This is a genomic window from Actinomadura sp. 6N118, from assembly GCF_044326415.1.
In the GTDB taxonomy this organism is placed as follows: Bacteria; Actinomycetota; Actinomycetes; order Streptosporangiales; family Streptosporangiaceae; genus Spirillospora.
Window position 1 is genome coordinate 1 of sequence record NZ_JBIRAZ010000005.1, and the last position, 57,671, is coordinate 57,671.

The 57,671-nt window shown below is 67.0% G+C and carries 49 protein-coding genes and 5 pseudogenes (1 of these 54 running past the window's edge); 32 read left to right on the forward strand and 22 right to left on the reverse strand.

The genetic code is table 11. The annotated features are described in order from the left end of the window. Positions 1–677: 677 nt before the first annotated feature. Positions 678–842 carry a helix-turn-helix domain-containing protein gene (locus ACH34W_RS13560; protein ID WP_395961195.1) on the reverse strand — a complete coding sequence of 55 codons (165 nt, stop codon included), beginning with the start codon at positions 840–842 and terminating at the stop codon, positions 678–680. 586 nt (positions 843–1,428) lie between these two features. Between ACH34W_RS13560 and ACH34W_RS13565 the strand changes: the two genes are divergently transcribed. The 5 genes and pseudogenes from ACH34W_RS13565 to ACH34W_RS13585 all read left to right on the forward strand — a co-directional run bounded on the left by ACH34W_RS13565 (position 1,429) and on the right by ACH34W_RS13585 (position 5,294). Beyond that, positions 1,429–1,704: a hypothetical protein gene (locus ACH34W_RS13565; RefSeq protein WP_395961196.1), complete on the forward strand. Its 276-nt coding sequence runs from the start codon at positions 1,429–1,431 to the stop codon at positions 1,702–1,704. 160 nt (positions 1,705–1,864) lie between these two features. Next, positions 1,865–2,251: pseudogene (locus ACH34W_RS13570) on the forward strand (tyrosine-type recombinase/integrase); the annotation flags it as partial. 702 nt (positions 2,252–2,953) lie between these two features. Continuing rightward, a pseudogene (locus ACH34W_RS13575) lies at positions 2,954–3,974 on the forward strand (IS110 family transposase). Positions 3,975–4,150: 176 nt separating this feature from the next. Beyond that, a pseudogene (locus tag ACH34W_RS13580) lies at positions 4,151–4,769 on the forward strand (IS5 family transposase); the annotation flags it as partial. A gap of 45 nt (positions 4,770–4,814) precedes the next feature. Further along, on the forward strand, positions 4,815–5,294 hold the full coding sequence (locus ACH34W_RS13585; protein WP_395961197.1) for an ArdC-like ssDNA-binding domain-containing protein: 480 nt from the start codon (positions 4,815–4,817) through the stop codon (positions 5,292–5,294). Between the two features lie 173 nt (positions 5,295–5,467). On the opposite strand, the gene ACH34W_RS13590 is transcribed toward ACH34W_RS13585, so the two are convergent. From ACH34W_RS13590 to ACH34W_RS13605, 4 genes are all read right to left on the reverse strand, one after another. Further along, positions 5,468–6,229, reverse strand: coding sequence for a class I SAM-dependent methyltransferase (locus ACH34W_RS13590; protein ID WP_395961198.1), 762 nt, complete (start codon positions 6,227–6,229; stop codon positions 5,468–5,470). A gap of 699 nt (positions 6,230–6,928) precedes the next feature. Beyond that, entirely contained in the window at positions 6,929–7,108 is a 180-nt protein-coding gene (locus tag ACH34W_RS13595; protein WP_395961199.1) for a hypothetical protein, read from the reverse strand. A gap of 302 nt (positions 7,109–7,410) precedes the next feature. After that, on the reverse strand, positions 7,411–7,719 hold the full coding sequence (locus tag ACH34W_RS13600) for an ArsR/SmtB family transcription factor (RefSeq protein ID WP_395961200.1): 309 nt from the start codon (positions 7,717–7,719) through the stop codon (positions 7,411–7,413). A 93-nt stretch (positions 7,720–7,812) separates the two neighbouring features. Next, positions 7,813–8,115: a hypothetical protein gene (locus ACH34W_RS13605; protein ID WP_395961201.1), complete on the reverse strand. Its 303-nt coding sequence runs from the start codon at positions 8,113–8,115 to the stop codon at positions 7,813–7,815. 314 nt (positions 8,116–8,429) lie between these two features. Here ACH34W_RS13605 and ACH34W_RS13610 point away from each other — a divergent pair, with 314 nt between their 5' ends. The 5 genes and pseudogenes from ACH34W_RS13610 (at position 8,430) to ACH34W_RS13630 (ending at position 11,702) form a co-directional block, all read left to right on the forward strand. Next, on the forward strand, positions 8,430–8,894 hold the full coding sequence (locus ACH34W_RS13610; protein ID WP_395961202.1) for a Fur family transcriptional regulator: 465 nt from the start codon (positions 8,430–8,432) through the stop codon (positions 8,892–8,894). 267 nt (positions 8,895–9,161) lie between these two features. After that, positions 9,162–9,662 (forward strand): annotated as a pseudogene (locus ACH34W_RS13615) (CobW family GTP-binding protein); the annotation flags it as partial. A 67-nt stretch (positions 9,663–9,729) separates the two neighbouring features. Continuing rightward, complete coding sequence (locus tag ACH34W_RS13620) at positions 9,730–10,209, forward strand: CobW family GTP-binding protein (protein WP_395961203.1); 480 nt, start codon at positions 9,730–9,732, stop codon at positions 10,207–10,209. After that, positions 10,206–11,237 carry a WD40 repeat domain-containing protein gene (locus ACH34W_RS13625; RefSeq protein WP_395961716.1) on the forward strand — a complete coding sequence of 344 codons (1,032 nt, stop codon included), beginning with the start codon at positions 10,206–10,208 and terminating at the stop codon, positions 11,235–11,237. Before ACH34W_RS13620 ends, ACH34W_RS13625 begins: the two co-directional genes overlap by 4 nt. 60 nt (positions 11,238–11,297) lie before the next feature. Then, positions 11,298–11,702, forward strand: a complete 405-nt coding sequence (locus tag ACH34W_RS13630) for a hypothetical protein (protein ID WP_395961204.1) — start codon at positions 11,298–11,300, stop codon at positions 11,700–11,702. A gap of 33 nt (positions 11,703–11,735) precedes the next feature. Here the strand turns inward: ACH34W_RS13630 and ACH34W_RS13635 are convergent, their stop codons facing one another. From ACH34W_RS13635 to ACH34W_RS13660, 6 genes are read right to left on the reverse strand one after another with little or no spacing between them, the layout of a single operon-like run. Beyond that, positions 11,736–11,981: a metal ABC transporter permease gene (locus ACH34W_RS13635; protein ID WP_395961205.1), complete on the reverse strand. Its 246-nt coding sequence runs from the start codon at positions 11,979–11,981 to the stop codon at positions 11,736–11,738. A 17-nt stretch (positions 11,982–11,998) separates the two neighbouring features. Continuing rightward, positions 11,999–12,484 carry a metal ABC transporter permease gene (locus ACH34W_RS13640; protein WP_395961206.1) on the reverse strand — a complete coding sequence of 162 codons (486 nt, stop codon included), beginning with the start codon at positions 12,482–12,484 and terminating at the stop codon, positions 11,999–12,001. Then, on the reverse strand, positions 12,481–13,284 hold the full coding sequence (locus tag ACH34W_RS13645) for an anchored repeat-type ABC transporter ATP-binding subunit (RefSeq protein ID WP_395961207.1): 804 nt from the start codon (positions 13,282–13,284) through the stop codon (positions 12,481–12,483). The genes ACH34W_RS13640 and ACH34W_RS13645 overlap by 4 nt, the downstream gene beginning before the upstream one ends. Next, on the reverse strand, positions 13,285–14,220 hold the full coding sequence (locus ACH34W_RS13650; RefSeq protein ID WP_395961208.1) for a TIGR03773 family transporter-associated surface protein: 936 nt from the start codon (positions 14,218–14,220) through the stop codon (positions 13,285–13,287). Next, complete coding sequence (locus ACH34W_RS13655; RefSeq protein ID WP_395961209.1) at positions 14,220–15,797, reverse strand: anchored repeat ABC transporter, substrate-binding protein; 1,578 nt, start codon at positions 15,795–15,797, stop codon at positions 14,220–14,222. Before ACH34W_RS13655 ends, ACH34W_RS13650 begins: the two co-directional genes overlap by 1 nt. 34 nt (positions 15,798–15,831) lie before the next feature. Next, entirely contained in the window at positions 15,832–17,769 is a 1,938-nt protein-coding gene (locus tag ACH34W_RS13660) for a TIGR03773 family transporter-associated surface protein (RefSeq protein WP_395961210.1), read from the reverse strand. A 226-nt stretch (positions 17,770–17,995) separates the two neighbouring features. Here ACH34W_RS13660 and ACH34W_RS13665 point away from each other — a divergent pair, with 226 nt between their 5' ends. Beyond that, positions 17,996–18,643: a choice-of-anchor M domain-containing protein gene (locus ACH34W_RS13665; RefSeq protein WP_395961211.1), complete on the forward strand. Its 648-nt coding sequence runs from the start codon at positions 17,996–17,998 to the stop codon at positions 18,641–18,643. 44 nt (positions 18,644–18,687) lie between these two features. Next, on the forward strand, positions 18,688–19,326 hold the full coding sequence (locus tag ACH34W_RS13670; protein WP_395961212.1) for a choice-of-anchor M domain-containing protein: 639 nt from the start codon (positions 18,688–18,690) through the stop codon (positions 19,324–19,326). A gap of 312 nt (positions 19,327–19,638) precedes the next feature. Here ACH34W_RS13670 and ACH34W_RS13675 read toward each other — a convergent pair whose 3' ends face one another. Next, positions 19,639–20,088 carry a pyridoxal-phosphate dependent enzyme gene (locus tag ACH34W_RS13675; protein ID WP_395961213.1) on the reverse strand — a complete coding sequence of 150 codons (450 nt, stop codon included), beginning with the start codon at positions 20,086–20,088 and terminating at the stop codon, positions 19,639–19,641. Positions 20,089–20,892: 804 nt separating this feature from the next. Between ACH34W_RS13675 and ACH34W_RS13680 the strand changes: the two genes are divergently transcribed. Beyond that, positions 20,893–21,222, forward strand: a complete 330-nt coding sequence (locus ACH34W_RS13680) for a hypothetical protein (RefSeq protein ID WP_395961214.1) — start codon at positions 20,893–20,895, stop codon at positions 21,220–21,222. Positions 21,223–21,400: 178 nt separating this feature from the next. Here the strand turns inward: ACH34W_RS13680 and ACH34W_RS13685 are convergent, their stop codons facing one another. Next, positions 21,401–22,759 carry a GH1 family beta-glucosidase gene (locus ACH34W_RS13685; protein ID WP_395961215.1) on the reverse strand — a complete coding sequence of 453 codons (1,359 nt, stop codon included), beginning with the start codon at positions 22,757–22,759 and terminating at the stop codon, positions 21,401–21,403. A gap of 1,176 nt (positions 22,760–23,935) precedes the next feature. Here ACH34W_RS13685 and ACH34W_RS13690 point away from each other — a divergent pair. The 3 genes from ACH34W_RS13690 to ACH34W_RS13700 all read left to right on the forward strand — a co-directional run bounded on the left by ACH34W_RS13690 (position 23,936) and on the right by ACH34W_RS13700 (position 27,934). After that, positions 23,936–26,287, forward strand: a complete 2,352-nt coding sequence (locus ACH34W_RS13690; RefSeq protein ID WP_395961216.1) for a glycoside hydrolase family 3 N-terminal domain-containing protein — start codon at positions 23,936–23,938, stop codon at positions 26,285–26,287. A 32-nt stretch (positions 26,288–26,319) separates the two neighbouring features. Further along, positions 26,320–26,457, forward strand: a complete 138-nt coding sequence (locus ACH34W_RS13695) for a hypothetical protein (protein WP_395961217.1) — start codon at positions 26,320–26,322, stop codon at positions 26,455–26,457. Positions 26,458–26,929: 472 nt separating this feature from the next. After that, the gene (locus ACH34W_RS13700) at positions 26,930–27,934 is read left to right on the forward strand and encodes an endo-1,4-beta-xylanase (RefSeq protein ID WP_395961218.1); all 1,005 of its coding nucleotides are present in this window, start codon (positions 26,930–26,932) and stop codon (positions 27,932–27,934) included. A 171-nt stretch (positions 27,935–28,105) separates the two neighbouring features. Here the strand turns inward: ACH34W_RS13700 and ACH34W_RS13705 are convergent, their stop codons facing one another. After that, positions 28,106–28,738, reverse strand: a complete 633-nt coding sequence (locus ACH34W_RS13705) for a TetR/AcrR family transcriptional regulator (protein ID WP_395961219.1) — start codon at positions 28,736–28,738, stop codon at positions 28,106–28,108. A gap of 509 nt (positions 28,739–29,247) precedes the next feature. Here ACH34W_RS13705 and ACH34W_RS13710 point away from each other — a divergent pair. Genes ACH34W_RS13710 through ACH34W_RS13720 form a run of 3 tightly spaced genes read left to right on the forward strand, consistent with a single transcriptional unit; the run spans position 29,248 to position 32,402 of the window. Next, positions 29,248–30,588, forward strand: a complete 1,341-nt coding sequence (locus tag ACH34W_RS13710) for an ABC transporter substrate-binding protein (RefSeq protein ID WP_395961220.1) — start codon at positions 29,248–29,250, stop codon at positions 30,586–30,588. A 7-nt stretch (positions 30,589–30,595) separates the two neighbouring features. Next, positions 30,596–31,519, forward strand: a complete 924-nt coding sequence (locus tag ACH34W_RS13715; RefSeq protein ID WP_395961221.1) for a carbohydrate ABC transporter permease — start codon at positions 30,596–30,598, stop codon at positions 31,517–31,519. A gap of 10 nt (positions 31,520–31,529) precedes the next feature. Continuing rightward, positions 31,530–32,402, forward strand: coding sequence for a carbohydrate ABC transporter permease (locus tag ACH34W_RS13720; protein WP_395961222.1), 873 nt, complete (start codon positions 31,530–31,532; stop codon positions 32,400–32,402). A gap of 129 nt (positions 32,403–32,531) precedes the next feature. On the opposite strand, the gene ACH34W_RS13725 is transcribed toward ACH34W_RS13720, so the two are convergent. From ACH34W_RS13725 to ACH34W_RS13740, 4 genes are all read right to left on the reverse strand, one after another. Next, on the reverse strand, positions 32,532–34,484 hold the full coding sequence (locus tag ACH34W_RS13725) for a nitrate- and nitrite sensing domain-containing protein (RefSeq protein ID WP_395961223.1): 1,953 nt from the start codon (positions 34,482–34,484) through the stop codon (positions 32,532–32,534). Positions 34,485–34,568: 84 nt separating this feature from the next. Next, positions 34,569–34,970 carry a nuclear transport factor 2 family protein gene (locus ACH34W_RS13730; RefSeq protein WP_395961224.1) on the reverse strand — a complete coding sequence of 134 codons (402 nt, stop codon included), beginning with the start codon at positions 34,968–34,970 and terminating at the stop codon, positions 34,569–34,571. A 50-nt stretch (positions 34,971–35,020) separates the two neighbouring features. Next, positions 35,021–35,782, reverse strand: a complete 762-nt coding sequence (locus tag ACH34W_RS13735) for an SDR family NAD(P)-dependent oxidoreductase (RefSeq protein ID WP_395961225.1) — start codon at positions 35,780–35,782, stop codon at positions 35,021–35,023. A 37-nt stretch (positions 35,783–35,819) separates the two neighbouring features. Continuing rightward, complete coding sequence (locus ACH34W_RS13740) at positions 35,820–36,350, reverse strand: nuclear transport factor 2 family protein (RefSeq protein WP_395961226.1); 531 nt, start codon at positions 36,348–36,350, stop codon at positions 35,820–35,822. A gap of 665 nt (positions 36,351–37,015) precedes the next feature. On the opposite strand from ACH34W_RS13740, the gene ACH34W_RS13745 reads away from it, so the two are divergent. The 13 genes from ACH34W_RS13745 (at position 37,016) to ACH34W_RS13805 (ending at position 53,104) form a co-directional block, all read left to right on the forward strand. Further along, complete coding sequence (locus ACH34W_RS13745) at positions 37,016–38,227, forward strand: hypothetical protein (RefSeq protein WP_395961227.1); 1,212 nt, start codon at positions 37,016–37,018, stop codon at positions 38,225–38,227. An 89-nt stretch (positions 38,228–38,316) separates the two neighbouring features. Further along, positions 38,317–39,063 (forward strand): SDR family NAD(P)-dependent oxidoreductase, encoded by a 747-nt coding sequence (locus ACH34W_RS13750; RefSeq protein ID WP_395961228.1) that lies wholly within the window; start codon positions 38,317–38,319, stop codon positions 39,061–39,063. 2 nt (positions 39,064–39,065) lie between these two features. After that, positions 39,066–40,319 carry a sulfotransferase family protein gene (locus ACH34W_RS13755; protein ID WP_395961229.1) on the forward strand — a complete coding sequence of 418 codons (1,254 nt, stop codon included), beginning with the start codon at positions 39,066–39,068 and terminating at the stop codon, positions 40,317–40,319. 3 nt (positions 40,320–40,322) lie between these two features. Continuing rightward, positions 40,323–40,514, forward strand: coding sequence for a hypothetical protein (locus tag ACH34W_RS13760; RefSeq protein WP_395961230.1), 192 nt, complete (start codon positions 40,323–40,325; stop codon positions 40,512–40,514). Beyond that, positions 40,454–41,413: a sulfate adenylyltransferase subunit CysD gene (cysD, locus tag ACH34W_RS13765; protein WP_395961231.1), complete on the forward strand. Its 960-nt coding sequence runs from the start codon at positions 40,454–40,456 to the stop codon at positions 41,411–41,413. The genes ACH34W_RS13760 and cysD overlap by 61 nt, the downstream gene beginning before the upstream one ends. After that, positions 41,413–43,317, forward strand: coding sequence for a sulfate adenylyltransferase subunit CysN (gene cysN, locus ACH34W_RS13770; protein ID WP_395961232.1), 1,905 nt, complete (start codon positions 41,413–41,415; stop codon positions 43,315–43,317). Before cysD ends, cysN begins: the two co-directional genes overlap by 1 nt. A 116-nt stretch (positions 43,318–43,433) precedes the next feature. Continuing rightward, positions 43,434–44,519, forward strand: coding sequence for an alcohol dehydrogenase catalytic domain-containing protein (locus ACH34W_RS13775; RefSeq protein WP_395961233.1), 1,086 nt, complete (start codon positions 43,434–43,436; stop codon positions 44,517–44,519). Between the two features lie 150 nt (positions 44,520–44,669). Then, positions 44,670–46,160 (forward strand): FAD-dependent oxidoreductase, encoded by a 1,491-nt coding sequence (locus tag ACH34W_RS13780; protein WP_395961234.1) that lies wholly within the window; start codon positions 44,670–44,672, stop codon positions 46,158–46,160. 79 nt (positions 46,161–46,239) lie between these two features. Next, the gene (locus tag ACH34W_RS13785) at positions 46,240–47,103 is read left to right on the forward strand and encodes an alpha/beta fold hydrolase (RefSeq protein ID WP_395961235.1); all 864 of its coding nucleotides are present in this window, start codon (positions 46,240–46,242) and stop codon (positions 47,101–47,103) included. A 10-nt stretch (positions 47,104–47,113) separates the two neighbouring features. Continuing rightward, positions 47,114–48,298, forward strand: coding sequence for an acyl-CoA dehydrogenase family protein (locus ACH34W_RS13790; protein WP_395961236.1), 1,185 nt, complete (start codon positions 47,114–47,116; stop codon positions 48,296–48,298). 25 nt (positions 48,299–48,323) lie between these two features. Continuing rightward, positions 48,324–49,238: a VOC family protein gene (locus ACH34W_RS13795; RefSeq protein ID WP_395961237.1), complete on the forward strand. Its 915-nt coding sequence runs from the start codon at positions 48,324–48,326 to the stop codon at positions 49,236–49,238. 10 nt (positions 49,239–49,248) lie between these two features. Then, positions 49,249–50,040 (forward strand): 2-keto-4-pentenoate hydratase, encoded by a 792-nt coding sequence (locus ACH34W_RS13800; RefSeq protein WP_395961238.1) that lies wholly within the window; start codon positions 49,249–49,251, stop codon positions 50,038–50,040. Positions 50,041–50,149: 109 nt separating this feature from the next. Then, entirely contained in the window at positions 50,150–53,104 is a 2,955-nt protein-coding gene (locus tag ACH34W_RS13805) for a glycoside hydrolase family 2 TIM barrel-domain containing protein (RefSeq protein ID WP_395961239.1), read from the forward strand. A 616-nt stretch (positions 53,105–53,720) separates the two neighbouring features. On the opposite strand, the gene ACH34W_RS13810 is transcribed toward ACH34W_RS13805, so the two are convergent. From ACH34W_RS13810 to ACH34W_RS13825, 4 genes and pseudogenes are all read right to left on the reverse strand, one after another. After that, positions 53,721–55,292 (reverse strand): FAD-dependent oxidoreductase, encoded by a 1,572-nt coding sequence (locus tag ACH34W_RS13810; RefSeq protein ID WP_395961240.1) that lies wholly within the window; start codon positions 55,290–55,292, stop codon positions 53,721–53,723. Positions 55,293–55,351: 59 nt separating this feature from the next. Beyond that, positions 55,352–56,503 (reverse strand): acetyl-CoA C-acetyltransferase, encoded by a 1,152-nt coding sequence (locus ACH34W_RS13815; protein ID WP_395961241.1) that lies wholly within the window; start codon positions 56,501–56,503, stop codon positions 55,352–55,354. Positions 56,504–56,518: 15 nt separating this feature from the next. Then, positions 56,519–57,297, reverse strand: a pseudogene (locus ACH34W_RS13820) (SDR family oxidoreductase). Then, positions 57,294–57,671, reverse strand: partial view of an acyl-CoA dehydrogenase family protein gene (locus ACH34W_RS13825; protein ID WP_395961242.1) — the final stretch only. Its footprint extends 804 nt past the window's final position; the window shows 378 of its 1,182 coding nt (coding positions 805–1,182); its start codon lies off the right edge, out of view — the gene reads right to left on this strand; its stop codon occupies positions 57,294–57,296. Before ACH34W_RS13825 ends, ACH34W_RS13820 begins: the two are co-directional and overlap by 4 nt.

Here is a 57,671-nt window from a genome sequence, read left to right on the forward strand (position 1 = left end):
CCCTGGGAACGGCCCTCCACCACCACAGCAGTGATCACCAAACGCCTCATCGACATCGCCAGAGACTGACGGCCCGCTCATTCCGATGTCTTGAGACACCCCATTCCTATGTCCTGAGCGAACACACCGCCGTCCCGACACAGAAGTAGCAGGTCACAGGCCGGTTCTCCATGACGGAGCACCGGCCTTTTGATCGCCCGTTAGCCGTTCGTTAGTGAACCAGACCGTCCACCACAACCTTTAGACGGTTCACACAGCATCAGACGGACGCCCAAACGACACCACGGACCCCCGGGGTGTTCACTTCAAGAGCAGGCTCGACTCATTCATGGAGTAGCCCCTCGAGCCGCGACAACCTCCAGATGCCGCCCCGCAGCTCCACCGCGGCCTGCCTTCCAAACTGGCTACGCGGGTTCGATTCCCGTCGCCCGCTCCAGAGTTTCCCCAGGTCAGACCCGTGATTGCCACCGGATGGATCAAGGTCGTAGATCATCCGGCACTCATTTGGCACCGGATTTCGGCCTGGATACGCCGTCAGAATTGGACACTGCGCCGCACGGCCCGTCAGGCGTCGGCATCCGCTATCGGCGGCGTGGGCAAGGCCAGCGTTGGTCAGGTTCACCACCGGTGGCTCGTGCCAGCACCAGGCATCAGCACGAAGATCCTCTCGGGGACGATCAGTTTCGCGTGATCGGTGACTCCACGCCGAGCAGGCTGAGGAGCTCCGCGGTGGGGACTCGGTAGGTGTCGCCGACCTTGATGATGCGGCACGGGAACTCGCCGCGCTTAGCCAGCTCGTAGGCCTTCGTGCGGCCGAGTCCAAGAGCACGTGCGGCAGTCATGAGATCCAAGACCGCTGGCGGCGAGGATAGGTCCGCGAGCAACAGCGGCTCACCGCTACCGCGGAACCGAGATCCACTCGCCATGTTCCAGTTCCCTCCAGCAATGAGCACAGCCACTTGGGCACGGTGCTCGTGTCGAGTCGGATGTCCATCTACGCCGATATGCCTCACAGCGACCCAACACACCACTGAAGGCCCGAAGTGTGACTCTCCGACTCGCTGATCCCGTTAGCCGCAGTCTTGCTGATAGCCAACAGCGTTGAGGAGTGTCCGAGTTGTGGGCTGGGTGTGAGGTGCCTCTTGCTTCATCAGGGTCATGCAGTTGATTGATGCAGAGGCCGCATTGTCTCAGCGCAGGACGAGGAACTTGGCCGAGGTCGGGCTCTCCTCCCTTGGACGTCGTTTCCGATGTGTTCGGGGTGCTGACCCGTGAGCCGGGGCCGCTCAAGTTGTCTGGCGAGGGTCTGGATCTGCCGGCGGCGCGCCTGCGCCTGGATGAGGTGCAGGCGTGGCTGGCGAGTTCAGCGGTGCCGTGCGATGCGCCGTGGCGAGCGTTGATTGGGCAGGTGCGGTCGCAGGATCCGGCATGGCTGGTGGGCGCGGCCGGGTCGCGCTGCCGCGGCTCCGGCAGATCGCCGACCGGCTGGTGGACGGCTGCGCGGCGGACAGGGCCGAACTGGAGGCGGCTGTGTTGTCGGGGTTTGTTACGGCGCCGCGCCACCTGTATGTGGAGCGGCCGCAGCCTGCACTGGAGCGACTCGACCTGGACACCGGTGCGCTCACCGTCGGCCTCCAGCTCATCACCCGCGGGCAGTGGACGCCGCTGCTGTCGGCCCCCAAGACCGAGGCTGGCCCCCGTTAGATCACCCTCGCCCCCGCGACCACCGCCGCCCTCAGGGCTCACCGCCGCCGCCAACAGGCCGAACGGCAGGACCTAGAGCACCTGGCCGGACCGGGCGCCTGGGCGACCACGGATTGGTCTTCACCAAACCCAACGGTGAACCGCTGCACACCAGTCGGTCTCCGAACACTTCAAAGACCTCACAGACCGGGCCAGCCTCCCCCCGATCCGACTCCACGACCTACGCCACGGCGCCGCCACCGTCATGCTCGCCGCCAGCATCGACATCAAGATCGTCCAGGAGATCCTCGTGCACTCCGACCGGGCCATCACCTCCGACAACCTGCACCAGCATCCTCCCGGAGCTGCGGCCGAAGCCATCACAGCGGCCGCCGACGTCATCAACCAGCGCCGCCGAACACCAACAGGGACAGACCAGACACAAGGATGCTCAGGCACACCTCGAGCACACGCATCCCGCAAAACAGCGCGGGCACCCTGTCTGAAGGGAAGAACGCCCAGGCCACAGCTTGATCGTTGGAGTCGGCGAGGGGACTTGAACCCCTAACCTTCTGTTTACAAGCCGCGACAAACCCGTGCCAGCAGGTCACCTGCTCTCCCACTTCCTCCCGGTTCGTACCGGTATCGGTGAGCTGGCGTCCCGGCTCGTCCCGCCTGCTCCCTCGGGGTACCGGGACGCTCGGGCACACCTCGGGCACACGCGCGACTGACCATCTGACGGGTGGACGCTTCACTTGCCTGCGTTCCTCCTCGCGCTGCCGGTCGGCGGCGAGTATGTCGGCTCCGGTTTCGGAACATCATGGCCAAACGGGGGCACCAGGCTTGGGTGAGGTTCTGGGTTTCAAGATGGTGGTGGATCAAGCTTCTGAACTCGGCTGCGAAGCAACTGGCTAGCCGTGAACGGGCTCCGTCTTCGACGGTGCTCGTGTAGCTCGATGGCCGTTCAAGATCGGTTACAGTGCGTAGTGTTGACCTCATAGCTCATTTGCGCCAGCGCCCGGACATGGCTCCCCTCTAATCGCTCTTGCCGGGTCGTTCGTGATCCAGACTCGGTGCTTGGTGGCCGCCGGCGGGTGAGCACTGCTCCTCTCCGAACCGTGAGTTCTGGACACAGACCGTGCCCTCGCCGGTTGGCCGGGAGAAGTGATCGCTGCTGGGATGTCGTGCCCGCCGACAGAAGCGTGAGCACTGCTCGATTAGGTCGCTGATGGTTCTCCCGCAGGCTGCTGATGGTTGGCGTGTTTCGAGAATGGGAGAGGCGTTGCGGTTGTTCGTTGGCGATGATTGGGCCGAGGCGCATCACGACGTCGAGGTGATGGACGAGACTGGCCGGGTGCTGGCCAAGGCGCGGCTGCCCGAGGGACTGGCCGGGATGACACGGCTGCACGCGTTGATCGCGATGCAGGTCGGCGACGGCGACGGCGTCGATGACGGCGTCGATGACGTCGAGGTGCTGGTCGGGATCGAGACTGACCGTGGCCCGTGGGTGCGGGCGCTGGTCGCGGCGGGATACACCGTGTTCGGGGTGAATCCGCTGCAGGCCGCCGCCTACCGCAACCGGCATGGCGTGTCGGGGGCAAAGAGCGATCCGGCGGACGCGCATGTGCTGGCCGATATGGTCCGTACCGATTCCCATCAGCTGCGGCCGAGCGCCGCTGACAGCGCTCAGGGCGAGGCGGTTAAGATCGTCACCCGAATGCACAAGACGTTGATCTGGGAGCGCACTCGTCAGGTGCAGCGACTGCGGCACGTGCTGCGCGAGTACTTCCCCCGTGCCCTGGTCGCAATCCTTACCACGCTTAACGAGCAGGTTAGGGCCCTTCAGGGGCGGGTGGAGGCCTATTTTGCGACCCACCCAGCCGTTGAGCTCGTCCTGTCCCAGCCCGGCCTCGGGACGGTCATCGGCGCCCGGGTGCTCGCCGAGTTCGGTGACGCCGACGGCCGCTATGCCAGTGCCAAGGCCAGGAAGAACTATGCCGGGACCAGCCCGATCACCCGGGCCTCCGCAGAAGAAGGTCGCCCTCGCGCGGTTCGTGCATAACGACAGGCTCCTGGACGCGCTCATGGCTCAGGCGTTCGCCGCGCTGCGAGCCTCGCCCGGCGCCCGCGCCTACTACGACAAGCAGCGTGACCGCGGTGCCGAGCACAACGCCGCGCTGCGCCAGCTCGCCAACCGCCTGGTCGGCATCCTGCACGGCTGCCTCAAGACCGGCGCTCTCTATGACAAGGCGACCGCGTGGTCTCACCACGCCGAGCAGGTCGCAACTTGACGCGAAACGTCCTGGGATGTCTGTGTCAAGAAGCCGTATTGAGCCGCGGTCGTAGGCTGGGTGATGGCGGGTCCGGGAAGTGACTTGTCCGAAGTGCCGACATGGGGATGTGAGTCGGCCGCGCTGGAGTCGGTAGCCGCTCCCCGGTGTCCTCCCGGGCCCGTCGTCGAATGTGTGGCCCGTCGGGCCCGACCGCGCACCGGCGTTTCACCGAGTGGAGCGCGCCCGGGTGTGGGCCAAGCTGCACCGGCTGGTCCTGGACGAGCTGGGAGCGCGTGGTGAGCTGGACTGGTCGCGGTGCGCGATCGACTCGGTTAGCGTCCGGGCCAGTAAAGGGGGGAGCTGACAGGCCCGAATCCTGTCGATCGCGGCAAGAAGGGGTCGAAAATCCATCTGCTGGTCGACCGTGCCGGACTGCCATTGTCTGTCGGAATCTCGGCAGCCAACACCCACGACAAGCTCGGCCTGCAACCGCTGGTACAAGGCATCCCGCCAATCCGCTCACGGCGCGGCCCACGCCGGCGCCGCCTGGGCAAGCTGCACGGCGACAAGGGCTATGACTTCGCCGATGTGCGGCAGTGGCTGCGGAGGCGTGGCATCACGCCACGCATGGCCCGCCGCGGCATCGAGTCCTCGGCCCGGCTGGGCCGGCACCGGTGGGTGGTGGAACGTACGGTCTCCTGGCTGAACGGCTGCCGCCGCCTACATCGCCGCTACGAACGCAAACCCGAACACTTCCTGGCCTTCGTCGGCATCGCCGCCGTCCTCATCTGCCACCGCCAACTCACCAAATGAGATGTCTTCTTAATCATCGACTCCTAACAGGACCGCCTCATTGCCGTGCTTCACGCAATCGCCGAACGCGAGATCATCTTGCTACATGACGGAGCCCAGCCATGGTCACACTGGCTGACCACGGCGGCACGCCATGGCCGGTTCCGTTTCACGAACACCATGCTCATCGGGGCACAGCACCCGGACGCCACCGACGTGCAGTCGTACCAGCAGTGGCAAGAACACAGCCGTCAGGTGTCCCGCGGCAAGAGCGGCATCAGGATCCTCTCCCGTCGCGGCCTTCCGCGCACGGTCTTCGACATAGCTCAGACCGAAGGCCTGACGCCCGGTGCCCCCTGCAGCCACGCCCGCGCATGTGTGGGAACGGCTCCGCAACCTTGCCGCCTCGCTCACCACCAGGGATGCCTGGTCTCCCGGGCGCCCCAGATCTGTTCGGCGGCTTGTTGGCGGCCAGTTCTGATTCTGATTCCCCGCTCGCAGCCAGTTGGTGGGGAGATATCTGGCTGCCATTGTCACAGAGGGTGATCTGCATGGTCAGGCCAGGCGTTCACGACCGCTGCCCGGTCGTCGTCATCGCCGACGAGAGCGGCCTGGTCACTCTGCGGGCCGGTGGCGGTTCAGGCCAGCCGGAGCAGGTTCAGCCGGTAATCCTCGACCTGCGGCAGCTGCAGCTGCTCCATGGTCGCGATCATCTCGCGCTATTCGGCTGGGAGCCTGTCGTGCACCTGGGTGGGCAGGGTGGTGAAGGTGTGCGAGGCGAGCAGGCGGCTGCCCGGCCGCCAGTCTTCGAGCAGCCGCGGGTCCGGGCAGTTCCATCGGAGCCGCGCCTGGACCTTGCTGAGGGCGTCGTGGCTGTCTTGGGTCTCGACCATGCCCGGCCCCGTGGTGTCCAGGGCGAGCAAGGCCTCGGGGAAGCGCTCGGCGAGCAGGTCGATGGCGTGGCGCACGTCTTTTTCGGGCAGGTAGGCCAGCACCGCCTCGGCGGCCAGGAAGTACGGGCCGCCCGTGGCCAGCGGCGCGGCGGTCCAGCCGCCGTCCAGCACCGAGGCGGCGAGCATGCGCCGACGCGAGGTGTCGGCGAAGAAGGTGCGCCGCAGCTCGATGACGTCGGGCAGATCAAGCTCGAACCAGTGGGCGCGGCCGTTGTCGACGCGCTCGTAGCGGGTGTTGAGCCCGGTACCGATCTCCACCACCGTGCCGTCCGGGTGTTCGGTCAGGAAGGCACGCACCCAGTGGTCGAACAGGTGGGTGCGCAGCACCGTGCCGATCAGACTCGGTCCGCCGTCGAAGCGGGCGAAGTCGTAGTCAATCGCGGCCACCATCTGCTCGGCGGCTTGATCGCGCAGCATCGCCTCAGGCTTGCGGCTCTCCACGGCGCGGCCGTAGAGCGGGATCAGCAGCGTCTCCTGGATGGCGCCCAGGCGTACAGAGCGCGCTGGCTTCCGCTGCGGTGCGGCCATGGGTTCCTCCTTGGAGGGAGCGGGCCCGGTGAGGGAACCGACACGGTAGCATAATGGTTATCGTTTTCATACACCGCTGCGCGGATGGTCGCTAAGGGTCACCTACGAACTGGCCGTTCTGGAATTCCCAGTGGCCCCTGTCAGCGGCTTTCTGCTGCTCGTCGGGCACGCGCCCCTTGGCAGTGCGGACCTTCATCCAGAAGGGGCAGCGTCGCCATTGGGCTCACGCTGGGTGGGGTCATCAGCGAGACGCTGGTGTGGCGGTGGATCTTTGCGATCACCCTGCCTGTCGTCGCGTCCGTTCTCATGGTGGCGCCACATGTGCTGATACGCACGCCGCACGGCGCCGATCGAGATGGCTTCGACCTGGCCGGGGCGTTGGCTCGTGCGACGGCTCCCGCACTCCTGATCTATGGCTTGGCGCGGACCACCGACTGTTGGGCATCGGGGCGGACCCTCGGCTTCCTTGGCCCTGAGATTGTGGTGCTAGTAGGCCTAGTGCTGACCGAAGGGCGGAGCAGGAATCCGCTGATCCGGCTGGGTGTCTTCCGGATTCGGTCGGTCGCGGCGGACAATGCGGCTTTCTTCTTGGCCTCGTCGGCCCTGTTCGAGGGCCGCCTTTCTCACCGCCGCCGTCCTGCTCCTTGCTGCCGTCGTGGCTATCGTCGCCATATCCGGATGATGGACGGTTCGCCAGGGCTATACCGGAAGGGAGGGCGCGCCAGCCCAGGAAGGCGAGAAGCGCATGAGCGGCGAGGCTCCAGCAATCAGGAACAGTCCGCTCATGACGCCGAGCACCAGATGAATGATCAAGACGACGACAATCAGAGGTTGCAGGGCGACCCGGATGAACCCCACTGCCCTGCGCAAGGCGATCACGACGGTCACCTTCCTCAAGGACGCTCCGGCGGCGGGCGCCTCCGGGAGCCGACGGTTAGGTCCGAGCTTGGCAAGTCGACCACCCCCTGCGGCTTCCAGACCGGGATACCGGTGGCGAACCTGGAGCAGACAACGAACCGCTGGCCTAGGCACTCCGAGCTTTGTCATGAACGAGCTGGAGGCTTCTTCATCGTGGACCCGACGAGCCGGGTAACGCGGCGACGACCACACGAGTGAACGCGGCGCGGTGTCGATTCCACGGACACCACGGACACCGGCGGGCTGCCGGGCCGAGGGCCCGATCAGGATTCGTCGGCGTGCCGGATCGCGTCCAGGACGATGTGGGCGACATGGTCGTCGACGAGGGAGTACTCGATCTCGCGGGCCATCCGGCGGGCGATGACGATCCGTGAGGCACGCAGCACCCGCAGGTGCTGGGAGACCAGCGGCTGGCTCACCCCCAGGGCAGCCACAAGCTCATGGACGCGCCTGCCGCCCCCGGCCAATTCCCGCACGATTCCCAGCCGCACCGGCGAGGCCAACGCCCTCAGTAGCTCACTGGCAGGATGCAGATCCTGCAAGGGCTCCTCGGAAGTGGAAACTCTATTCACATGCATATATTAGCATGTGAATAGAGTTTCCACTCTTTGCGAGGGTGGTGGCGGGCTTTTCGACTGGCGATGCCCCGCCATTGGCGCGAAAGGTCAGTGGTCGTCCCAGTGCCCGTCGTGCGCCGCGTGGCGGTGCCCGTCGTGCAGGTAGTCGACATGGTCGCCGTGCGGGATGGCGACATGGCCGCAGCCGTGCCCGTGCTGGTGCTCATGTTCCTGGTGCGTCACGTGGCCGGTCAGGTCGCATTCGTCGACGCGGTCGTCGTGAACGCGGTGGATGTGGCCGTCGTGCAGGTAGTCGAGGTGATCGTTGTGCGGGAACGCCACATGGCCGCACCCCTCGCCATGGACGTGCTGGTGATCACTGTGCGTGCGGTGCTCGGTCTCGGTGCTCACTGCCGGACTCCTTGTTACGTAAGGGGTTCTGCGCTTGTCACGGGCGTCACCACAGGCCTCCACCTACCAGAAGGAGCTGCGGAACGCTCCCACCCCAAACACATTAACACATGGCTATCTATGCATGAATTGGCCGATCGATGTCGATTCCGCGAGGCGCATGTGCGAGGAGTGATCCCCGGCGGACACCCCGTCGGGGGCGCCAGCGGACACTCCTTGCAACCTCCAGCTCTCCACTGCAGCTTTGGAAATGGTAATCGTTTTCGCCTATGGTGTGATCTGGCCGAGTGCCGATGTCCAGTTGGGGGTGTGCCGTGAGCTGTGGGAGGGCTGAGGAACTGGTGCGTGCCTTGCCGGACCGGTGGAGGACGCGGCAGCGGATCGCGGTCCTTCACGTCCTGGCGGAGTGTCAGGACTTCGTCTCGGCTCAGCAGTTGCACGCTCTGATGGGCGCCGATGGGATTCGCGTGGGGCTGACGACCGTTTACCGCGTACTGCGGGAGCTGGAGGCGTACGGCCAAGCCGACGTCGTCCGTGATGGCACCGGCGAGCGCCTGTACCGGCCGCGCCCTGCCGACGGGCACCGCCACTATCTGATCTGCCGATCGTGCAGCCGCAGCCGGCCGGTGGATTCCGAGGCGGTGGAGGCGTGGGCCGGCCAAGTGGCCGAGGCCACCGGATTCGCCGCGGTCGAGCACACCGTCGAACTCACCGGGATCTGTGCCGGCTGCCGGCCCGCCACGCCCGGCGGCCACGAGGAAGGATCGTCATGCCGCTAGGAGCCCGTCCACCACGGCAACGGCCGCAGACGCTCGCGCTGAAGCAGACCGTGCGCCGTCTGCTCGGGCTGGACGACGACACCGCGGTGATGATTCAGCAACTGACCTGCACCGAGCCCGGCTGCCCGCCGCTGGAGACGGTCGTCGCCGTGCTGCCGAGCGACGGACCGGCACACCGCTGGACGCTGCACCGCTCCCCCGACCAGATCACCGAGGACGACCTGCGCACCCTGCTCGCCTCCGCCCCCCCAAGGAGACTGACCCGCCATGGACGACATCGCTTCCGCTCCGCCAGCCGCGGGGACCGCCGACGACGACGCGGACGGCCGCGTCCCGGTCACCGTGTTGACCGGCTTCCTGGGGTCGGGCAAGACCACCCTGCTCAACCGCATCCTCACCGAACAGCACGGCCTGCGGATCGCCGTCATCGAGAACGAGTTCGGCGAGGTCGGCATCGACGACGCCCTCGTGCTGGACGCCGAAGAAGAGATCTTCGAGATGAACAACGGATGCATCTGCTGCACCGTGCGCGGCGACCTCATCCGCATCCTCGGCGCGCTCATGCGCAGGCGCGAGCGCTTCGACCACATCCTGATCGAGACCACCGGCCTGGCCGACCCCGCCCCCGTCGCCCAGACCTTCTTCATGGACGACGAGATCGCCTCCCAGCTGCGCCTGGACGCCATCGTCACACTCGTCGACGCCGCCCACGCTCTGCGGCACCTTGACGAGCGCAAGCCCGAAGGCGTGGAGAACGAGGCCGTCGAGCAGATCGCCTTCGCCGACCGCATCGTGCTCAACAAGACCGACCTGGCCGACGAGACGACCATCGCCGATGGTCGTCTCCCGCATCCGCGCGATCAACACCGCCGTGGAGATCATCCCCGCCCAGCACGCCAAGATCGACCTACGCGAGATCATGGACGTCGGCGCGTTCGACCTCGACCGGGTACTGGCGGAGGACCCCGCGTTCCTCACCGACACCGAACACCAGCACGACACCACCGTCACCTCGGTCGGCATCGACCTGCCCGGCGAACTCGACGAGGACCGGCTCAACCAGCGGCTGGGAGACCTGCTCCGGACCAAGGGCGCCGACATCTTCCGTTCCAAGGGCATCCTCGCCATCGCCGGCGCGCCCCAGCGGTACGTCTTCCAGGGCGTGCACATGCTGCTGGATGGCGAGTTCGGCCGCGAGTGGGCAGAAGGCGAGGCCCGCACCAACCGGCTGGTGTTCATCGGCCGCAATCTCGACCGCAACGCCCTGGAGCGCGGTTTCGCCGACTGCCTGACCGGCGCCGGAGCCACCGCATGAGCACCACCACATCCGACACCGGCCTCAGCACCGCCTGGGACGTCACCGTCGACGACGCCCCCGTCGCCCTCAGCGCACAAGGCGACCTGGTCGCGGTCGCCGGAGCCGCCGACACGGCATGGGTCCTGGACGCCGCCACCGGCACCGGCGCCGAGGTTCTCCACCTTCCCGGCGGACTCCTGCGCGTGGCCCTGGCCCCCGGCGCCCAGCACCTGGCGGCCACCGGCCCGACCGGCCACGGCCTATGGCGGCGCGACGACGGACGGGCCATCACCATCGAAACCGGCGCCTGGTCATCGACCGCGGCCTGGGCCGGCGACGAACGGGTCGCAGTCGCCTCCGGCAGACGCACCCTCGTCCTGGACGCCGACGGCAACCAACTGTGGGCAACCGAGCCCGCCGCCAGCACCGTGACCGACGTGGCCTGGATGCGCAACGGGCGTCGACTGGCCGTCGCCGCTTACGGCGCCGTGCGCTGCCATGAACGCCACACCCGGAAGGCGGTGGCCACCTATCCCTATATCGGCTCACACTTGGCGCTGGCCATCGCCTCCACCGGCCGGTGGATCTGCAGCGGCAACCAAGACGCCTCCATCCACATCTGGCGCACCCGCGACGGAGAGGAGCTGACGATGTCCGGATACCCCGAGAAGGTCTCCCGCCTCACCTTCGACGACACCGGCACCTGGCTCGCCGCCGACGGCGCCCCCGACGTGACCGTGTGGGACTTCTCCGGCAAGGGCCCGGCAGGCACCGCACCCCGCTCGTTGCGGGAACACGAGACCATCACCGCGCTGGCCTGGCGGCCCGGCTCAGCCGGACATCTCGCCAGCGGCGACGACGACGGCACCATCGCCCTCTGGCACGCGACCTCCGGCCTGCCCCAATCCCGGCTACGCCCCGCCCGCACCCTCCAGACCGACTCCCCCGTAACCGCGCTGGGCTGGTCGGGACCCGACCTGCTGATCGCCGCCCACCACGATGGCCGAGTACGTGCCCACCGATTGCCCTCCCGGGCCCGCCTCTGAGCCGGGTATCCGGACAGCCCGGACCGCCGTTGGTCACCGGGCGATCCGGCAGGCAACCAGGTGGAATACGCCCGGACGTCGAGCGTGCGATCCACCGCGTCAGGCGGCCTGCCACCTGACGCGAAGCCGGGGATCGAGCCGATCGGCGTCCAGATCACCATCTGTCAGCCAATCCTCGACGGCCTGAGCATCCTCTCGGGTGAGCACCGGTCCAATCGGAATCGCCGCACCGCACGGCTGCCGAGCGGCGTCGCAGGGCTGAACCAGGAGATAACCACCGCTGTCGTGCGCCGCACCCGCCTGGCAGCGCGGCGCACGAAGCAAGCAACCGGTGCGGACGAGCACGCCTTGCGGGCATTGCCTGACGACGGCGGCCAGCCGTGCCATGAAATCCAGACCAGGCTCGTGAGGACGACACGGACCCGCCCGGCAGACCACCACGGTAAATGGCTGGTCGGTCACTGATCCTCCCACCACAGACGGGTCACTTCGTGATCGTCAGCCACCGATGGCCACGGGGTCGGGGGTTTCGCGCGGTGGTGTGTCGTCCGTCGTCGTATGCCGCCCGCGGGTGGTGCGCAGGCGGGCGATCAGGCCGTGGCGTGGGGCCGCGCACCAGCAGATCAGGAACATCGCGGTTACGACGAGCACGATCATTCCGCCTGAGGCCAGGTTGTAGGTGTAGGAGAGGTACAGGCCGATCAGGGAGGCCGCCGCCCCCAGTGCTGGGCCGAGGAGCATCATCACGCCGAGCCTGTCGGTCAGCAGGCGCGCGCAGGCGGCAGGAGCACCAGCAGCAGTAGCCCGGCCCCGGTCAGTGCCACCGTGAGGACGTCTGCGTCGCTGATGCCGAGGATCTGGCCGAACAGGAACGACTCCAGTGAGCCGCTGTAGCCGGGGGCGGTGCTCAAAATGACGATGCCCAAGCCGAACGCGGCGGCGAAGAAGACCCCGATGACGCTGTCCTCTTTGAGTCGCCGGTTTTGCGCGAACACCGCCACCAGCAGCGCGGTGAGCAGGCCCGCCACGGCGCCGCCGAGGGTGAGGTTCCAGTGGAAGACGAAGGCCACGGCGACACCGGGAAACGCCGAGTGGGCCACCGCGTCGCCGATGAAGGCCATGCCGCGCAGCACGACGTGGCAGCCGATGACACCGCACACGATGCCGCACATGGCCGCGACCAGGAAGGCGCGCCGCATGAAGACGTGCTCCCAGGGCCCGGCCAGGAAGTCGGCCAGCGCGCTCACGCGGATGCCTCCAGGAACTCTAGGAAGCGGCCGTTGCGGGCGCCGCCGAACGCGCGCAGCCAGACTGCCGGGTCGCGCAGCTCGGACGGTGGCCCGTCGGCGATCACGGTCTCGTTGAGCAGGCACAGCCGTCCGCAGGTGAGGGCCGCACCTTGCAGGTCGTGGGTGGTCATCAGTACCGCCTTGTCCTCGCGCAGCCGCTGGAGCAGTTCGATGAGCAGTTCCTGGGTGGGCACGTCCAGGCCGGTGAACGGCTCGTCCAGCAGAAGCAGACGTGGCCGCAGCGCCAGTGCGCGGGCCACCAGCACCCGTTGGCGCTGGCCGCCGGACAGTTCCCCGATGGGCCGCCTGCGCAGTGCCGCCATGTCGACGCGTTCCAGGGCCTCTGTGACGGCGGACCGGTCGTCCCGCCCGGCGCGGCGGAACCGGCCGAGCCGGTGGATCCGGCCGCTCATCACGGCTTTTTCCACCGAGATCGGGAAGTCCCAGGCGAACTCGTGGCGCTGCGGGACGTAGCCGACGGTGCCGCGGGCCACTGCGGGCGGTACGCCTTCGATCCGGATCCGGCCGGAGACTGTGGAGATCAGGCCTAGGGCGGCGCGTAGCAGGGTGGTCTTGCCGGCGCCGTTCGGGCCGATCAGTCCCACGAGCTCACCGACGGTGACACGCATGCGCACATCGGTCAGGACACGGCGTCCGCCCAGTTCCACGGCTAGGTTTTCGACGTCAAGGGCCGGTGCGGCCGGGGACTGATCGGCCGCGGCCAGCTCCGAGGTCGGGTCCGAGTTGGTCTGGGGCATTCAGGCCTCCTTTCCGGTCGCCGCTGCCGCGCGGCGGGAGGGCCTGCGCACCATGACCGTGACGGCGATGGCGATCACGACCGCCGCCCCGGCGACGCCGATGATCAGCCAGGCCCACCCGGGGAAGCCCTGGCCGGATTCGGTGCCTCCAGTACCGGGCGTCGTACCTCCGGCGACGAAACCCGCCGGCGCCGCAACGTTGAACGCCGCGTCGGGAGATCCTGCGCCGACGAAGATGCGCAGCAGGCGTCGGTCGTTGACCTGCCTGCCGTCCAGCGTCCGTCCGCTGATGTCGATGTCCAACAGGTAGGTGCCCGGCGCTGAGAACACCCAGTTGCCGTGCGCGTGGGTGTTCAGATCGATGCCCATCTGCTGTGGATAGGACCGCGAACCGTCAAAAAGGACCTTCGGAGCCCCGAAGTCGCCGTTGACGAACAACGCGAAGCGCCCAGGGCCGGTGACCCCGCGCAACGACCAGGTCACCTCGCGGTTGATAGTGGAGGCGACCTGCGGGTCCTGGGTGTTCCAGCCCGGCCAGAGCACGCCTTGCTGCTGCACCTGCGGCAGGACCCACACCTGGGTTCCCGGCTTGCCGAGGAAGGAGAACTGGCTGCCTTCGGGGACCTTGACCTTGGCTGCGTCCACGGTGTGCAGGACGACGTCCTCCACGTTCCGCCACACCGGCGGGCGTACGGTGTCGTCGCGGACCTGCACGGTCCACTTGCCGTCGAGGAAGCGCGGCCCGATGTCGACGTGCCCGTCTGCGATCACCGTCCGTCCGGTGACCGTCGGTTCCCCGGCCTGGACCGAGGGGGAGGGCGACGGCGTGACCTGCGCCGCCGCGTGCGCCGCTGGCAAGAAGGACATGACGGCGCCGGCGAGCGCCGTGAGCAGGCTGGTCCAGACGGCGGCCGTCCTGGACCTCAGATTGGGCATCAGGCGTCTCCCAGGCATTTGCGCAGTTCGGTGGCGTTGTGCCGCATCATGGCGACGTAGTTGCGGGCGGCGTCGTCGAAGGCGTCGCCGTATAGCTTGCAGACTTTGACGCTCTGGTCTTTGGCCACCTGGGTGAGCACCGCCGAGCGCCGTGCGAGGCCTGGTTCCATGAAGACCGCGGGGACGCGCAGGTTGCGGATGGTCTGGGTGAGCTTGGCGACCTGCTCGGCGCTCGGCTCTTGGGCGGGGTTGGGCACGACGAACCCGGCGACGGTCATGGAGTACGCCTGGGCGAGGTAGCCGAAGGCGTCGTGGGTGGTGATGAGCTGCCGCCGATCGGCCGGGATCTGCGCGACTTGTGCGCGGACGAAGGCATCGAGCTTGTCGAGGTCGGCCAGGTAGGCGCGGGTGTTCCTGTCGTAGTCGGCGGCGTGGTAGGGGTCGCGTTTGCGAAGCGTGTCGCGGATGAGCTGCACGTAGGCTTTGGCGTTGCGGACGTCCTCCCACAGGTGCGGGTCGATCTCGCCGTGCACGTGCTTGCCGATCACCGCCTGCGGCAGCTGGTGGACTGGGGTACCGGGCTTGCCCAGGAACGAGAACGCGCGATCGTCAGGGACCTTCTCCAGGGCCCGGTTCGGCACGTCGATGATGACGTCCTTGATGGGCACCTTGCGCTGAGCCGTGGTGGCGCCTCCGGGGGATCGCGCGCCGGGCCGTCCGATGTCGGTCCAGGCATACAGTTCCCCAGCGTCCACGTCGACCGCCAGGTCGGTGTGCCCGTCGTCGAGGATCGTCGCCTTGTCGGCTCCGCCGATCGTGCGGGGATCCACGCCTACTGCGAAGGTGAACGTGCCCTTGCCCATGGGGACCGGTGCTGTGTTGGCGTTGCGCAGTTTGGCTTCCAGGGTCAGCCGGTAGACGCCGGGCTTGGAGAATGCCCAGTTGACGTGTGTGTGCGCGGCGGGCGGCAACGCGACGACGTCCTTGCCGTCCAGCCCGTCGGCGGAGTTGAAGTACACCTTGGGCTGGCCGAGCGCCTCGGTGAGGTAGACCGCCAGTTCCCCTGGCCCGTCCAGGTCGGTCGCCGCCAGCTCAACGTCCGACGACCGCGTCGCCCCCCGCCCGGTACCCTCGCCGCGCACCGCCAGGCCGAGCCAGATGACGTCGAGGCCGATGTTCTCCACCAACGGGATGACATTGGCGCCGTAGGATTCGGCGGCCTCGGCCAGCGACACGTTCGGCACGCCCTTGCGGACGTTGGAGTCGATGGTCTTGATCAGCGAGTGTTCTTCGAGCAGCAGGTGGTTGGTGAACGTCGCGTCCGCCTTCGACACCTTGGCCGCGTCGGCGGGCGCCGGCTCGTAGGAGTGCGGGTCGCCGCCCGGGGGCACGATCGAGTCGACGCGTACCCGGTCACCGCCCACATTCTTGACCAGGTCGGCCAGGATCTCGGTGGTCGTGACCACCCCGAGCGCTCCGCCACCGGCCCGATCGGGGCCACCCGCGCAGCCCGACGCCAGCACGATCAGGGCCACCATCGCCGCGCTCGCTCGTGCGGTCCGGTGAAGGACATGCATGGGGCTTCCTACCTCTCCGCCGGGAATGATCACGTCACACATCGGTCGGCGTGCCGGTCCGGCGGCGCCGGACGAAGGTGAGGCCGACTGTTGTCCCGCCCGCCGCCAGCAGGGCCGCGCCCAACCCGGCCGGGACCAGGAGCGCTGATCCGGTGAACGGCAGCTTGCCCGTGCGGCAGGCGTTGGGGCTGCTCACCGCCCTGCTCGGCGACGGGCTCGGCGAGGTACTCGTGGTGGCCGTGCTCGTCGGCGTGCTCGATGCCGCGCTCATTGGCGTGCTCGACGCGGTGCTCTGGGCCGTCAGAGGCCGCAGCCCGGCCGATTGCGGCGTGGCTCCCGATGCCTGCGCCGATCTGGGGTCCACGTTGCCGACCGCGAACGTGACCACCTCGGTGTCACTGGACTTGGCGCCCGAGGCCAGCGTCGCCGTGTGGGTGAAGGTCGCCTTGTAGATACCTTCCTTGGTGAAGGCCCAGTTGCCGTGCGCGTGCGTGCCCAGCCGGATGCCGTAGGCATCGGGCATCCCGTCCCCGCTGTTGAAAATGATCCTCGGTTGGCCGAACGTGCTGTACTCATAGACGGCCAAGGTCCCCGGGCCCTCCACCTTGTCCAGCGACCAGGAGATGTCGCCCTTGACCTGGTAACTTCGCAGCTCCTCGGTGTTCCAACCGAGCCAGGGGACGCCCGCCTTCTGGGTCTGCGGGATCTGCCAGATCCTCGACCCCGGGCTGCCCAGGAAACCAAACCCCGCCGGCACCTGCGTGGCAGCCTCCGCCTTGAGGTGGAACACCACCGCGGAGGGCTCCCGCCACGTCGTCCGGCCGGCCTGCGTGCCGTCCTTCACCGCCGACTGCAACCCGCCGCCCACAACGCGGGCGGCGTAGTCGACGTGACCGTCGTCCAACACCACCTTCTCGGTCGAAGGGCTCCCGTCACCGTCACCGTCACCATCGCCACCTGAGCCGGATGGCGTCGGGGGCACGCACTTCGCGCTCCCCAAGGCGTTCGCACCGCCCCCACCTCCAGAACCACCACCTCCGCCGCCCGGCGACCGAGTGGCCGAGGGACTGGTACTCGGGCGAGGGGGCGCCGGCGTTGACGGCTGCGGTCCAGGCGTCGGGCTACGTGTCGGCGTGGTCGTGGGCGTGGTCGTCGGCGTGACCGTCGGGGTTGTCGTGGGGGTCACCGTCGGAGTAATGGTCGGAGTGACCGTCGGGGTTGTCGTCGGGGTGGGGGTGACCAGTTCGGGGGGCACGTCACCCGCGGTCGTGCCGCCCACGTACCAGTTCAGCGTCACCGGGGCGGCGACGTGCCTGGTGCCGTTCTTGTCGGTCGCCGCCACCTCGAACGTCAGCGAGTAGGCACCCAGAGCGGTGAACGCCCAGTTCACATGGTGGTGCGTGCCGACGGACTCCTTGAAGGTCTTGTACTGGGCGTCCGCCGAGCTGAAGAGCCGCACCGGGAGACCAGTCCCGTCGATGTTGAAGACTTCCAGCCGCCCTGGCCCGGTGAATTCCGTCAACGTGACCTCGACCGTGCGGGCCCCGAACTCGAAAATGTCATGCGGCAGGTTCTCCGTGGACCAGCCAGGCCAGATCAGACCCGGGGTCTCGAGCTCGGGCGCTACCCACACCGGGTTTCCCGGCGCACCGAGGAAGGCGTAGTCCGGTGCCTCCGGGACCGACAGCTTGGAATCGGCGTTGTCCTTGAGCTGGACGACCACGTTGCCCGGGTCCGCGAACTCAAAGGAACCGGTGGTGCCGATACGGGTGCGCACCCGTAGAGCGCCGCCTTCGTACACCGGGTCCAGCAGGTCGGCGTGGATGTCGTTGATGACCCGTCTCGTTTGGGGGGCGGACGGTTCTGCGGGAGTGGCGAGTACAGGCACCGCCGGTACCGCGGCGAGCAGGGCGAGCGTCGCCAAGCCCGCGATTCCCAGCAACAAGCGGCGCCCCGGCATGGTGCGTCGCATCAGAGGCGCTCCTTGTGGTCGATGACGGCGGTTCCTGTCGGCGGCCCAGGCCGGCCCTCGAGAGTCGACCGGTCATGGCCGACTGAAAATGATTACCATTCTCGTAATCAGTTGATCAAGGTGGCTGCCTGTCCGGCTCCGGCCAGCCATCCACGAATGAAAATGATTATCGTTCACCTCGTTCGAGCGCACCCCGGCGCTCCACCCCTCCAAAGGAGTCCTCACAGTGCAGTCACGCTCTGCGCTCTCGCTGATCTCGGCCGTGCTCGCGGCATCGCTCATCAGCGCGGTACCCGCCCACGCCGGCGGGCGCGTCACCCTGGACACCGGCCATGTGGACGTGATCGACATCGAGTACGAAAACGGCGCGCTGGAAGTACACGTCCACGATGAGACCGTCGAACCGGACGTGACCAGGGAACCCGGCGAGGTCCTCTTCCGGGCCCTCCCCGAGTCCCGCACGACCGTGCCCGACGGCCCCGCCTACGCCTTCCTCGGTAGGCCCGGGGCCCCACTCTGGGTGCTTCCCGAGGTCGAGAACCCTGGTCTGCTCTGGCCCGGCATCAGCACCGAGGAGTTGTCCTCGGGCGTCTTCGCCGCCGACTCGGTCACCCTCAAGCTCAGGAATGTCCGTGGCCCGGGCCGGTTCAGCATCTTCACCGAAGGCGCCGCCGGCACGCCCGACGTCCTGGTCAACTCCGGCGACGGCCTGCCCGACGCCACGGCCCTGTCCGTCGGCGGCCACAAGCACGCCAGCTGGGCGTTCTCCGCGCCCGGGACCTACTGGCTGACGTTCCAGGTCACCGCACAGCTCACCGGCGGCACTCAGCGGGTGGCCTCGGAGCCGGTGACCTACCTCTTCAAGGTCGGGTGAACGGAATGACGCCTCACATCCCTCCAGCCCGTAGGAGCACGGTCATGTTCGGAGCCCGGACCGTCGTCGCGCTCGTCGCCACACTCGTCGCCCTGCTGGGCACCGCCGCACCCGCCAGCGCGGCTGTCACCCTGACCAGCGGGCACGTCGACGTCATCGACGTCAACTACGCCTCCGGCAATCTCACCGTCCAAGTCCGCGATGAGACCACGGGCACCGCGGTAGAACGCAGTCCCGCCGACGTCGTCCTCCAGGTCCCGGCCGCAGCCAAGATCACCGTGCCCTCCGGATCTCAATGGAGCTTCCTGGGCACCGCGGGCTCGACTGTCTGGGTGCTACCGCAGAACCAGGTCTCCGGACTGCTGTGGGCGGGCTGGAACGCCAACGACGTGGCCACCGGCGTCTTCGCCAACAACCAGCTCACCTTCGAACTGGTGAGCGTGACCGGCGGCCAGTTCAGCATGTACACCACCAGCCTCGGCAACCCCACCGTCAGGTTCCACAGCCGGAGCGCGGGACCGAAGACCCAGCTCGTCTCCGCCAAGGCGCACTCCCACGCGAACTGGGCGTTCAACACCGCGGGCACCTACACCGTGACCTTCAAAGTGACCGGCACCCTCGCCGGCACCACGACCACCAAGACCTCAGGCAACGTCTCCTTCACTTTCCAGGTCCTCAACTGATCCACCCACCGGGCAACGAGTACTAACAAGCGCGAGGGCGGCCTCCCCACAGACGAGGCCGCCCCTACGTCTACATCCACGTCGCAACCCCTTCCTGGCCGAGCCTGGTCGCCAGGTTTGCGATCACCCGGATCACCCCGGCCGCCGGGACCGAACCCCGTTGTGATCGCGCATTTCATCACCCATCCCATGAGCATCTTTGCTTCTTTGCGATCGCTCATTAGCGAACGAGTTCGATCGAGGATCAGGCAGGCGCGATCAACAGCATGAGCGCAAACCGATCAAGATCGCCGGGCCTGAGTGAACGGGGCCTCATGGATTCATGTTGGCTGGGCGTGGACTGCCGTGGCATCGGCGGCTGGGATCCTCAGTGGCTTTCGGCTGGCTCAGGACCTGTGGGCCAGTGCGGACCCATTGGCGATAGTTGTCCAGGTCGACGTTGCTGCCGCAGATGATGGTGACTACGTCGCGGCCGGCGAAGCGGTCAGGGTCTTCCAGGACGGCAGCGACGCCGAGGGCCGCGGAGGGCTCGACCACCAGGCCCGCATGTTCCAGGAGCAACCGCATGCCCGCGACGATCGATGCCTCCTGGACCAGGACGGCGTCATCGGCGACCTTCAGCAGGTCGTCGAGCACGACGGGGATGGGGTACCGGCCCGCGACGCCATCGGCGATGGTGTCGGTGGCGTCGGTGGAGATGACCCGGTGCTGGTGCCAGGAGCGGGTCATCGCGGGTGCGCCATGGGGCTGCACGCAGATCACCTCGACAGGCGCTGATCCTCGATCGCCAGCCGACCCTGCCGGTCGAGACCGCGCGGCGGCTGCTGGCGAACGCCCGAGCCAGCCTGCCTATCGTCATCGTCGGCGGCCCACCGGCCCACACCCCCGGCGCCTACCAGGCGGCCGACCAAGACGCCGACCTGGCCAAGCTCATGACACATCTGCTCGCACAACCATCGGTTCGCCATGTCACCGCCCAGAACGAACTGCCCGCGGCGCTGAAAAGCCTCAAGGTGCGGCCTGCGGTGGCGGCCACAGGCACGTCAGGCCTGCAATCCGTTCGCCGGACCTTGCCCAGCGGGCAGCCCTACTACCTCCACAACCCAACCGCCGCCACGATCATCACGCAGGTCTCCCTGGAAGGCGGTGGTGCACCGTACGCCCTGGACGCCTGGACCGGAAAGATCACGCCGATCGACCGATACCAGGTGGACGCCGCCCGGACGACCGTCCCAGTCAGCCTCGCGCCCGGGGCCGCCACCATGATCGCGCTCGGCGGCACAGCCAGCCGCCGAGCCACGACCACAACCGGCGGAGAAATCACTTTCGAGGGCGGGCACCCGCAACTACGCGCGAGCAAGGCTGGCACCCTACACAACGACCCTCGACAACGGCAGGACGGTCCAGCTGACCGTTCCCCAGGTCCCGGCTGCACGATCCCTGGACCAGTGGAAACTATCGGTCGCCGACTGGCATCGAGGCGCCAACGGGCAACGCAAGATCACCCAGCACGAACTCTCCCTCCAGAGCCTCAAGCCCTGGAGCGAGATCCCGCAACTGCAGGACGTGTCGGGCATCGGCACGTACACCACCAAGGTGCGGCTCGACCAGCTGGACGGCGCCTGCCTCGACCTCGGCCAGGTCACCGACACCTTCGAAGTCACCGTCAACGGACGCGTCCTGCCACCACCCGACCAGGTGACCCTCCACCTCGACCTGGCCGGCTACATCCAACCCAGAGACAACACCATCACCATCCGCGTGGCGACCCCTCTGCGAAACCGTCTCCGCGTGACGGACGGCTACCCGGGCCAGGCCGCCCAGCCACGCCAGCAGTACGGACTGATCGGCCCCGTCCAACTCACCCCCTACCGCCAGGTCCCAATACGTCCCTGAGGCGTCAGGTGCCCACCACTCCTGCCTCTCAGGCCAGACAACACCGAGGGGCAGGAGTCCTTCTCCCAACGAAAACTTCCCATTGTTCCGCTGTGGGTACGGAGCCAGCGGGCTCGGATCCGCCGAGTGACTGACTCGTCTTCATAATCGTCGCGCGGGCCGATCCGCTGGCGGGTGGTCATTCCGTGAGGAATCGCTGTAGCCAGCGGCCGCTCTGCTTGACCGTTCGGGTCTGCGTCGCGTAGTCGACGTAGACGATCCCGAAGCGCCGGCTGAAGCCCCATGCCCATTCGAAGTTGTCCATCAGGCTCCAGACGAAGTATCCCTTCAGCGGCAGACCTTCGGCGACGACTTGCTGGACGACGGCGATGTGCTGCTCGAGATACCGTTGCCGGTCGTCGTCCTCGATCGTCCCGTCCGCGGTCGGCTCATCGGGGTAGGCCGCACCGTTTTCCGTGACGTACAGCGGGAGCTCAGGCGCCAGGTTGTTGATGGTGGCGAGGATGTCGCGCAGTCCGGTGGGCTGGATCGGCCAGTCCATCTGGGTGCGCGGAAGACCGGTGTCGACCGCAATGACGTTTTCGCTGCCTGGCTGGGCACTGGGCTTGCCGGGGTCCGAGACCGGCCCCGCCGGCGCGGCCACCGTCGCCGGGCAGTAGTAGTTCACGCCCATGAAGTCCAGCGGCGCCGAGATCAATGGCAGATCGTCCTCGTACTGCGCGAACCACGCCGCCATGCCGGTGTCGTCGAGCACGTCGGCGGGGTACTTGCCGAACAACACCGGCTCGAGGAACAGGCGGTTCTGCAGCCCGTCCACCCGCCGCGCCGCGTCACGATCCGCAGGGGACTCCGACGCAGCGTGAACGGGTGCGAGGTTGAGTGCGATCCCGTAGGAGCCTTCCGGCGATCGGATCGCTTCCAGGGCCAACCCGTGACCAAGCAGGAGATGATGCACCGCCTTCATGGCGTTCGCACCCTCGGTCCGGCCGGGCGCGAGCTCGCCGCTGCCGTAGCCGTTCAGTGACGAGCACCAGGGCTCGTTGAGCGTCATCCAGTGCTTGATCACGTCCGACAGTGCGTCATGCGTTACCGCTGTGTAGTCACGGAACCGCTCGGCTGTGTCGCGAACCATCCACCCGCCGGCGTCTTCGAGCGGCTGCGGCAGATCCCAGTGATAGAGCGTCGCGTACGGTGTGACGCCGTACTCCAGGCAAGTCTCGGCGAGTCGCCGATAGAAGGCGAGTCCGGCGGGGTTCGTCGGACCCGACCCGTCGGGAACGACCCGAGGCCACGCGACAGAGAATCGGTAGGCCGTAAATCCGAGGCTTGCCAGCAGTCTGATGTCGTCGGCGAACAACCGGTAGTGGTCGTCGGCAACATCCCCAGTGCTTCCGTCAGCGATCCGGCCAGGCGTGTGGGCGAAGGTGTCCCAGATACTCGGGCCGCGGCCGTCTGCCGTCGCGGCTCCCTCGACCTGGTACGACGCCGTTGCGGTGCCCCAGATGAATCCGGGCGGGAAGTCTTTCCTGCTCGCCATGGTCTCTCCTTCGTGCGTTGTTGCTGTCACCGGTGCCTTCGATGCAGTGCTGTCAGTCAGGGAGCAGTTCGCTCAGGCGGATGAGCAGGTCAGCCGGCAAGTCTGTCTCCACGGCGGCGATCAACTGGTCGGTCCTGCCCGGCTTGCTGGTGCCCACCGCGGTGCCCGCGAAGACGGGATTCCGGGTTGAGTAATGAAGTGCTGCGGTCGCAGGTCGGTGCCGTGCTCGCGACACGCCTTGTCCGTTTCGGCGACGGCCTCGAGTCCGGCGGCTGAGTGTCGACGGCGTCCCACATGTTGCCGAAGTCGTGGAACTCAGGATCGTGGAGACAGCCGAGCGGCGCTTCCGCGAGGTCTAGCCGCTGCATGCTCCCGGCGATGCTTCGACGCACCCTTCTCGAATGCCTGCGCATACTCGTCAACAGCGCCGACGACGTCCCGAGTCAGCCTCAACCGTCGTGAAGCCCAATCGCGCGATCCGATCGAGAGCGCCGTGCGGGTCGTCGCGGATGGCGTCCCGGACGGTGTGCATCTGGACGGACGGCCTTCGTCCGGCAGTCGTCATTCGAGCTCCTTGATGATGGCGGAACGCCTGTGCGCTTCTACCCTGGGGCTGCTTCGTTACAGGTGATGGGATGGGCGCTGTGAAGACGAGCGGTGCGGTAGGGGCGGGCTGACACCACAGTGAAAATAGTACGGCCGCTACATTTTCACCCTGGGCGCCCCTTGCCGCAACCCCCGTCCGGGCTCGACTTGGGCGGACACTCGAAGCTCTCATTCTGATCCACGGAGTCACCGTCGCCCCAATGTGTAGCAGTTGTACTATTTTCGTTGTATCGTCGGCTCGACCAAGCCATCGAGATCTTCGGGGAGCTGTCGTGAGGAGCAGCGGGAGCAGTGCCGATCGGGGAACGCGGCGATCGATATGGTCGCGGCTGAGGTCCGGCACGGGGTCGAGCCGACGAGCGGGCCGCTGACCGGGGCAAGCTCGACTTCACCGCCCACGTACCAAACCGAACCACGTGACTCCCGGCCCATTGTGGGCTGGGCGGGGAAAGGCACGAACACAGCGCCGGTGCTCGACGCCTCCATCGCCCAAGTCGGCGACGCCCTAGGCGAATCCCCCGCGAACGGCATACCTCAACGACCATGTCCGCCGGGGAAAGGGAAACGCCGATGAACCAGTATGCCTACCGCGACTCGTCCCTCTCGGTAGACGAACGAGTCCGCGATCTGTTGGGCAGGATGACGCTCGAGGAGAAGGCTGCCCAGACGGCAGCGCCGTTCGGGGCGGCCGTCGATGTGCATACCCCGCCCGAAACGGGGTGGGGCTGTGCGGCCGCAGCACTGTCCACGCTCGGGTTGCCACCGCGCGAGACGGCACGCAAGGCGAACGAGCTTCAACGAAAGCACATTGAGGGCACCCGACTCGGGGTGCCGATTCTTCTCGCCGAGGAGGCGCTGGTTGGGCTGAAGGTGCGAGATGCGACCTCGTACCCAGCTGCGATTGCACAGGCTGCCACCTGGGAGCCTGAGTTGATCGAGGAGATGGCCCGGACGATCGGCGCACAGATGGCCCGCCTCGGAGTGCGCCAGGCGCTGTCTCCACTCGCCGACGTGGCTAGGGATCCCCGATGGGGTCGTGTCGAAGAGACGTACGGCGAGGAACCGTACTTGGTCGGGGCGATGGCGACCGCGTTCGTCCGGGGGCTCCAGAACTCCATCGAGGACGTTCCGCTCATCGCCACGCTGAAGCACTTCCTCGGTTACGGCGCCAGCGACGGCGGACGGAACACGGAGCCGGCTCAACTAGGCCAGAACGAGTTGCACGAGGTGTACGCGGCGCCGTTCGAGAGGGCGATCCGTGAGGGAGGCGCGCGGGGTGTGATGCCGGCGTACAGCGCGATCGACCGTGTACCCGTGACGGGGTCGAAGGCGTACCTGACAGGACTACTGCGCGGCGAGCTGGGGTTCGACGGGCTGGTAATCCCCGATCTCGCGGCGGTGGGGCAGCTCCACACCAAGGACGGGACCGCAGGCGACAGTTGCCAGGCACTAGCCCAGGCGCTGCGCGCCGGCGTTGACCTGGATCTGGACAACAAGGTGTCGTCGGATCAGATCGTCGAAGCCGTCCGGTCGGGTGTCCTCGCTGAGGCAGACCTCGACCGTGCCGTGTCCAGCGTGATACGGGCAAAGTTTGAGATCGGATTGTTCGAGCGGCCGTATGTCGACCTCGACGCTGTGCCTGAGACGCTCGATTCGACCGAAGAGCGTGGGCTCGCGCGCACCATCGCGGAGAAGGCGGTCGTGCTGCTGCAGAACGATCCGATCAACGGCACCCCGATCCTTCCCCTCAGCAGCTCTCCCCGCACGATCGCCGTGATCGGTCCGAATGCCGATCGACCGATGGGCCAACTGAGCAGTTACAGCTATCAGGTCCTCGACAGCATCACGAAGCGGTTCGCACTTGCCGCCGACCCGCAGGCGCGAATGGAGGATCCGAACCAGACCGCCGCGGACGATGCCCACCTTCTGGTCGAGTCAGTCCCAGTCGTGACCTTCTTGGAGGGCATTCGGCTTCGGGCTGGCAACGACTCCACCGTGCTGTACGAAAGCGGCTGTCCCGTCGCCGCGGAGGACCGGTCAGGCTTCGCGGCAGCGGTGGAGGCGGCGACTGCCGCGGACGTAGCGGTGCTTGTGGTGGGTGATCAGGCCGGGATCAATTCGTCCGGTACGGTCGGGGAAGGCCTCGACAGCGCCGAGTGCGGTCTGCCTGGTGTGCAGCGCGAACTCGTCGAAGCCGTCGTAGCGACCGGCACCCCGACGATCGTGGTGCTCAGCCACGGTCGTCCCTACGTTCTCGGCTGGATGGCTGAGTCGGTACCGGCGATCCTCACCGCGTTCTTCGGCGGAGAAGAAGCTGGGAGCGCCGTCGCGTCCATCCTCTTTGGAGATGTCAATCCTGCCGGTCGCTTGCCGATCGCGCTGCTGGAATCAGTCGGTGCAGCACCCGTCCCGTACTGGCGAACGTTGCAGCCCGGATCCTACGTCGATGGATCGACGGCGGCTGTTTTCCCCTTTGGGCATGGGCTGAGCTACACGAGCTTCGAGTATCGCGACCTGGCGGTGGCCTCCGCCGATGTGCCGACAGACGGACTGGTGCGGCTCACGTTCACGGTCGCCAACATCGGTGAGCGGACCGGTGACGAAGTGGTGCAGGTATACGGTCACGACGCCATCGGGCGTACCGTGCGGCGAGAGCGCACCCTTGTCGCGTTCCGTCGCCTGAGACTCGAACCGGGTGCGGCGGCTCGGGTCACGCTCGAGATACCGACGAGCATCTTCGCGCTATGGGATGCTGAGGACGGCTGGGTCGTGGAGCCTGGAGAGATCCGGTTCTACATCGGGGCCTCGTCTGCCGATGTCCGGCTCCACACCAGCGTGACTCTGACCGGTGCCGACTACCTGCCTGGGGGCAACCGCGCCCTCGCGAGCCGGACCATCGTTGAGGATGTCGACACGCGCTAGCTGCTTAAGCGAACATCGACGCCGGCCAGCTGATGCGGCGAGAGTGCCCGTCGTTCCTGGACCCGGTAACGATGGGCGCCAACACGGTCTGGCAGCTGTGGGACGCCGTACTGCCGAACGGATCGATCAACACCAGTGGGATGACGTCGCTGAACCACTACGACCTTTGAGCGTTCGTCGACTGGCTGCAACTGGTGGTCGGCCGGTCTGCAGCGCACGGCGCAAGGTTCCGCATCGACGGCGACGAGATGGCCATCGACGTCACGGTTCCCGACGCGTAGCGAGCCTACGGTCGTGCTCACGCTCACCCGGACTACGTCATCGAGCAGGGCGGCCCGGCCCAGCACGCCTGGCGGTACCCGCTGCCAGCCGGGCTCGGTGCGTCTAAGACTCTCTTGGTGACCTTCACCACTTCAAAGTGTAGCAGTTGTACTAATTTCGTGTTACGTTCTCTTCACCCTCGGCCAGGGTTCACGTCGGCGCGTCCACGTCTTCACAGGAGGTACGGTGCGCAACCCACGATCGGCTCCGACCGGTGCATGCGCTCTCCGAACACAACCGATCTACAGCTATGGGCGTGCTAAGACACGACCCCTTCACCGTCGTGGATTCCGACGGATCAGCGCGCTTACGATCGCCGCTGTGCTCACCCTCGTCGCCAGCGCGTACTTCCCGGCCGCGGCTAATGCTGATGCGACGGCTCTGAGCCTACGAGGGCAAGCGGCCAGGGCGGGGATTCTCATCGGTTCCGGGGCGATCAATCCGGACTATCTCGATGAACCCCAGTTCGCGCGGGTGCTCGCGACGCAGTTCAACAGCCTGTCGCCCGAAAATGAACTGAAGTGGGCCAATAGCCAGCCGCAACAAGGCGCCTTCGACTTCACGAAGCTCGACCGGCTCGTCAGCTTCGCGAAACAGCACCGCATGGCGGTCAAGGGCCACGGTCTCATCTCCAGCTGCTGCAACCCGCCTTGGCTGGAACAGATCCAGGATCCGGCTCAGCTGCGCGCCGCGATGACCACCCACTTCAAAACGCTCATGACTCGATACGCAGGAAAGATGGACCGGTGGGACGTCGCCACTGAAATCTTCTCCACCTTCGGCGGCACCGGGCTCGAAAAGAACTACTTCTACCGGGTCCTCGGCCCTGACTACGTTGCCGAGGCGTTCCGCATTGCGCACGCCGCAAATCCCAAGGCCAAGCTGTTCCTCAACGAGTCCCTGGTGGAGTACTACCCGGCGAAGCGCCAGGAGCTCTATGACCTCGTCGCCGATCTGGTGCGGAGAGGTGTGCCCATCAGCGGTGTCGGGCTCGAAACACACCTGACCTTCTCCCCGCCCGAGCCCGGGGTGATCACCGACATCGTGAAGTCCTACAAGGCGCTCGGACTCCAAGTCGCCATCACGGAGATGGACGTACACCTGACCCCCCTTCCCAACAACGGTGAGTACGGGAATCAGGCGGAGATCTACGGGAACATCGTCAATGAGGCACTGGACGCCGGGGTACGGGACATCAGTTTCTGGGGCTTCACCGACAAGCACGCATATACCTGGGTCCCAGGCGCGAAGCCACTGATGTTCGATGAGCAGTACCGCCCGAAGCCGGCCTTCTTCGCCACCTGGACCGCTGTGGCGCGTCACTGATTCGTCACTCGGCTTGAAGAGGGTCATCCTTCGGTGCTTGCCTGCCCGCAAGCTGGCAGAACCGAAGGATGACCCTATTCGAGGCTCCTGGATGTGGCGTTCCGGCTCAATGCCCGTTGTTTCCGCTCAGCCACCCTGGCTCGCGAGTTCGCCGCCCACGGTCAAGTCGGTTCACGACTCGCACGAGAGTGCTTCCGGAATCGCCCACTCGAAGAAAGTGCGCATGGCTCGCTCCATGTCGCTTGACGGATCGATGAGCCACTGCAGCTGGATGCCGTCCCATGTGCCGATGAGCAAGCTACTCAGCAGCTGGGGATCGCGCGCCGTGTCGACACGGCCCTGAGTTTGGTCGTAAGCGAACGCCTCGGCGAGCGCTGCACTTTTCGTTCGGTATCTATCGACAAACCAGTCGTGAGCAGGATGATCTGGGGCGGACGACTCCGCGGCCAGAATCGCCAGGAGCCTGAGCAGCTCGGGTCGTTCGAGGTTGGAACGTACCCTCTCCATGGTTGCGAGGGCGACTCCGCGCTCGACGCAGTCAGCCTCGAAGTCGAAGGGGGCAAAGCCCGTGCCGACAGTCACGTCTGCCCGTTCCAGAACCGCTTCGAGAAGCTCGTACTTGGTGCCGAAATGGTGCACGATGCTGGTCAAGCTCAAATTGAGCTGACGTGAAATATCGCGCAATGTGCCACCGTGGTAGCCGCGAGCTGCGAAAACAGCGGTAGCCGCCTCAAGGATCTCTTTCGAGCGTTGTGCCGACTTGGCATACGGGCCACGAACACGGCCGGGTCTCGTCCCGCTCATGCCAAAGACCATAGTACGACTGCCGTTGCTTCCCGTGGCTGAGCGCGGCGACCCGACACATGTCGCCCGTCATCGTGATGCCGTCGCAGTACTACGAGTAGGTCGGTCATGAGGGCGAGCCGTTCGTTGGACTCTCGGCGCTGCGGCCGAACCCGCCCCACGACCCGTCCTGCCCTACCCGGCCCGGCCGGCCCGCCGCGCGCCACTCCTCGAACCTCGATCACTGATAGCTCCCCGAACGCCATCGACTCCACCCAATGTCCACACTGCCGGGAAAGGCCGGACCACGGTAGTGACCGGACTCGCGACGACACGCCGCAGGTGACCCCATCACTGGCAACTGGGCCGTCCCACGGTCATCGGTTTCTGGTGGAGTGCCGGATACGCATCGTTACGACGAATTAACCAAGGGAAAATGTAGCAGCTGTACGGCTTTCGTTGTAGTGTCGCCTCAACCTGCCCCAGGCCGCTCGAAGGAGCCTGAATCACATCCGCGCCAGGAGGTCGACATGAACAGATCTGGACTGATCAGCAGGCGGCGGCTGCTCGCAGGAGCAGCCGCCGCCGCAGGTAGCGTCGCGGCGGGGCCGCTACTCAGCGGGTGCAACGCAGGCTCGTCCGGTGGGGGCTCGGTGACGCTCACCGCGATGTTCGGCCCCGAAGACCTCCCCAAGGAGACCATCGCGGACTTCGAGACGAAGAACCCCGATATCAAGATCAGTTTTCTGCAGCACGACGCTGCTCGCCTCAATGCGATGCTTGCCTCAGGCAATCCGCCGGACATTACGATTGGCGCCGCCGTGGGCAGCGCGAACACGAACGCGCGGGGCCTCGCGACGGACCTGACTCCGTACCTGGAGAAGAGTCAGGTGTTGAAGAAGGACGACCTGCATGCTGTCAACGACAGCTTCCGCTGGGATGGCGGCAAAATCGGCCAAGGCGGGTACTTCGGCATCATCAAGGACTGGAGTCAGGACGCGACTCTCTGGTACAACACGGCTCTGTTCGACCAAGCGAAGGTGCCGTACCTGAGTGATTCCCAGCCCATGAGCTACGACGAACTGCTGGCCGTGGCCAAGCGACTGACAGTCAAGCAGGGGGATACAACCAAAGTCTTTGGCCTCGGTCTCGAGTGGGCCTGGAGTCTGTATGCCCCGATGGCGGCGATGGTGCTCCAGCAAGGCGCGCAGCTGTACAACGCAGACCTGACCGAGGTCGACTTCACTACGACCGCCGCACGTCGCGCCTTCGGCTGGTACGTCGACTTCGCCAAGGCGGGCGTGGGCCCGACGTCGTTGAACCCGTTGCCGGACGGCTCGGACGTATCCACCTTCAGCGCCAAACGGATGGCGATCACCCAGGACGGCTACTGGTTCGGTGGCAACTTCATCAAGGAGTCGGCCTTGAACGGCGACATCCGGATGGCGCCCGCCCCGCTCATGGGCGACAAGCGGATCAGTCCCTGCTACACCGGCCAAGGCGCGTGGATTCCGGCCAAGGCGAAGCACAAGGACGAGGCCTGGAAGTTCATGGAGTACTTCATGGCAGGCCGGCCTGCCCAGGAACGAGCCAAGAGCGGGTGGGGGCTTCCTTCCTTGAAGTCGTTGCTTCCGAAGCTGCCGCAGGACCTGCCTTACCAGAAGCAGGCGCACAAGGTCGCCCAGAGCGAACTCCAGTACCTCGCCCCTCTCCCAGACTCGCCGTACGTCACGACCGACGCCTGGAACGCCACGCTCGACAAGCACCTGCAACGAGTGATCAAGAACAAGCAGACCGTCGATGCCGCCTGCGCCGCGGTCACCGACGAGATCAATAAGCTCCTGAAGCAGGGCAAAGAGCGAATCGGCTGAGGCGGACATGGCACGACGCACCTGGTCCCGCTACCCGAGGAGAACGTTCTACCTGTTCGTGGGACCGTGGGTAGTGGGCTTTCTCCTCTTGACCGCCGCACCGCTCCTGTACGCGTTCGGCGTCAGTCTGACCAACTTCGACGGCAGCTCACCCCGATGGAACTGGGTGGGCCTGCGCAACTACACCGAACTGCTCGGCGATCACGACGCCTGGGCGGCCCTGGTCAGAACGATCGTCTTCACGGCGATCGTGGTGCCGCTCAGTGTCGCAGGCGCACTCGGCCTGGCCGTTCTGCTCAATCGCCGGCTGAAGGCGGTGGGACTGTGGCGCACCATCTTCTACCTGCCGTCGGTCGTTCCGATCGTCGCGACGGCCATTATGTGGAAGCTCATCCTGAACCGGGACGCCGGCATCCTGAACGCCATCCTCGGCGTCGCCGGCCTCGATCGGATCACCTGGCTCGTCGATCCGATGGCCTTCTACGCCCTCATCCTCCTGTGCCTATGGGGCGTCGGCGGCGGAATGATCATCATGCTCGCCGCGCTGCAGGGAGTGCCCACCGAGCTCGAGGAGGCAGCCCGCATGGACGGCGCCGGCCCGTGGAGGGTGTTCCGCCACGTCACAGTGCCAATGATCTCGCCGGTCATCTACTTTCAGGTGATCACCGGCGTCATCGCGACCTTTCAGATCATCGTGCAACCACTGCTCCTCGCTGAATCCAACAGCATTGCGACTGTCCGCCAGGTGCCGCAGGGCACGCATCTGTACATGGTGCAGGTGTGGGAGGAGTTCTTCCTGAACAACCGCTTCGGCTACGGCTCGGCGATGCTGTGGGTCCTCTTCCTCATCACTCTCGCCTTCACCCTGCTGCTCATGCGGTCTAGCCGTTCGTGGGTCCACTACGAGGTCGACAGCGATGCAGACCGTTAGGAGTCGTCCGGTGCACACGAGCAGAACTCGCACGGTCGGCAATCGCACAGCACTGCGGCGCCGACGCCGGAACGCCGGCGCCACCTACGTCGTCCTCCTGGCGCTTGCCGTGGTCTTTGCCGGTCCATTCCTCTGGCTTCTGCTGGCCGCACTCAAGACCCGCGGTGAGTGGGTCGCCGTGCCGACAAAGATCCTGCCCGCGGAAGCGCAGTGGAGTAACTTCACCCACGCGTTCACGGACATCAACTTCCCCGCCTACGCGATGAACTCGCTGTTCCTGGCAACGACCTACGCGGTACTCATCACGCTGTCCAGCGCGGCGGTCGGGTTCGGATTCGCACGGCTGCAGGCCCCCGGCAAGCGCGCGATGTTCCTGGTGCTGCTGTCCACGATGATGCTGCCGCAGGTTCTGACGATCCTGCCGACATACGTGCTGTTCTCCAGGATCGGGCTCGTCAACACCTACTGGCCCTGGGTTCTGTGGGGCCTGGCCGCGTCCCCCTTCCTGGTGTTCCTATTCCGGCAGTTCTTCGCGGCGATCCCACGCGAGCTGGAGGACGCGGCGATCATCGACGGCTGCGGCTGGGGACGGATCTTTGTCACGATCTTCCTGCCCCTGTCCCGTCCCGTGCTGGTCACAGCGTTCCTGCTGTCCTTCACCTGGAGCTGGGGCGACTACATCGCCCCCGCTCTGCTGCTCGACGCCGACCACACAACGCTCTCCGTGGCCATCACAGCCTGGTACGAGGATCCACACGGCAACCCCCTGCCGACCGTGCAAGCAGCCGCAGCAGCCCTGTACGTCCTGCCTGTGATGCTGATCTTCTTGTTCGCCCAGCGCTACTTCATCCGAGGCGTTCTCGGGTCCGGAGTCAAGGGATGAGGAAGTCGTGGCACGCCGAGCACGCTGGTGAACGGGACGCCGCACTGGACGAGGCGGGCGCGGACGGCGTCACTGCGGTGGAGGCCGCGCCATTTATGCCGTTGCCGCGGGCTGAACGCCTCGGGGCGGTCAGCTCGTCGGACCACGGGGTGGCTGTGCCCGCCTGCTTTCGGGTTCTGTTTCGGCGTCCGGGGACTGTGGAGCCGGCAGCGCGGAGGTCACCTCGTCCGGCACTACGAGCTCAGGTGGCAGCAGCACCATCGCGGTCGTTCCCCCGTACGGGGAGGGCCGGAGCGAGACCTTGATGTTGCGCCGCGCCGCCAGCCGGGCAACCACGAAGAGCCCGAGCTGGTCGGTGTCCACCAAGTCGAACTCCGGGGGCTCAGCCAGCCGCCGGTTGATCCGATCGAGCTGGTCGGGCGAGATGCCGAGCCCACGGTCCTCGACCTCGACCACGTAGCCGCTGCCCACCCGTTGTGCCATTATCCGCACCTCGGTGCTCGGCGGGGAGAACGCGGCCGCGTTCTCGATCAGCTCGGCGAACAGGTGAATGACGTCGGTGACAGCCGCGCCGGGAAGCCCGTCCTCGGATTCAGTGAGGACCGCGACCCGCGTGTAGTCCTCGATCTCGGCGACGGCGCCACGCAGCACGTCGCTGACACGGACCGGCTGCCGCCAGCCGCGGCCGGGAGTCGCACCGGACAGGATGATCAAGCTCTCGGCGTGCCGTCTCATGCGGGTGGTCAGATGGTCAAGCCGGAAAAGACCGTCCAGTTCGGTGGGCTCGGCGCGGCTCTCCAGGCTGTCCAGCAGCGCCAGCTGGCGGTGTAGGAGCGACTGGTTACGGCGAGCGATGTTGAGAAAAATGCGGCTGACGCCGTTGCGGAGGGTGGCCAACCCTACCGCGGCCTGAACGGCCGTATCCTGGACGGAGGCGAACGATTCGGTGACCTTGACGACCTCGGTCGTACGGCCGCTTACGGGCGGCGGCTGCTCTGCCGCGGCGTCCACCCTCTCGCCGCGGATCAGCCTGGCCACCACGCTCGGCAATCGCCGGCCGGCGAGTTCCTGCGCCGAGTCCCGCAGGGTGACCAGTTCGCGGACGAGTCCCCGGCCGAACCGGATCGATATCAGGAGCGAGGCGAGCACCGAAAGCAGTCCGAGGCCGCCCGCCACGGCAAGCCGCGTGAAGATCGATCGGCTGAGCGCGTCCTGTTGACGGCCGAGCAACCCGGTGTTCTCCACAGAGGCCTTGATGGCACCGTCCAAGAGCGCCTTGACGTTCAAGTCCAGCGTCTCGGCGGCAGCGCCGATCCTGCCGTCCTCTGCCTTGGCGATCTGCTCCTCCGCCGAGCGAAGCCCGGTATAGGCCGGCGAGTCGAGCAGCCTTTGCCATGTCCGGGCGTTGATCTTCGGATCGAGATCGGACCGTGCCTCCGCCCATAGTCGCCGCTGCAGCGCGACCAGGCCTGCGAAATAGCGCTGCTCAGAGATGCTCAGCCGGCCGCCGGAGATCACCGCACCCGCGATCAGCGCGTTCTCGCGCACGACCACATCGACCGCACGAGCACCCGCGAGCAGGCTGGACGCCCAGTAGTGCAACTGCGCGTTAGTCGGGGCCTGCTTGGCAGAGAAGGCGAAGAATGCGTCGATCGGCGCATTGTAGGCATCCAGCACACGCAGCCGATTCACGCTGTGGTTATCGACGCCCGAGCGGGTCACCGCCAGACCATCAAGCTGCTTGAGGAACTCCCGCAGGAGATGGATGCGCTGCGCACCGGGATCATCAGCGGCGTTCATCTCCGCCCGTGCCGCCTCCCGGAACTTTGTGACGACGCCGTCAGTCTTCAGGCGGGTCGCGCCGTACGCCTGCCGGGATAGCGCGCTCGCGCTGCCTGCGCTGACGTAGGCCACCGCGGCCTGCCGTTCGGCTCCCAGAGCCTGGTAGATCTGCTGCAGAGGGTTGGCCATGCGGCTGTTCGACTGCTCGCCACGACGATTCTCCAGCGCCTCGCCGAGGGTGACACTGGCGGCGAACGCCCACAGAACCACCAGCGAAAGGAGCGGGACCAGAAGCAGCACGACGGTCTTGGACCGAATCGATCGCGTCCGAAGATTCATTAAACCTCGTAACTGTGCGACCCCCGTACGGCACGTTCCGACTGATCAAACAGTGGTCTGGCGCGAAGGTGTGGCACTTGTCGACCGGAGGTCTGCGGGCCCCCAGAACGCGCGCATTGATGTGATCTGCACTTCCTCGTCGAAGGTCATCACGTCGATCGGCGATATATCGACCGTTTGATCCGGCAGTTCGGTCCGCACGAGGAAATGAAAGGCAGCGCTGCTGCCGGCGACCCTTATGGTCAACAACTCGGCGTGTCGCCGCACAGTCACAATGTCCGAATAGAAGGCCCTGATCGAGTCTCGGCCACGCCGCGGTTCGCTGCCTACCGGGTCCTCGAGCGTTGCCATCTCCGCATAGCACGACGCGATGTCATCCGCAGTACCACTCGAGACTGCTTTGAGGTACCTGGTCACAGCAGCGCGGATCTGCTCCTCAGAGGGCATGCGTTCATTCCTTTCGGGACGAAAGTCTGACGGCGGCAGGCCACCCGGCCCTATTGATGTGCGCCGCCGTCAATGCGGATCTCGGTGCCGGTGATGAAGGAACCGTCTTCGGAGACGAGCATCGCGACAACGCCGGCTACCTTCTCCGGCCCGGGAACGCCACCGGGCAGCGCCGGGCTCAACTTCATGAACAGGTCCCATTCGGTGTCCGGCGGGACGAGACCGCCGATGTTGTCGGTGATGCCGCTGCTGATCCCGCCGGGAACGATGTTCACCGCCCGCAGCCCCTGCTTCCCGTATTCCAAGGCGAGGCTATGGGTGAATGAGGCGACGCCGCCCTTGCTGGCCGAGTAGGCCGCCATGAACGGATGAGCGAAGAAGGCCGCGGTCGAACTGAAGTTGATCACTACGCCGCCCCCCGTCGCCAGCAAGGCGGGGAGCGCCTGGCGGGTCATCAGGAACGTGCCGGTCAGGTTGATTGAAATGATCCGGTTCCACAGGTCCAGAGAGCACTCATGGGTGTGCGCGCCACGCAGGATGCCCGCGGCATTGACGAGGATGTCCAGTCCACCGAGCTCCTCGATCGACTCCGGTACGACCCGCAGGACGGCCGCCTCGTCGGAAATATCAAGGAGCTTCACAGAAAGACGGTCGCCCTCGCCGGCCAGCTCGGCGGTCTCCTTCAGGCCGGCCTCAGCGACGTCGACGGCCACGACCTGGGCACCCTCCTCAAGCAGCCGTAGCACGATGGCACGTGCGATGCCGGAAGCCGCCCCACTGACCAGGGCCCGTTTTCCTTGCAGTCTGTTCATGCGTTCTCGCTATTTCGACGGGAGTGAGGGAAGAGCTTCATCCACCGGGCGAGGGGACGGGGTCTTCCAGGATGTGGGGGTAGGTGGTGGCGAACCATGCCAGTTCGTCCTCGTTGAGGCTGCCGAGCTCGAAGCACCGGCGTCCCCAGGACTCGATCAGCTTGATCATGGCCGATGCGTCGTAGACGTCCTTCTCGCATCGGAACCGGCCGTCGCCCGCATAGTCGAGGACGGTGATGTTGTTCTCCTCGAAGGAACTGCCGTCGCCGGGATCGCGCAGGACGTTGCGCAGCTCGCAGACGATGCTGCCGCGTTCGGTATCCACGAGGTGCCAGACCTCGGGATAGCGCATCGCGGAGCCGGGAAAGGTGCCGAGCGTCGTGGTAACCCATGGGCGGATCTGTTCGTGGCCCCGCATCGTGCCCACCATCGGGTCGATGTAGGTGGCGTCCGGTAGGAACAGCCGCACAAATGGCTCCCAGTCCCCCGACTCGGCCGCGGCGGTCACCGTATCGGCGTGCAGGCGGAAGGCGTCTTCCAGCTCTTGGCCCGTCCACTTCTGGCTCATGCCGCGAGTTTGGCGGCACCCCCAATGGCCGACAAAGTGAGATCCCGTTCAGCGGGAAGGACCCGCTGAGCGTCGGACAGCCACGCCTGGGCGAATCCGGCTCCTCGTTCCTTGGTTCTGCCTCCGGATGAGTGGATCGGTGAAGATTCGGGTGAGCACCATGTCTGCGGCGCCGAGGGAGGCAGCGGAGACACCGAGCGACGACAGGCGCAGCTCGCACGGAGCCAGGTTCACGGCCAGCACGTGCGTGTCGACCAAGGCCGTGAGCGTTGCCTTGGCCTCCTCGGCGAGGGAGCCCGAGCGGCAATCCGTTCTCGCAGGACGACCTCGCCGGAGAGCGTCGCCGCGACCGCGTTGACGAAGTCGACGTCCTGTTCACCTCCGCCTTCCCGCTCCCGGTGAATGGGACCGATGGTTGTCCCGCCTGGCGCATGGCTCTTAACTTCAGCGAAGCCACATGAACCATCATTGCCGACAAAATGTAAGACCAGATTGAATGCGGCCGAAATCACGGCAGCCGTCATCGCCGCCTGTCACACACCGGGAACCCGGCACCAAGCGTCGCACCGGGCGCCGCCCGTAAGCGCATGTATTGGCCCCGGCATGTCGATGTGCGCACGAATCGCGCTCAAGTGGAAAGTTCCCTTTCGGAGAAGCGAATGCCGATGCCCCGGTCAATTGACTCCCCCCAGGCCGAACCTCTGCTGCCTGCGTGGAATGCCTTCCTCGACGGCCTTCGCGAACTCGCGCCCGCGATGCTGGACAAGCTGCCTGGACACCTGCGTGACGATCCGCAGACCCAGCACGAGATCGGGCGGCTGATGCTCAGCGCACTCGCAGCCCGCAGCATCGAGGCGATCGCCAAAGACGGCGACCATCCCATGTTCCTGCCCTCACTCAACATCGTGCTCAATGTTTTTCAGCCGAACGCCGACACCGTCTACAAGACGGCACACATCACTCCCGGCGGTAGCTACCGGCTCCGCGGGCAGGCGGGTTCGCTGCGCATCGCCAAGATCGGCACGATGGCACCGCCCTCAGCGGACGGCGCCATCCAGGCCTCGGGCTACCACGACATCAACTCCCTCAAGACCGATGGGGACGGCATGTTCGACGTCCTTCTCTCACCGTCCCGGCCACCGGACCACACCGGCGACTGGTGGGAGCTGGACCCCAGGGCCCACACGCTCCTGCTTCGCCAAGTCGCCTACGACTGGTCGACCGAAAGCGACCCGGTGATCTCCATCGAACGCCTCGACGTCCCACCGACCCGCCCCCGTCCCGCTGCCGCTGACCTCGCACGACGGCTGCAAGAGCTTGCGCCCGGCGTCAGCCGCACCGTCATGCTCCTCATCGACCATGTCGCGCAGTTGCAGCGACAGGGCTTCGTCAACAAGTTCAAGGTGTGGGACGTCGGCTCGAACTACGGCGGCCTGTTCGGCCAGTTCTACTACGAGTGCGCATACGAGTTGAAGGACGGCGAGGCGCTGCTGATCGAGTCGGACTATCCCGAGACCTGCGCCTACGCATCCCTGATCCTCACCAACCAGATCTTCGAAACCACCGACTGGTACAACAACCACAGCAGTCTCAACGGAACCCAGTGGCGTCTGGACGCCGATCGCAAGCTTCGGGTGGTGGTCTCGGCCACGGATCCCGGTGTGCCCAACTGGCTCGACACAGCGGGCTATCCGACCGGCGTCGTGCAGGGACGCTGGACCGACTGCAGTTCGAATCCCATACCGTCGGCACGCAAGGTCGCCGTCGCTGATGTGGTCGGGATGCTTCCCCCCGACACACCACGGGTCACCGAACAAGAGCGTGAACGGATCATCCGCGAACGGCGTGCCAGGTTCCAGCAGCGCCCGCTCTGGTAACCGAGCACGCACGGAGTTCGTTCTCATCCACCCATCCGGACCGGTGCCCAGCGCCGCTCTGACCCGGAAGCCCCCGGAGGAGCCCGTCCGTGGCAGCCACCCATTTCGACTTCACCGACAGCTGTGTGCTCGTCACCGGCGGCTCGAACGGCATCGGTCTCGGTATCGCGAACGCGTTCAGCGAGGCAGGTGCGGAGGTAGTCATCACCGGTACCCGCCCAGCCGCATCCGACTACGACCACGACCTTTCCAGCTTCGTCTACCACCCGCTCAAGCTGACCGACGAGGCAGGCATCGCCGGGCTTGCCGCCTCGCTGGAACGGCTCGACGTACTCGTGAACAACGCGGGGCAGAACCTCGCGGGCCGGGGCGAATCGGACCCGGACGTCTTCGCGGAGGTTGTGACGGTCAACCTGACCGCGACGTTCCGGCTTTCCACCGCCTGCAGACCACTGCTGGCCGCCAGCAAGCTCGACGGCGGCGCCAGCATCGTCAACATGGGCTCGATGACAAGCTTCTTCGGTCAGAGCGCCGTCCCCGCCTACGGTGCCGCGAAGGGCGGCGTCGTCCAGCTCACCAAAGGCCTGGCCGTCGCCTGGGCGTGCGACGGGATCAGGGTCAATGCCGTCGCTCCCGGCCTCATCGAGACCAACATGACCCGCCCCATGCTCGGGGTGGACGCGGTGATGGAGCCCCTGCTCAACCGCACACCGATGCACCGCTGCGGGACGCCGGCCGATGTCGCCCCGGCGGTGCTGTTCCTCGCGGGGCCCGGGGCCCGTTTCGTGACCGGACAGACGCTGCCGGTCGACGGCGGCTACTCGGTGCAGGGGTGACCATGACCAACAAGATCCGTATCGACGACCTTGCGAAGCCCCGGCTGACGCCCGCCCAGCAGGCCGCGCTCGCCTACGGCGAGTCGCAGTCGGTTGACCTCAGCATGGACGCCGTCTTGGCAGCGGCGGTCCGGGCCAGCCAACTGGACGATTTCGGGCCTGATGACTTCCGCGAGCGCCTGAACCTGTGGCTGTCGGAGATGGACAACGACGACGAGCGCACGGGACTGGGCCGACTATCGATGTTCGGCGACTGCGTTACCCACGCGGTGAACCGCCTGCGCATCCAGGACCTGCTCAAACGGCATCCCGAGATCCGCGACGTGCCGATCGAACGGCCCGTCATCGTGGTCGGCCTCCCCCGGTCGGGCACCACTCACCTCGTCAATCTGATCGCGGCCGACGAGCGCTTCCGCTCCATGCCGTTGTGGGAGAGCCGCGAGCCGGTGCCCGACCTGCGGGAAACCGTTCCGCCCGACGGTGTGGACCCCCGATGGGAGCGGTGCAACCAGGCCTGGGAGGCTGCGCGGCGCACGCTCCCCCTCCTGGCCTCCATGCATCCGATGGACCCCGACCATGTGCACGAGGAGCTAGCCCTGGAGTTGCCCGACTTCTCCAGCTACCACATCGAGTGGGCCGCCCGCTGCCCCGGTTGGCGGGACTACTACCTCTCCCACGACCAGACCCCGCACTACGCGTACCTGCGGACGGTGCTGCAGATCCTGCAATGGCAACGCCCGCGAGAACGCTGGGTGCTGAAGTCGCCGCAGCATCTGGAGCAGCTCGGGCCGCTGATGACCACGTTCCCGGACGCCACCGTCGTCGTGACCCACCGGGACCCGGTCTCGGTCATCCAGTCGACCGCCACGATGATGACCTACAGTGCGCGGCTGCACTACCGGCACACTCGTCCCGACTGGTACGTCGAGTACTGGGCCGACCGGATCCGCCGCCTGCTCGACAGCGCTGTCCGCGACCGCGATCTGCTGCCCGTGGACCGTACGGTCGACGTGCCCTTCCACGACTTCATGGCCGACGAGATGGGCACGGTCGAGCGGATCTACGACGCCGCCGGTCTGGAGCTCACACCCAAGGCCAGAGCTCAGGTCGTCACCTACCGCGACGATCACCCGCGCGGGCGGGACGGTCAAGTCGTCTACGACCTGCGTGCCGACTTCGCGGTCGGTCCCAAGGAGGTGCGTGCGCCGTTCCGCTCCTACATCGAACGGTTCGGCGTCCGTGAGGAGGTCCGGTGACCGGTGGGCAGCGGGTCGAGCACCCGCCGCGGCACCACCGCTCTCGACTGTGGCGGAACACTCCTCCTCGCCGCGCAGCGAGGAGAGCTTGAGGGTGCCGCCCTCAAGACGGCGGGCGACCGCGCCTCCCATGAGTGGCTGATGGCGGAGTTCGCGGCGGACACAATCATCGATCTCGGACTGGAGCAACCGTGAAGCCTCTGACACATCTCCAGCGGCTCGAAGCCGAGAGCATCCACATCATGCGGGAGGCCGTCGCCGAGAGCGAGCGCCCGGTGATGCTGTATTCGGTCGGGAAGGACAGCGCGGTCATGCTGCGCCTGGCCATGAAGGCCTTTTACCCGTCCAAGCCGCCGTTCCCACTGCTGCACGTCGACACAACGTGGAAGTTCCGCGAGATGTACGCGTTCCGGGACCGGACTGCTCACGAGCTCGGCCTCGACCTGATCGTGCACCAGAACCCCGAGTGCGTACGGCTGGACATCAACCCGTTCGAGCACGGTTCGGCGACGCACACCGACATGTGGAAGACCGAGGGCCTCAAACAGGCGCTCGACCAGCACGGCTTCAACCTCGCGTTCGGCGGGGCCCGCCGTGACGAGGAGAAGTCGCGAGCCAAGGAGAGGGTGTTCTCCATCCGTTCGCCGCAGCACCGGTGGGACCCGAAGCGGCAGCGACCCGAACTGTGGCGCGCCTACAACGCGCGGACCAGCCCCGGCGAGACCGTACGGGTGTTCCCGCTGTCGAACTGGACCGAGCTCGACGTGTGGCAATACATCAACATCGAGCAGATCCCGATCGTCCCCCTGTACTTCGCCGCTCCCCGGCCGGTCGTGCAGCGCAACGGGATGCTGGTCATGGTCGATGACGACCGGATGCCCCTCGAACCGGGCGAGACGCCGACGAAGCAGAGCGTGCGGTTCCGGACGCTCGGATGCTACCCGCTGACCGGGGCCGTCGAGTCCACCGCGGACACGCTGCTCGACATCATCCGGGAGATGTTGCTGACCACCACGTCGGAGCGTCAGGGCAGGGCCATCGATCACGACTCCAGCGCTTCGATGGAGAAGAAGAAGCAGGAAGGTTACTTCTGATGGCCCATGCCGACAGCCGCATAGCCTCCGACATCGAGTCCTATCTCACCGCCCAGCAGGAAAAGTCACTACTGCGGTTCATCACCTGCGGCAGCGTCGACGACGGCAAGAGCACGCTCATCGGCCGGTTCCTGTACGAGTCCAAGCTGGTCTTCGAGGACCAGCTCGCAGCGCTGGAAAGCGACTCGAAGAAGGACGGCACGCAGGGCGACGACCTCGACCTCGCGCTGCTCGTCGACGGGTTGGCGGCCGAACGCGAGCAGGGCATCACCATCGACGTCGCCTACCGGTACTTCTCCACCGAACGACGCAAGTTCGTCGTCGCCGACACGCCGGGCCACGAGCAGTACACCCGCAACATGGTCACGGGTGCATCGACCGCCGACCTCGCCGTCATCCTGATCGACGCCCGCAAGGGACTGCTCACCCAGACGCGCCGCCATAGCTACCTCGTCTCGCTGCTGGGCATCCGCCACATCGTGCTGGCCGTCAACAAGCTGGACCTCGTCGACTACTCGCGCGAGGTCTTCGAACGGATCGACGCCGAGTACCGGACCTTCGCCGCCGAACTCGGCCTGTCCGACGTCGTCAGCATCCCGTTGTCGGCACTCCGGGGCGACAACATCACGCAGTCCAGCCCGAACACCCCGTGGTATTCGGGCCCGACCCTCGTCGAGCATCTGGAGACCGTCGACATCGACGACGACCGGGCAGGCGAGCCGTTCCGGCTGATAGTGCAGTGGGTGAACCGCCCCCATCCCGACTTCCGCGGCTTCTCCGGACTCATCCCGAGCGGTGTGATCCGTCCCGGCGACCGAGTGCGCATCCTGCCCTCCGGCGCGGAGAGCTCCGTGGCACGGATCGTCACCTACGACGGCGACCTGCCGGAGGCGACCGCAGGCCAGTCCGTCACACTTGTCCTCACTGACGAGGTCGACGTCAGCCGGGGCGACATCATCGCTGCGGCGGACACACCGCCTGCCATCGCCGACCAGTTCGAGGCGCACATCGTATGGATGAGCGAGGACGAGCTGCTGCCCGGGCGACGCTACCTCGCCAAGATCGGCGCAAGGACCGTCGGGATGGCCGCCGATCATCCCAAGTACCAGGTGAACGTCAACACGTTGGAGCACACGGCAGCCAGGACGCTGGGCCTCAACCAGATCGGCGTGTGCACGGTCCACTTCGACCAGATGACACCGTTCGACTCCTACCAGGACAACCGGGACCTGGGCGGATTCGTCATCATCGACCGCCTGACCAACGCCACAGTGGGCGTCGGACTGCTGCACTTCGCCCTGCGGCGGGCCGACAACGTCCACTGGCAGACGCTTGAGGTCGACAAGGCCGCCCGCGCCACCCTGAAGCAACAAAGGCCGGCGGTGGTGTGGTTCACCGGGCTGTCCGGCGCGGGAAAGTCGACCATCGCCAACGAGGTGGAGCGCAGGCTGCACGCGCTCGGGCACCACACCTATCTGCTCGACGGAGACAACCTACGGCACGGTCTGAACCGCGACCTTGGCTTCACCCCGGCCGACCGCGTCGAGAACGTCCGGCGCAGCGCCGAGGTCGCCGCCCTCATGGCGGACTCCGGCCTCATCACGTTGGTCTCCCTGATCTCCCCGTACCGGGAGGAACGCCGCATGGCTCGGGACCTGGTCGAGGACGGAGAGTTCGTCGAGGTCTTCGTCGACACCCCGCTGGAAGTCGCCGAGGCCCGGGACCCCAAGGGCCTTTACGCCAAGGCCCGGCGTGGCGACCTGCCGAACTTCACCGGGATCGATTCTCCCTACGAGCCTCCGGAGGAGCCTGAACTCCATATCCGCACGAGCGAGACCACCACCGAGCAGGCGGTGGAGCGGATCGTCGCGTACTTGCTGAATCGGCCCGCATGGCCTCGCTGACAACCTCCAGCCAGAAGCCCGCCCGCCTCCTCGCGGACCAGTGCTCACCTGCCGACCGGCTACCAGCCCAGGAGTCTGCCCGATGGCTCACTCCCAGAACTGAATGAGGAACGCAGATGCAGGCGTATCGGCTCTTCGGACAGCACGACCTCCGGCTACGGGACGAGCCCGACCCTGACCTGAAGGCCGGCGAGGTCCGCCTGCGGATGGCCTATGTCGGCGTATGCGGCACTGACCTGCACTACTACTTCGCCGAGGACGACGCTCTGCCGGACCGCCCCCGACACATCGGGCATGAGCTGTCGGCGACCGTCGCCGAGGTGGCTCCGGACGTCACCTCGGTCTCGGTGGGCGACCGTGTCGCCGTGTTCCCGCTGATCTCGTGCGGCGAGTGCGGCGAGTGCCGCGACGGCCATCCGATCTCGTGCGAGCGGGTCGACCGCTCGGTCTCGACGGTGGGGTGCGGCGGCCCGATCGGCGGCCTGGCCGAGCACACTGTTATCCCCGCCGACCTGGCGGTGAGGCTGCCCGACAACGTAAGCCTGCTGCAGGGTGCGCTGATCGAACCCCTCTCCGTCGCAGCCACCGCGGTCCTCCGGGCGAACACGAAAAAGGACGGCGTGGCGGTCGTCACAGGCGCCGGGCTCATCGGAATCGGCTGTGCGCTGGCCCTCCGGGCAACCGGGGTGGCGAAAGTCGTCGTTGTCGAACTCTCTGAGGAACGCCGGAAGAATCTGGCCGAGATCGAGGGCCTGACGGTTCTCGACCCGGCGAACGACGACGTTTACGGCATCGTCCGCTCGATGAGCGGCGGTTCCGGCGCTGACGTGGTCTTCGAGTGCGCAGGTGCGGCGAAGGCCCTGGACGTCGCGTTCTCGGTCACCCGCAAGCGCGGCCGCATCGTCATCATCGGACTGCACGAACGGCCGTACTCGATGAACGCAGTTCTCGTCCTGGCCAAGGAGCTGACCATCCAGGGACACAGCGGTGAGTCCCGTGAGGCGTTCGAGTCGGTCATCGACTGGCTGGACCGGGGACTGCTCCCCGTCGACCAGTGGGTGACCCTCGTCGGCTATGACCGGATCGTCGAGGACGCGCTCGAGCCGTCCCGCCGGGGGCATCTCATCAAGGCGGTGATCGAAGTACCGCGACCGACCGCGGCGGAGTTCGGGTCCGCAGACGGCTCCGTCCCATTGGTCTAGTTCGCCGGTCAGGGCTTCACGATCGCACGGGCGTTCCTGGCCGAATCGAGCCCACCGGATCTGACTCCCGGTCAGCGGGAAAGCCGCTGATCACAGGGGTGGCGCCTTCCTACGATGGCGACGGAACTCACCCGGAGAAGGGACGGATCGATGGCCTACGAGCGCGGGGACACTCCGCCGACAGGTGACGCCGCCGTCGAGCCGGTCCCCCTGGCCTCGGTGGGGTCCTTCGACCACGAGGCGGACGTCATCATCGTCGGGTTCGGATGCGCGGGAGCGGCCGCGGCCTTCGAAGCCGCGTCGGCGGGGACCGACGTGCTGGTGCTCGAGCGGTTCTCGGGCGCCGGTGGGTCGTCAGCGCAGTCCGGCGGCGAAATCTATCTCGGCGGCGGCACCAGTGTGCAAAAAGCCTGCGGCTTCACTGATACGCCCGAGGACATGTACGCCTACCTCGAGGCCGCGCTGGGGCCGCATGCCGACACGGAAAAACTGCGGCTCTACTGCGAAGGAAGCGTCGAACACTTCGAATGGCTCTGCGCGCGAGGGGTGCCCTTCCAAGAATCGCTGTACGCCGAACCCGCATGGATGGCGCCGACGGAGGACGGGCTGATGTGGCTCGGCGAGGACGCCTGGCCGTTCTCGACGCTCGCACGGCCGGTTCCGCGCGGACACCGACCACCCGTAGCCGGGTACGGGGGTGGTCTGCTCATGGACAAGCTCGTCGGTGCGGCGACGGAAGCCGGAGCCCGATGCCACACCGACACCCGGGCTGCGGCGCTTGTCGTCGACGAGTCGGGACGCGTCGCCGGAGTTGTGGCCCGGCGATTCGGTGAGACGGTCCGGTATCTGGCCCGCAAAGCCGTCGTGCTGACCACCGGGGGCTTCGTCGACAACGAGCGGATGCTCGCCGACCACGCTCCGGTGCTCCTCGGGCACGGCAAGGTCAGCGACGGTGGCGATGATGGCAGGGGAATCCTCATGGCGACGGCGGTGGGGGCGGCCACGCGCCGGATGGCGAGCGTCGAGGCGGCCCTGACGGTGAATCCGGCCATGGCGTGCCGGGGCATCCTCGTCAATGCCCTCGGACAGCGTTTCACCAGCGAGGACGGGTATCCGGGGAGGTTCAGCCACGCGGCCCTCGGCCAGCCCGCCCCCTGGTGGCTGATCCTCGACGAGGAGGGCTTCTCTGCGGCTTCCGTGGGCGCACCGCCAGACCATGTGGCGGAAACGCTGGCCGAACTGGAGCAGGACCTCGGAATGCCGCCGGGCGTGTTGGAGATCAGCGTCCATTTCTACAACCGGCATGCCGCTCGCGGTGAGGATCCGCTCTTTCATAAGGATCCGAAGTGGCTGCGTGAGCTCAAGGCGCCGTTCGCCGCGGTCGATCCGCGGGTCGCGGCCAGGTTCGTGGAGAACCGGCGCGAGGCGACCGGGATCTCCGGATTCACCCTCGGCGGGCTTCACACGACGGTCGACGGGCGAGTCCTGCACGTCTCGGGACGGCCGATTGCAGGCTTGTACGCGGCGGGGCGTGCCTCCTCCGGCATCCACGGGGACGGCTATGTCAGCGGTACGTCACTCGGGGACGGTACGTTCTTCGGCCGGCGCGCCGGGCGGTCCGCCGCCGGGTCCTCCCACTGATCGGGACAGCCGGCGCAGCCCGCGACAGGCGCGGACTACCGTCGCGGCAAGCCCTCCGAATTTCCCGGTAAGGACACCAATGACGGAGTTGACCCACGCGTCGACCCTGCGGGAACTCACCACCGACGACGGCATCCTGCGCTACCACGAGGCGGGCGAAGGCCCGCCTCTTCTGCTGCTGCACGGCTCCGGGCCTGGCGTCACCGGCTGGCGCAACTTCCGCGGGAACCTGCCGGTGCTCGCCGAGAGGTTCCGCTGCCTGATCCTGGAACTTCCCGGGTTCGGCGTCAGCGACCCGACCGACCAGCACCCCATGATCGCCGCCGGGGCGGCCGTCACCCGCTTCCTGAACGGCCTCGGCCTCCCCCAAGTCGATGTCATCGGCAACTCGATGGGCGGGATCGTCGGCGTCCAGGTCGCGCTCGCCCACCCCGAGCACATCAGGCGGCTGGTGACCATCGGCGGCGTCGGCAGGAGCCTGCTCAGCCCCACGCCCGGCGAGGGCATCCGGCTGCTTCAGGAGTTCACCGACCACCCCACCCGCGAAGCCCTCGTCCAGTGGCTGCACTCCATGGTGTACGACCCGGCGCTGGTCACCGAGGAGCTGATCGAGGAACGCTGGCAGCAGGCCACCGACCCCGCCACCCTCGAAAGCGCAAGGCGGATGTACGGGAAGGCCGCGTTCGCCGCCGGCACCGCCGCGGCGGCAGCGGCCGACACCCCGCCCTACTGGGCCATGCTGCACAAGCTGAAGTCCCGCACCCTGATCACTTGGGGCCGCGACGACCGGGCCAGCCCCGTCGATATGGCGCTGTTGCCCATGCGGACGATCCCCGACGTCGAGGTGCACGTTTTTCCCGACTGCGGCCACTGGGTGATGATCGAGCAGAAGGACGCTTGGGAAAGCGTCGTCCTCTCCTTCCTCGCCCGCAAGGACGGCTGAGGAGACCATGATGACCAACCACGTCCTCGACACTTTGATGGAACGGGCCGAGGAGATCCGCGCACTCGGTCCCGTCAACGAACGGCTCGGAAGGCTCGACGAGCCGGCCGTCAAGGCCCTGCGCGACTCGGGCGCGATCCGGCTGCTGCAGCCCCGGACGCACGGAGGCATGGAGGCCCACCCGCGAGAGTTCGCCGAGACCGTCATGGGGATAGCCGCGCTCGACGGGTCGACCGGCTGGATCGCTGGCATCGTGGGCGTCCACCCGTGGGAGATGGCACTGGCCTCCCCCGAGGTCCAGCGGGAGGTGTGGGGCGACGACCCTGACACCTGGATCGCCTCCCCCTACGCGCCGATGGGTGTCGCCCGGCCCGTCGATGGCGGCTACATCTTCAACGGGCGGTGGCAGTTCTCCTCCGGCACCGACCACTGCGACTGGATCTTCCTGGGCGCGCTGCTCGGCGACGCCGACGGCAAGCCCGTCCAGCCGCCGGCCGGACTCCACATGGTGCTGCCCCGGCCCGACTACGAGATCGTCGAGGGATCGTGGGATGTGGCCGGGCTCAAGGGCACCGGCAGCAAGGACATCATCGTCCGCGATGCCTTCGTTCCCGAACACCGGGCGCTTCCCTTCGCCAAGGTCATCAGCGGTGAGGCCGCCCGCGAATCCGGGCTGGACAACCCCGTCTACCACGTGCCGTTCTCGTGCATGTTCCCCCTCGGCATCACCGCCGCCGTCATCGGCATGGCCGAGGGCGCGCTCGCCCACCACCTGGCCTACCAGCGCGACCGGATTCAGATCACCGGGACCAAGGTCAGAGACGATCCATACTCCCTGTACGCCCTCAGCGAGGCGGCCGAAGAGATCGCAACCTCGCGCACCCGGTTTCTCGATAACGCCTGCCGCATGTACGACACGGTCTCGGAGGGCGGCGAGGTCACCTTCGCCGACCGGGCGGCCGGGCGCCGAGCCCAGGTGCGGGCGGCCTGGCGGGCCGTCCAGGCCATGAACGAGATCGTCCTCCGTTCCGGGGGCAATGCCATGCGCAACGACAATCCGATCCAGCGGTTCTGGCGCGATGCCCACGTCGGGCTGGCCCACGCCATCCATGTACCGGGTTCGGTCTACCACGCCTCGGCGCTCACAGACCTGGAGATCGAGCCCCCGCAGGGCCCGATGCGTTCAATGATCTGACAACTCGCCGATAGGAGGCACACCGATGTCCATCCGAGGACTCGGCTACCTGCAGGTTCAAGCGACCGACGTCGGCCGCTGGCGCGAACTGGCGATCGACGCGCTCGGCTTTGCGGAAGGCTCCGGACCCGCCTCTGAGGGTCTGTATCTGCGCATGGACGAACGCCGCCACCGCTTGGCAGTACTGCCCGGTGGCTCCGACCGGGTGCTCGCGGTCGGCTGGGAGGTCCGCGACCAGTACGCTCTGGCCTCTGTCCGGGAGGCGGTGGAGAAGGCCGGCATCGAGGTGACCGTGTTGTCCTCCGCGGAGTCCGCTGAGCGGAACGTCGAGGCGGCGGTCGCTTTCACCGACCCGGTCGGGACGCCGGTCGAGGTGTTCTTCGGCCCTGTGCTCGACCACAGTCCCCTCCGTACGGGGTTGGACCAGCAGTTCATTACCGGCCCCCAAGGCATGGGGCATGTCGTGCTTCCGACGCCGCGTCCGGAGGAGGCCGTCGCGTTCTATTGCGAAGTGCTCGGTTTCCGGCCGCGCGGCGCGATGAAGGTCGCCGAGGCGGCGGGCCACCCGGTACGAGTGCGCTTCCTCGGGATCAACGAGCGCCATCACAGCCTGGCAATCTGCCCCGCGCCACACCAAGGCGACCCGGGCCTTGTCCACCTCATGGTGGAGGTCGACACGCTCGACGCGGTCGGGCGGGCCTTGGACAACGTGAACAACCTCGGCTTCTCCTTGTCCTCCACACTCGGCCGTCATACCAACGACAAGATGATCTCGTTCTACGTCCGGGCGCCCGGCGGCTGGGACATCGAGTACGGCACCGACGGCCTGCGGGTCGACGAGCGGTACTACACGGCCGAGGAGATCACCAAGGACAGCTACTGGGGCCACGACTGGTCGGGCTCGGAACCGCTGGCGGCCTTCACCCTGCCCGAGGCGTGAACCCGGGATGATGACCCCCTCGCAAGCGACGGCCCGTGCCCACGCCTTGCACGAGGCACGGGCGACCGGCAAGCCGATCCCACCGTTCACCGACGAGGACCCCTCCCTGGGGATGGACGATGGGTACGCCATCCAGCGCGAGCTGGTCTCACTGCTCCTCGCCGACGGCGAGGAGATCATCGGCTACAAGTGCGGGGTGACCTCCGTACCGATGCAGCGCCTGCTCGGTGTGGACTCCCCTGACTATGGCCCGGTCCTCGCCTCGACGGTCTACCCCGATGCCGGGATGGTCCCGCTCGACCGATTCATCGCCCCCAAGATCGAAGCTGAGATCGTCTTCGTTCTCGGCGGTCGCCTGGAGGGGCCGGACGTCACCTACGCGCAGGCGCGCGCGGCCATCTCCGGCGTGATGGCCGGGCTGGAGATCGTCGACTCCCGGATCGAGGACTGGCGGATCAAGCTCGCTGACACCGTCGCGGATCTCGCCTCCAACGGAGCCATGGCCGTCTCCCCCACCACGGTGCCGTTCATCGATCTTCCCGATCCGCGGCTGGTCGGCATGGTGCTCACCCGCAACGGCGAACTGGTCGACACCGGGGCGGGCGCCGCCGCCCTCGGCGACCCGGTCGCCGTGGTGGCGTGGCTGGCGAACGTCCTCGGCCGCAACGGGATCGCGCTGGAACCCGGCCATCTGGTGATGACCGGGGCGCTGCACGCCGCCGTGCCGATGAAGGCCGGCGACGTGTTCGTCGCCGAGTTCGACCGCCTCGGCTCCGTCTCCCTCCACGTGACGGACGGCTGACGCCGCCATCAATGAGCAGGGCCCGAGAATGAGAGAACTCAGAACCTTGGCATCGCACCTTCCTGCCCTTGGAAACGACTCCGGGCTGCGGCCCACGGGACGACTTCCCATGCACGCCCTACGTCGCACTCCCGAAATCGACCTCGACGGGCAGTGGGACTTCCAACTCCTCGACGCCCCCGACGCGCCGATCACGGATGTGTGGAAGACCGTTGACGTGCCGAGCCTGTGGACGTTGCAGGAGGAGGGCGACCGCCCGCACTACACCAACGTCGTCATGCCCTTCGACGAGGTCCCGCCGCACATCCCCGCGCACAATCCCACCGGCGTTTACCGCCGCACGGTCGAGTTCTCGCCGACACCGGACCGGCGGATCATCCTGCACGTGGGCGCTGCCGAAGGGCTGTTGCAGGTGTACGTCAACGGCCGACCGGCCGGTGTGAGCTCAGACTCGCACCTGGCTGCCGAGTTCGATGTCACCGACCTCCTGCACGACGAGACGAACACCTTCGAACTGCGGGTCAGCAAATGGTCCGCCGCCACTTACCTGGAGGATCAAGACCAGTGGTGGCAGTCGGGGCTCAGCCGTTCGGTCTTCTTGTACTCCGTCCCGCAGATCCGGCTCGCCGACCTCGACGTGGTCGCCGATTGGGACCCGTCCACCGCGCTGGGCAGCCTGCGGGTCACCGTCGCCACTGAGGGCTTGGCCCACCTCGACGACACCGGCTGGCAGGTCCGGATCGAAACGCTTGGCGAGATCTCAGCGGCGCCCGTGGCGGCGCGGATACCACCGCAGACCCCGCCCGTGCTCCCCCAGGACCGCTCGAACCGATCTGAGCCGCTGATCCCTCCGGACACGATGGACCTGTTGAGCGAAACTGCGGCGGACATGGCTCTGCCCGCGGACAAGCGTGCGACCGGCGACGCCATCAGGAAGCACCTGAGGCCCGTACAGCGGGCCGGCACCGCGACCTTCGCACTCGACGAGCTGGACGTGCCTCCGTGGACCGCGGAGACCCCGCACCTGGAAGGCCTCCTCGTCCAATTGGTGGCTCCAACCGGGGAGGTCGTCGACGAGACGCACACCAGGGTCGGCTACCGCCGGGTGCGCATCGAGGGACGGAACCTGCTCGTCAACGGCCGGCGGATTCTGATCCAAGGGGTCAACCGCCATGACGTCGACCCGCGCACCGGGCGCGTGCTCTCCCGCGAGACGATGCTCGCCGAACTCAGCCTGCTGAAGAGATTCAACGTCAACGCCATTCGTACCGCGCACTACCCCAATGACCCGGTGTTCCTGGATCTGTGTGACGAGATCGGCTTCTACGTGGTGGACGAGGCCGACATCGAAGGGCACGCTTTTCTCACCGCACTGCCCGGGGACTCCCGGTACCTGCCCGAATTCGTCGAACGCGTCTCGCGAATGGTGCTGCGCGACCGTAACCACCCCTCGGTGATCACCTGGTCCCTCGGCAACGAGACCGGATACGGGCCCAATCACGACGCCGCCGCAGCGTGGATCCGAGCCGCCGACCCTACCCGGCCTGTGCACTACGAAGGCGCCATCACCGTCGACTGGCATGGGGGGCACGCCGCCACCGACATCGTCTGCCCGATGTACCCGTCGTTCGCGAGCATCGAGGCGTACGCGGCCGATCCTCGCGGCGACAGGCCTCTGATCATGTGCGAGTACGCGTACAGCCAGGGCAACTCGACAGGAGGTCTGGCCGACTACTGGGCACTGATCGAAACGCTTCCCGGGATTCAGGGCGGCTTCATCTGGGAGTTCAAGGATCATGCGCTCGATCCGGACGGGGATGGCACCTACCGTTACGGCGGCGACTTCGGCGAACAGCCGAACGACGGGGTGACCATGCTCAACGGTCTGGTGTTCCCCGACCTCACGCCCAAGCCCGCCTTCCTTGAGGCCCGCGGGTTGTTCAGCCCAATACGGGTCTCGGCGACCGCGGAGGAAGTCCGTTCTGGCACGTTCACCCTGCGCAACCGGCAGACCTTTTCGAGCATCAGCGGTTACACCATGGAGCTGCGAGTCGAAGCCGATGGCGGCCCCCACGACCCGGTCACCATCCCCACACCCGACCTCGCACCCGGGCAGGAGACCGCCATCGGCATCCCCGCGTCCCTGCGTGAACAACTCGCGGATGACGCAGCCCTGGCACTGACCGTCACGATCCGCACGCGGCACTCGACACTGTGGGCACAGGCCGGCACGGAGGTCGCCATCGAGCAGGTGCGCCTGCCGCGGGCGCCGAAGCCCCTCACATCGTCGCCGCGTCACGTGGCCAAGGCTCCCAGCGACGGTGTCCTCACACATCCGCTGTTGCGCCGGGCACCGAGCCTTTCGCTCTGGCGCGCCCTCACGGACAACGACAGCTCCTTCCCCCTGGACAACCGCTTCGTGCGCACCGGCTTCTTCGAGTTGACCCCCACGGACGTGCAGATGGACAAAAGGGAGGGCGCGGTCATCGTCACCACCCAGTACAAGGCCGCGTTCGGCGACGAGGTCGTGCACCGGCGGACCATTACCGCGCTCGGCGACGCCGACTGGGTTCTCCACGAGACCGTGGAGCTACCCGAGGTCGAGGAGACGCTCCGCGTGGGCATGGAATTCGAGCTAGGCGAGGAATTCGACCGCGTGCGCTGGACCGGTCTCGGGCCTTGGGAGAACTATCCCGACCGATGCGCCTCGGCCCTGCTCGGCACGTGGGAGAGCAGCATCGACGACTTGGCCGTTCCTTACATCCTTCCGCAGGAGAACGGCACGCGCGGCGCGGTGACCGCGCTGGAGCTCAGCGGGCCGACGGGCAAGGTGCGGACCCGACACGCCGCACCGCTGCACATGAACGTCAGCCGCTTTTCGATCGCCGAACTCGAGGCGGCCGCGCACTGGTGGGAATTGCCCCGTAACGCCACCACGGTCGTCCATCTGGACGTGGCGCATCGCGGAGTCGGCACCGGTGCTCTGGGCCCGGACACCCGCCCGTGGCACAGGCTCTCGGGCCATCACTACGACTGGCAATGGCGACTCACCATCGAGCGCTGAAGTCAGTCCACCCGAGAACATGGAAATGCAAGACCGCCGTCGACTTCTCGGCGCCCCATCACCTGGCGCGCGAGATCGCGGCTGACTGCCTGATCCCACTGAAGAACGACCACGGAATCCTGCCGCTGACCGCCCCGCCTCGGTCGCGGTGATCGGCGTTCGCGCGTCCCCTGCACTACCAGAGCGGCGGCAGCTCCCATGTGAACACCTCCCGAGTCGACGAGCTCCTGGCGGAGTTGCGCGCTCCTCCCCGACGCGCGGGACGCCTGGTTATGTGGCCGAAACTGCATTTCCCGCTGAGTGGGAGCGGGGGTGGTTCGGGTGTGGCGCAGGTCATAGGGTCGGCACAGGCGTTAGCGCACCGATCGCGACCACTGCTGCAGACGTGGTCGGCCCCACCCCCGTGCGGTCCTACGCGTGCCGCGGTCACTTCACGTCCTGGGCGGCATGAAGGGGCGAGCCACCTCTATCAGCAGGCCTTCAAGAACTGGTCTGGCGAGATCGACATCGAGGCCGCCTGGACCTGCGCCCCGACCGCGTCGGAGCTCTGGCCATCGGTGCCATGACGGCTCCCATCCGGAAACGACCGGATGGGAGCCGTCATCCTCCGCTGAGCTCAAGAGCGGTCCGATCCGTCTTCGAGCTGCGACAGGAGACGGCGGGCCGCTCGGTAGCCGAACACCATGCCCGAGCCGAGTGGGGTGCCGGGACCGGGATATACGCGGCCCGCGACGGATGCCGCCGTATTGCCCACAGCGAACAGGCCAGGCAGAGCGTTACCCGCGGTGTCGAGGACACGCCCGTCGCCGTCGGTCCGCACGCCTCCTTTCGTGCCCAGGTCACCGAGGACGATCTGGACGGCGTGGAACGGTGCCCGCTCTACAGGGATTAGACACGGGTTCGGTCCCTCACCAGCGCCGAAGAACCGGTCGAAGGGGTCTTCTCCGCGCTGGAAATCCTCGTCCACGCCTGAGGCGGCGAAGCCGTTGAACCTCGCGATCGTCTTGTCCAGGGCGTCGGCCGGAACGCCGATCAGCTCGGCGAGTTCCGGCAAGGTGCCCGCGCTGCGCCAGATTCCGGCTTCGCGGAAAGTGTCCGGGTCCGGAACTGGCTGGGAGATCGCCGGCAGGTTGTCGAACCGGTCATCGAAGACGAGCCAGGCGGGGACGTGTGTGATTCCGATGGCCTGCCCCTCATGCATTGCGTGGCCAAGCCGGTCGTAGGGCAGGGACTCGTTGGCGAACCGCTCGCCCGCCTCGTTGATGAGGACGCCGCCGCGCAGGCCGAGCGTGAAGGCGGCATGGCCATTAGGGAACAGGGTGGCCGGGCACCACCACGCCTCATCCATGAGGTCGATCGCGGCGCCGACCTCGAGTGCCGCGGCCAAGGCATCGCCGGTGTTGGAATCCGGCGCGGAGGACGTCCAGGACGCGCCGGGCAGCCCGTGATGGCGTTGCCGCAGCGTGTCGTCGCACTCGTAGCCTCCTGCGGCGAGGATGACCCCGCGCTCCGCCAGCAGCTGGAAGGTCTTCCCGCCCGTCTCGACGACGACACCGGCGGTCCTGCCGTCCCGGACGATCACTGACCGCATCCGCACGCCGGTGCGCAGCTCAGCGTGGCCTGTCGCATCCAGGGCGAGCAGGAGCCGCGCGACGAGGGCCTGCCCGCCGACGAGAGTCTCGCGATCCTGATCGACCCCATACTGGTCGACGCCGATCGGCGGCCGCAGTACGGCGCGCCTGTCCGCGAGCCGGGCGGCGGCCAGTGGCTCGGGGAAGATCGCCCGGCCGCCGTCGATCCGGCCGGGCGCGTCGTAGTAGTCGGGGAACGGCATGTGGGTGAAGGCTACGGACGGGTCGCGTTCGAGGAACTCCACCAACTCCGGCCCGGTCGACACATAGGCCTGCTGAAGGTGAGCGGGGGTGCGGTCGCCGACGACCGCCGTGAAGTACTCAAGTCCCTGTTCGACGGTATCGGCGATCCCAGCGCGCAGCAGCGCCGGGTTGCCGGGCAGCCAGATGGCGGCGCCGGAATAGGCGCTGGTGCCACCGACATAGGCGGTCTTCTCCAGCACGACGGTCCGCAAGCCGCCGGCAGCGGCCGTGTAGGCGGCGGTCAAGGCAGCCGCGCCCGACCCAATAACGATGACGTCCGCCGTCTCGTTAGCGTGCTCACTTGCTGTGGCCATCAGTTCTCCTCGGGTCATCTCTGGGGCAGGATCCGGACAGCGACCGGAGCTCATCGGGGTCAGAGCCGCTCGATGATCGTGACGTTGGCCTGGCCGCCGCCCTCGCACATGGTCTGGAAGCCGTAGCGACCTCCCCGGCGCTCGAGTTCGTGCAGGAGCGTCGTCATGAGCCGGGTTCCGGTCGCGCCGATGGGGTGACCGAGGGCGATGGCTCCACCATTGACGTTGACCCGGTCCAGGTCGGCGCCCGTCTCCCTGGCCCAGGCGAGGACGACGGAGGCGAAGGCTTCGTTGATCTCGAACAGGTCGAAGTCGTCGATCTCCATGCCGCTGCGCATGAGGGCGTGTTCGGTCGCGGGGATAGGGCCGGTCAACATCCAGACCGGGTCGTCGGCCAGCACCGACAGGTGGTGGATGCGCGCCCTCGGGGTGAGCCCGTACCGGTTGACAGCCTGCACGGAGGCGACGAGCAAGGCGGAGGCCGCGTCGCTGATCTGGCTGGCGACGGCAGCGGTGATGCGGCCCCCGTCGCGCAGCGGTGCTAGGGCCGCCATCTTTTCCAAGCTGGTGTCGCGGCGCGGGCACTGATCCACTGAGGTGTCCTCAAGCGGGACGATCTCGCGGTCGAACCTTCCCTCGTCGATCGCGACGAGTGCGCGGTGGTGGCTCTCCAGCGCGTAGGCCTCCATCTCCGCGCGGGTGATCCCCCACTTCTCCGCGATCATCTCAGCGGAACGGAACTGGGAGACCTCCTGGTCCCCGTAGCGGTTCTGCCAGCCCTTCGACTCGGCGAACGGGGTGGTGAATCCGAACTGCGTGCCGACGGTCATGGCGGTGGAGATGGGAATGGCGGACATGTTCTGCACCCCGCCCGCGACGACCAGATCGGCCGTGCCGGACAGCACCGCCTGCGCGGCGAAATGCACGGCCTGCTGGCTGGACCCGCACTGCCGGTCGACTGTGACACCGGGCACGTGGACCGGCAGGCCCGCCGCAAGCCACGCGGTGCGGGCGATGTCGCCGGCCTGCGAGCCGACGGTCTCGGTGCATCCGAAAATCACGTCATCTACGGCGGCGGGGTCAACGCGGCTCCTATCTATGAGCGCGGAGAGGACATGCGCGCCCAGGTCGGCGGAGTGGATGCCGGCGAGCGCGCCGCCACGCCGGCCGACGGGCGTCCTGACCGCCTCGACGATGTAGGCCTCGGCCATAGGTCTCCTTGGGGTTCAGGGGTGCTGGCTGCTCACCGAGACGACTTCGCCGGTGAGATAGGAGGAGTAGGCGCTGGACAGGAAGACGATGACGTTCGCCACCTCCCAGGGCTCGGCGGCCCGCCCGAACGCCTCGCGTGCCTGGAGGAGCTCTGGGGTGGTGACCTTCTCCAGAAAGGGATGAAGGGCCAGGCTGGGCGAGACGGCGTTGACGCGGATGCCGTGGGGGCGAGGTCCATGGCCGCGCTTCTGGTCAACGCCATCACCCCAGCTTTGGCCGCTGCGTAGTGTGCCTGCCCTTCCTGGGCCCGCCAGCCGACCACGGAGGCGTTGCTGACGATGACGCCGCCCTGGCTCCGGTCGGCCATCCTGCGGCCCGCCGCACGAACGCAGCGGAAGGTACCGGTGAGGGTGATGTCCAGGACCCGTGACCACTGCTCGTCGGTCATCTCCACAATCGAGGCGGTGCCACCGAGTCCCGCATTATTGATCATCATGTCCACGCCGCCGAACGGCTTCGCGGCGTCGAGCAACGCGCCGATCTGGGCCTCGTTGGTCATATCGCAGGGCACCGCGGCCACCCGGTCTGCGCCGAACTCCGCTCCGAGCTTCTCCATGGCCTCGGCAAGCCGCCGCCAGTGGGTGTCGCCGAGGACGACGGCGCGGGCTCCCTCCTCCAGGCAGCGCCGGACGGCCGCCGAACCGATTCCTGCCCCGGCGGCGGCGCTGATGACGACGGTCCGGTCGGCGAGCAGCCCGTGGCCGGGCACATATGCGGGCACCTTCTGGATCATGGACGTGCTTCCCGGGGCAGGCCGAGAACCCGCTCAGCGAGGATGTTGCGCTGGATCTCGTTCGAGCCGCCGTAGATGGTGTCGGCGCGGGTGTAGAGGAACAGGCGCTGCAGATCGTCCAGCTCGTAGGGTTCCGCTACGACGAGCGCGGACGCGCCGGCCACCTGCATGGCCAGCTCGCCGAGCGAGCGGTGCCATGTCGCCCACACCAGCTTGGCCACGGACGCGGCACCGATGCCACCGGTCTCACCGGGCGATCCGGCCAGGGTGCGCAGCGCGTGCAGGCGGAGCAGGTCCAAGCCCATGTGAGCGTGAGCGATACGGTCCTGGATCACCGGATCGTCGATCGCGCCGTTCCGCCGGGCCAGTGCGAC

Excerpts from the sequence above, each read along its gene's own strand:
- ACH34W_RS13560 (WP_395961195.1), bottom strand. The coding sequence starts at position 842 with ATGACTGCCGCACGTGCTCTTGGACTCGGCCGCACGAAGGCCTACGAG.
- ACH34W_RS13565 (WP_395961196.1), top strand. The coding sequence starts at position 1,429 with ATGGCTGGTGGGCGCGGCCGGGTCGCGCTGCCGCGGCTCCGGCAGATC.
- ACH34W_RS13590 (WP_395961198.1), bottom strand. The coding sequence starts at position 6,229 with ATGGCCGCACCGCAGCGGAAGCCAGCGCGCTCTGTACGCCTGGGCGCC.
- ACH34W_RS13620 (WP_395961203.1), top strand. The coding sequence starts at position 9,730 with ATGGTCGTCTCCCGCATCCGCGCGATCAACACCGCCGTGGAGATCATC.
- ACH34W_RS13625 (WP_395961716.1), top strand. The coding sequence starts at position 10,206 with ATGAGCACCACCACATCCGACACCGGCCTCAGCACCGCCTGGGACGTC.
- ACH34W_RS13635 (WP_395961205.1), bottom strand. The coding sequence starts at position 11,981 with ATGATGCTCCTCGGCCCAGCACTGGGGGCGGCGGCCTCCCTGATCGGC.
- ACH34W_RS13645 (WP_395961207.1), bottom strand. The coding sequence starts at position 13,284 with ATGCCCCAGACCAACTCGGACCCGACCTCGGAGCTGGCCGCGGCCGAT.
- ACH34W_RS13650 (WP_395961208.1), bottom strand. The coding sequence starts at position 14,220 with ATGCCCAATCTGAGGTCCAGGACGGCCGCCGTCTGGACCAGCCTGCTC.
- ACH34W_RS13655 (WP_395961209.1), bottom strand. The coding sequence starts at position 15,797 with ATGCATGTCCTTCACCGGACCGCACGAGCGAGCGCGGCGATGGTGGCC.
- ACH34W_RS13660 (WP_395961210.1), bottom strand. The coding sequence starts at position 17,769 with ATGCGACGCACCATGCCGGGGCGCCGCTTGTTGCTGGGAATCGCGGGC.
- ACH34W_RS13670 (WP_395961212.1), top strand. The coding sequence starts at position 18,688 with ATGTTCGGAGCCCGGACCGTCGTCGCGCTCGTCGCCACACTCGTCGCC.
- ACH34W_RS13685 (WP_395961215.1), bottom strand. The coding sequence starts at position 22,759 with ATGGCGAGCAGGAAAGACTTCCCGCCCGGATTCATCTGGGGCACCGCA.
- ACH34W_RS13690 (WP_395961216.1), top strand. The coding sequence starts at position 23,936 with ATGAACCAGTATGCCTACCGCGACTCGTCCCTCTCGGTAGACGAACGA.
- ACH34W_RS13695 (WP_395961217.1), top strand. The coding sequence starts at position 26,320 with ATGCGGCGAGAGTGCCCGTCGTTCCTGGACCCGGTAACGATGGGCGCC.
- ACH34W_RS13705 (WP_395961219.1), bottom strand. The coding sequence starts at position 28,738 with ATGAGCGGGACGAGACCCGGCCGTGTTCGTGGCCCGTATGCCAAGTCG.
- ACH34W_RS13710 (WP_395961220.1), top strand. The coding sequence starts at position 29,248 with ATGAACAGATCTGGACTGATCAGCAGGCGGCGGCTGCTCGCAGGAGCA.
- ACH34W_RS13715 (WP_395961221.1), top strand. The coding sequence starts at position 30,596 with ATGGCACGACGCACCTGGTCCCGCTACCCGAGGAGAACGTTCTACCTG.
- ACH34W_RS13730 (WP_395961224.1), bottom strand. The coding sequence starts at position 34,970 with ATGCCCTCTGAGGAGCAGATCCGCGCTGCTGTGACCAGGTACCTCAAA.
- ACH34W_RS13735 (WP_395961225.1), bottom strand. The coding sequence starts at position 35,782 with ATGAACAGACTGCAAGGAAAACGGGCCCTGGTCAGTGGGGCGGCTTCC.
- ACH34W_RS13740 (WP_395961226.1), bottom strand. The coding sequence starts at position 36,350 with ATGAGCCAGAAGTGGACGGGCCAAGAGCTGGAAGACGCCTTCCGCCTG.
- ACH34W_RS13745 (WP_395961227.1), top strand. The coding sequence starts at position 37,016 with ATGCCCCGGTCAATTGACTCCCCCCAGGCCGAACCTCTGCTGCCTGCG.
- ACH34W_RS13755 (WP_395961229.1), top strand. The coding sequence starts at position 39,066 with ATGACCAACAAGATCCGTATCGACGACCTTGCGAAGCCCCGGCTGACG.
- cysN (WP_395961232.1), top strand. The coding sequence starts at position 41,413 with ATGGCCCATGCCGACAGCCGCATAGCCTCCGACATCGAGTCCTATCTC.
- ACH34W_RS13775 (WP_395961233.1), top strand. The coding sequence starts at position 43,434 with ATGCAGGCGTATCGGCTCTTCGGACAGCACGACCTCCGGCTACGGGAC.
- ACH34W_RS13780 (WP_395961234.1), top strand. The coding sequence starts at position 44,670 with ATGGCCTACGAGCGCGGGGACACTCCGCCGACAGGTGACGCCGCCGTC.
- ACH34W_RS13785 (WP_395961235.1), top strand. The coding sequence starts at position 46,240 with ATGACGGAGTTGACCCACGCGTCGACCCTGCGGGAACTCACCACCGAC.
- ACH34W_RS13790 (WP_395961236.1), top strand. The coding sequence starts at position 47,114 with ATGACCAACCACGTCCTCGACACTTTGATGGAACGGGCCGAGGAGATC.
- ACH34W_RS13795 (WP_395961237.1), top strand. The coding sequence starts at position 48,324 with ATGTCCATCCGAGGACTCGGCTACCTGCAGGTTCAAGCGACCGACGTC.
- ACH34W_RS13800 (WP_395961238.1), top strand. The coding sequence starts at position 49,249 with ATGACCCCCTCGCAAGCGACGGCCCGTGCCCACGCCTTGCACGAGGCA.
- ACH34W_RS13805 (WP_395961239.1), top strand. The coding sequence starts at position 50,150 with ATGCACGCCCTACGTCGCACTCCCGAAATCGACCTCGACGGGCAGTGG.
- ACH34W_RS13810 (WP_395961240.1), bottom strand. The coding sequence starts at position 55,292 with ATGGCCACAGCAAGTGAGCACGCTAACGAGACGGCGGACGTCATCGTT.
- ACH34W_RS13815 (WP_395961241.1), bottom strand. The coding sequence starts at position 56,503 with ATGGCCGAGGCCTACATCGTCGAGGCGGTCAGGACGCCCGTCGGCCGG.